The organism is Stenotrophomonas sp. YJH_SMC_120, from assembly GCF_059368675.1.
This window is the reverse complement of sequence record NZ_JCAFRY010000005.1, coordinates 115344-172216: the sequence shown is the minus strand read 5'-3', so window position 1 is coordinate 172216 and position 56873 is coordinate 115344. Positions and strand designations below refer to the sequence as shown.

General features: G+C 68.6%; 47 protein-coding genes (2 of these 47 cut by a window edge). 25 read left to right on the top strand and 22 right to left on the bottom strand.

Annotated elements, in window-relative coordinates; genetic code table 11:
• Nucleotides 1-835, top strand: the final stretch of a protein-coding gene (locus tag AC5P60_RS09400; RefSeq protein WP_049402969.1) for a TonB-dependent receptor. Its footprint begins 1436 nt before the window's first position; the window shows 835 of its 2271 coding nt (coding positions 1437-2271); its start codon lies off the left edge, out of view; its stop codon occupies nt 833-835.
• 112 nt (nt 836-947) lie between these two features.
• On the opposite strand, the gene AC5P60_RS09395 is transcribed toward AC5P60_RS09400, so the two are convergent.
• Entirely contained in the window at nt 948-1787 is an 840-nt protein-coding gene (locus AC5P60_RS09395) for an acid phosphatase (protein WP_005411807.1), read from the bottom strand.
• A 262-nt stretch (nt 1788-2049) separates the two neighbouring features.
• On the opposite strand from AC5P60_RS09395, the gene AC5P60_RS09390 reads away from it, so the two are divergent.
• Both AC5P60_RS09390 and AC5P60_RS09385 read left to right on the top strand, forming a co-directional pair.
• A complete protein-coding gene (locus AC5P60_RS09390) occupies nt 2050-2928 on the top strand; it encodes a hypothetical protein (protein WP_032128674.1) in 879 nt (292 codons plus the stop codon).
• 11 nt (nt 2929-2939) lie between these two features.
• Complete coding sequence (locus AC5P60_RS09385) at nt 2940-4142, top strand: DUF4785 domain-containing protein (RefSeq protein WP_483693567.1); 1203 nt, start codon at nt 2940-2942, stop codon at nt 4140-4142.
• Nucleotides 4143-4342: 200 nt separating this feature from the next.
• On the opposite strand, the gene AC5P60_RS09380 is transcribed toward AC5P60_RS09385, so the two are convergent.
• Nucleotides 4343-5164 carry an ABC transporter ATP-binding protein gene (locus AC5P60_RS09380; protein ID WP_033833536.1) on the bottom strand — a complete coding sequence of 274 codons (822 nt, stop codon included), beginning with the start codon at nt 5162-5164 and terminating at the stop codon, nt 4343-4345.
• A 151-nt stretch (nt 5165-5315) separates the two neighbouring features.
• Here AC5P60_RS09380 and AC5P60_RS09375 point away from each other — a divergent pair, with 151 nt between their 5' ends.
• The 4 genes from AC5P60_RS09375 (at nt 5316) to AC5P60_RS09360 (ending at nt 9389) form a co-directional block, all read left to right on the top strand.
• A complete protein-coding gene (locus AC5P60_RS09375; RefSeq protein WP_353949743.1) occupies nt 5316-6518 on the top strand; it encodes a DesA family fatty acid desaturase in 1203 nt (400 codons plus the stop codon).
• Nucleotides 6515-6847, top strand: a complete 333-nt coding sequence (locus AC5P60_RS09370; protein ID WP_033833538.1) for an EF-hand domain-containing protein — start codon at nt 6515-6517, stop codon at nt 6845-6847. Before AC5P60_RS09375 ends, AC5P60_RS09370 begins: the two co-directional genes overlap by 4 nt.
• Nucleotides 6848-6866: 19 nt before the next feature.
• Nucleotides 6867-7679, top strand: a complete 813-nt coding sequence (gene mutM, locus AC5P60_RS09365; protein ID WP_005407488.1) for a bifunctional DNA-formamidopyrimidine glycosylase/DNA-(apurinic or apyrimidinic site) lyase — start codon at nt 6867-6869, stop codon at nt 7677-7679.
• Nucleotides 7680-7784: 105 nt separating this feature from the next.
• Complete coding sequence (locus AC5P60_RS09360) at nt 7785-9389, top strand: OpgD/OpgG family glucan biosynthesis protein (RefSeq protein WP_033833539.1); 1605 nt, start codon at nt 7785-7787, stop codon at nt 9387-9389.
• A 552-nt stretch (nt 9390-9941) separates the two neighbouring features.
• On the opposite strand, the gene AC5P60_RS09355 is transcribed toward AC5P60_RS09360, so the two are convergent.
• From AC5P60_RS09355 to AC5P60_RS09345, 3 genes are read right to left on the bottom strand one after another with little or no spacing between them, the layout of a single operon-like run.
• On the bottom strand, nt 9942-10562 hold the full coding sequence (locus tag AC5P60_RS09355) for a thymidine kinase (protein WP_033833540.1): 621 nt from the start codon (nt 10560-10562) through the stop codon (nt 9942-9944).
• A 9-nt stretch (nt 10563-10571) separates the two neighbouring features.
• The gene (locus AC5P60_RS09350) at nt 10572-11303 is read right to left on the bottom strand and encodes an SEL1-like repeat protein (RefSeq protein ID WP_111188660.1); all 732 of its coding nucleotides are present in this window, start codon (nt 11301-11303) and stop codon (nt 10572-10574) included.
• Nucleotides 11304-11343: 40 nt separating this feature from the next.
• A complete protein-coding gene (locus tag AC5P60_RS09345; protein WP_483693568.1) occupies nt 11344-12072 on the bottom strand; it encodes an SEL1-like repeat protein in 729 nt (242 codons plus the stop codon).
• A 99-nt stretch (nt 12073-12171) separates the two neighbouring features.
• Between AC5P60_RS09345 and AC5P60_RS09340 the strand changes: the two genes are divergently transcribed.
• Together AC5P60_RS09340 and AC5P60_RS09335 are read left to right on the top strand one after the other, a co-directional pair.
• On the top strand, nt 12172-14148 hold the full coding sequence (locus AC5P60_RS09340; RefSeq protein ID WP_164209180.1) for a UvrD-helicase domain-containing protein: 1977 nt from the start codon (nt 12172-12174) through the stop codon (nt 14146-14148).
• Between the two features lie 338 nt (nt 14149-14486).
• A complete protein-coding gene (locus AC5P60_RS09335) occupies nt 14487-15011 on the top strand; it encodes a GNAT family N-acetyltransferase (RefSeq protein WP_483693569.1) in 525 nt (174 codons plus the stop codon).
• Nucleotides 15012-15088: 77 nt separating this feature from the next.
• Here the strand turns inward: AC5P60_RS09335 and AC5P60_RS09330 are convergent, their stop codons facing one another.
• On the bottom strand, nt 15089-15745 hold the full coding sequence (locus tag AC5P60_RS09330; RefSeq protein ID WP_088470644.1) for a YceH family protein: 657 nt from the start codon (nt 15743-15745) through the stop codon (nt 15089-15091).
• 101 nt (nt 15746-15846) lie between these two features.
• Between AC5P60_RS09330 and AC5P60_RS09325 the strand changes: the two genes are divergently transcribed.
• From AC5P60_RS09325 to plsB, 4 genes are all read left to right on the top strand, one after another.
• The gene (locus AC5P60_RS09325) at nt 15847-16770 is read left to right on the top strand and encodes a 5'-nucleotidase, lipoprotein e(P4) family (protein WP_049432499.1); all 924 of its coding nucleotides are present in this window, start codon (nt 15847-15849) and stop codon (nt 16768-16770) included.
• A complete protein-coding gene (gene pyrF, locus AC5P60_RS09320) occupies nt 16767-17492 on the top strand; it encodes an orotidine-5'-phosphate decarboxylase (protein ID WP_033834576.1) in 726 nt (241 codons plus the stop codon). Before AC5P60_RS09325 ends, pyrF begins: the two co-directional genes overlap by 4 nt.
• 424 nt (nt 17493-17916) lie before the next feature.
• Nucleotides 17917-18870, top strand: coding sequence for a hypothetical protein (locus AC5P60_RS09315; protein WP_049402878.1), 954 nt, complete (start codon nt 17917-17919; stop codon nt 18868-18870).
• Entirely contained in the window at nt 18870-21506 is a 2637-nt protein-coding gene (plsB, locus tag AC5P60_RS09310) for a glycerol-3-phosphate 1-O-acyltransferase PlsB (RefSeq protein WP_483693570.1), read from the top strand. Before AC5P60_RS09315 ends, plsB begins: the two co-directional genes overlap by 1 nt.
• Nucleotides 21507-21594: 88 nt before the next feature.
• Here the strand turns inward: plsB and AC5P60_RS09305 are convergent, their stop codons facing one another.
• Nucleotides 21595-21798: a YdcH family protein gene (locus AC5P60_RS09305; protein ID WP_005411823.1), complete on the bottom strand. Its 204-nt coding sequence runs from the start codon at nt 21796-21798 to the stop codon at nt 21595-21597.
• A 90-nt stretch (nt 21799-21888) separates the two neighbouring features.
• Between AC5P60_RS09305 and ttcA the strand changes: the two genes are divergently transcribed.
• From ttcA to AC5P60_RS09290, 3 genes are read left to right on the top strand one after another with little or no spacing between them, the layout of a single operon-like run.
• Entirely contained in the window at nt 21889-22809 is a 921-nt protein-coding gene (gene ttcA, locus AC5P60_RS09300; protein WP_483693571.1) for a tRNA 2-thiocytidine(32) synthetase TtcA, read from the top strand.
• A gap of 36 nt (nt 22810-22845) precedes the next feature.
• Nucleotides 22846-23751, top strand: a complete 906-nt coding sequence (locus AC5P60_RS09295; protein ID WP_005411825.1) for a recombination-associated protein RdgC — start codon at nt 22846-22848, stop codon at nt 23749-23751.
• Between the two features lie 59 nt (nt 23752-23810).
• The gene (locus AC5P60_RS09290; RefSeq protein ID WP_033834578.1) at nt 23811-24590 is read left to right on the top strand and encodes a M48 family metallopeptidase; all 780 of its coding nucleotides are present in this window, start codon (nt 23811-23813) and stop codon (nt 24588-24590) included.
• 402 nt (nt 24591-24992) lie between these two features.
• Here the strand turns inward: AC5P60_RS09290 and AC5P60_RS09285 are convergent, their stop codons facing one another.
• The gene (locus AC5P60_RS09285; RefSeq protein WP_033834579.1) at nt 24993-25859 is read right to left on the bottom strand and encodes a methylglyoxal synthase; all 867 of its coding nucleotides are present in this window, start codon (nt 25857-25859) and stop codon (nt 24993-24995) included.
• 167 nt (nt 25860-26026) lie between these two features.
• Here AC5P60_RS09285 and AC5P60_RS09280 point away from each other — a divergent pair, with 167 nt between their 5' ends.
• Nucleotides 26027-28435 (top strand): response regulator, encoded by a 2409-nt coding sequence (locus tag AC5P60_RS09280; RefSeq protein ID WP_483693572.1) that lies wholly within the window; start codon nt 26027-26029, stop codon nt 28433-28435.
• Here the strand turns inward: AC5P60_RS09280 and AC5P60_RS09275 are convergent.
• The 3 genes from AC5P60_RS09275 to AC5P60_RS09265 all read right to left on the bottom strand — a co-directional run bounded on the left by AC5P60_RS09275 (nt 28421) and on the right by AC5P60_RS09265 (nt 34970).
• Nucleotides 28421-29866 (bottom strand): FAD-dependent oxidoreductase, encoded by a 1446-nt coding sequence (locus AC5P60_RS09275; protein ID WP_033834580.1) that lies wholly within the window; start codon nt 29864-29866, stop codon nt 28421-28423. The two genes, AC5P60_RS09280 and AC5P60_RS09275, sit on opposite strands and share 15 nt — an antisense overlap.
• An 85-nt stretch (nt 29867-29951) precedes the next feature.
• The gene (gltB, locus tag AC5P60_RS09270) at nt 29952-34406 is read right to left on the bottom strand and encodes a glutamate synthase large subunit (protein ID WP_495201729.1); all 4455 of its coding nucleotides are present in this window, start codon (nt 34404-34406) and stop codon (nt 29952-29954) included.
• A gap of 174 nt (nt 34407-34580) precedes the next feature.
• The gene (locus tag AC5P60_RS09265) at nt 34581-34970 is read right to left on the bottom strand and encodes an I78 family peptidase inhibitor (protein WP_005407509.1); all 390 of its coding nucleotides are present in this window, start codon (nt 34968-34970) and stop codon (nt 34581-34583) included.
• Between the two features lie 111 nt (nt 34971-35081).
• On the opposite strand from AC5P60_RS09265, the gene AC5P60_RS09260 reads away from it, so the two are divergent.
• Nucleotides 35082-36137, top strand: a complete 1056-nt coding sequence (locus tag AC5P60_RS09260) for a DNA topoisomerase IB (RefSeq protein ID WP_005407510.1) — start codon at nt 35082-35084, stop codon at nt 36135-36137.
• Here the strand turns inward: AC5P60_RS09260 and AC5P60_RS09255 are convergent.
• Nucleotides 36115-36423 (bottom strand): putative periplasmic lipoprotein, encoded by a 309-nt coding sequence (locus AC5P60_RS09255; protein ID WP_005407511.1) that lies wholly within the window; start codon nt 36421-36423, stop codon nt 36115-36117. The genes AC5P60_RS09260 and AC5P60_RS09255 overlap by 23 nt on opposite strands.
• Nucleotides 36424-36640: 217 nt before the next feature.
• Here AC5P60_RS09255 and AC5P60_RS09250 point away from each other — a divergent pair, with 217 nt between their 5' ends.
• From AC5P60_RS09250 to AC5P60_RS09240, 3 genes are all read left to right on the top strand, one after another.
• Nucleotides 36641-37759 (top strand): SDR family oxidoreductase, encoded by a 1119-nt coding sequence (locus AC5P60_RS09250; protein WP_033834582.1) that lies wholly within the window; start codon nt 36641-36643, stop codon nt 37757-37759.
• A 124-nt stretch (nt 37760-37883) separates the two neighbouring features.
• Nucleotides 37884-39290, top strand: coding sequence for an XVIPCD domain-containing protein (locus AC5P60_RS09245; protein ID WP_483693574.1), 1407 nt, complete (start codon nt 37884-37886; stop codon nt 39288-39290).
• Nucleotides 39291-39464: 174 nt separating this feature from the next.
• Entirely contained in the window at nt 39465-40106 is a 642-nt protein-coding gene (locus AC5P60_RS09240) for a hypothetical protein (protein ID WP_229295605.1), read from the top strand.
• Here AC5P60_RS09240 and AC5P60_RS09235 read toward each other — a convergent pair.
• Nucleotides 40065-41162, bottom strand: coding sequence for a serine hydrolase domain-containing protein (locus AC5P60_RS09235; protein WP_033834629.1), 1098 nt, complete (start codon nt 41160-41162; stop codon nt 40065-40067). The two genes, AC5P60_RS09240 and AC5P60_RS09235, sit on opposite strands and share 42 nt — an antisense overlap.
• A gap of 191 nt (nt 41163-41353) precedes the next feature.
• On the opposite strand from AC5P60_RS09235, the gene AC5P60_RS09230 reads away from it, so the two are divergent.
• Both AC5P60_RS09230 and AC5P60_RS09225 read left to right on the top strand, forming a co-directional pair.
• Nucleotides 41354-41740 (top strand): BlaI/MecI/CopY family transcriptional regulator, encoded by a 387-nt coding sequence (locus tag AC5P60_RS09230; RefSeq protein WP_019661969.1) that lies wholly within the window; start codon nt 41354-41356, stop codon nt 41738-41740.
• 3 nt (nt 41741-41743) lie between these two features.
• On the top strand, nt 41744-43732 hold the full coding sequence (locus AC5P60_RS09225) for a M56 family metallopeptidase (protein ID WP_483693575.1): 1989 nt from the start codon (nt 41744-41746) through the stop codon (nt 43730-43732).
• Nucleotides 43733-43799: 67 nt separating this feature from the next.
• Here AC5P60_RS09225 and AC5P60_RS09220 read toward each other — a convergent pair whose 3' ends face one another.
• From AC5P60_RS09220 to AC5P60_RS09210, 3 genes are all read right to left on the bottom strand, one after another.
• The gene (locus tag AC5P60_RS09220; protein ID WP_005407518.1) at nt 43800-44114 is read right to left on the bottom strand and encodes an I78 family peptidase inhibitor; all 315 of its coding nucleotides are present in this window, start codon (nt 44112-44114) and stop codon (nt 43800-43802) included.
• 66 nt (nt 44115-44180) lie between these two features.
• Entirely contained in the window at nt 44181-45203 is a 1023-nt protein-coding gene (locus tag AC5P60_RS09215; protein WP_049460837.1) for a ribonuclease H-like domain-containing protein, read from the bottom strand.
• Nucleotides 45200-47689 (bottom strand): DEAD/DEAH box helicase, encoded by a 2490-nt coding sequence (locus AC5P60_RS09210; RefSeq protein ID WP_495201728.1) that lies wholly within the window; start codon nt 47687-47689, stop codon nt 45200-45202. The genes AC5P60_RS09215 and AC5P60_RS09210 overlap by 4 nt, the downstream gene beginning before the upstream one ends.
• A 211-nt stretch (nt 47690-47900) precedes the next feature.
• On the opposite strand from AC5P60_RS09210, the gene AC5P60_RS09205 reads away from it, so the two are divergent.
• A complete protein-coding gene (locus AC5P60_RS09205) occupies nt 47901-48419 on the top strand; it encodes a hypothetical protein (RefSeq protein ID WP_049402868.1) in 519 nt (172 codons plus the stop codon).
• 40 nt (nt 48420-48459) lie between these two features.
• Nucleotides 48460-49134, top strand: coding sequence for a hypothetical protein (locus AC5P60_RS09200; protein WP_033834590.1), 675 nt, complete (start codon nt 48460-48462; stop codon nt 49132-49134).
• 59 nt (nt 49135-49193) lie between these two features.
• On the opposite strand, the gene AC5P60_RS09195 is transcribed toward AC5P60_RS09200, so the two are convergent.
• The 6 genes in view from AC5P60_RS09195 to AC5P60_RS09170 are tightly spaced (at most 16 nt apart) and all read right to left on the bottom strand, a layout consistent with a single transcriptional unit that may run on beyond the window.
• Nucleotides 49194-51002 (bottom strand): hypothetical protein, encoded by a 1809-nt coding sequence (locus tag AC5P60_RS09195; RefSeq protein WP_049455026.1) that lies wholly within the window; start codon nt 51000-51002, stop codon nt 49194-49196.
• Nucleotides 50999-53164, bottom strand: coding sequence for a hypothetical protein (locus tag AC5P60_RS09190; protein WP_483693576.1), 2166 nt, complete (start codon nt 53162-53164; stop codon nt 50999-51001). The genes AC5P60_RS09195 and AC5P60_RS09190 overlap by 4 nt, the downstream gene beginning before the upstream one ends.
• Nucleotides 53161-54282 carry a BatA domain-containing protein gene (locus tag AC5P60_RS09185; RefSeq protein ID WP_483693577.1) on the bottom strand — a complete coding sequence of 374 codons (1122 nt, stop codon included), beginning with the start codon at nt 54280-54282 and terminating at the stop codon, nt 53161-53163. Before AC5P60_RS09185 ends, AC5P60_RS09190 begins: the two co-directional genes overlap by 4 nt.
• Entirely contained in the window at nt 54279-55175 is an 897-nt protein-coding gene (locus AC5P60_RS09180; RefSeq protein WP_483693578.1) for a DUF58 domain-containing protein, read from the bottom strand. Before AC5P60_RS09180 ends, AC5P60_RS09185 begins: the two co-directional genes overlap by 4 nt.
• A 7-nt stretch (nt 55176-55182) precedes the next feature.
• Nucleotides 55183-56166, bottom strand: coding sequence for an AAA family ATPase (locus AC5P60_RS09175; protein ID WP_033834595.1), 984 nt, complete (start codon nt 56164-56166; stop codon nt 55183-55185).
• 16 nt (nt 56167-56182) lie between these two features.
• Nucleotides 56183-56873 carry the 3' portion of a DUF4159 domain-containing protein gene (locus AC5P60_RS09170; RefSeq protein ID WP_033834596.1) on the bottom strand. 17 nt of this gene lie beyond the right edge of the window, so only the last 691 of its 708 coding nucleotides appear in the window; its start codon lies off the right edge, out of view; its stop codon occupies nt 56183-56185.

The following is a 56873-nucleotide window of genomic DNA, read 5'->3' as shown; positions in this document are numbered from 1 at the left end:
CGACGTCAACGACGTCAGCTGGGATGTCAGCGGCGTCTACAAGCTGACCGACGACATCAACGCCTACGCCCGCGTGGCCAAGGGCTTCCGCGCACCGTCGATCCAGGGCCGCCTGGCCTTCGCGCCGGGCCTGTCGCAGGCCGACTCGGAGAAGGTCATCTCGTATGAAGCCGGCATCAAGGCCGACCTGTTCGAGCGCCGCGCGCGCGTGGGCCTGAGCGTGTTCCGCTACAACGTCGATGGTCAGCAGCTGATCGCGGTGGGTGGCAGCAACAACACCGCCACCCTGCTCAACGCCGACAAGACCATCGGCCAGGGCGTGGAACTGGACCTGGAAGCCTACCTGGCCGACAACGTCCTGCTGACCTTTGGCAGCAGCTACAACGACACCGAGATCAAGGACAAGGATCTGGCGGTGGCGATCTGCGGCGGTGGCTGCACCATCAACGACCCGACCACGGTGATCAACGGCCAGACCTATGCGCTGGTGAACGGCAACCCGCTGCCGCAGGCACCGAAGTGGATCCACAACGCGACCCTGCGCGTGGGCTTCCCGCTCAGCGATGGCAGCGAGCTGTACGCCTACACGGACTGGGCCTACCGCAGCGCGGTGAACTTCTTCATCTACGAGTCGCCGGAATTCCGCGGCCGTAGTTCGCTGGAAGGCGGCCTGCGCCTGGGCTACAACTGGGATTACGGCCAGTACGACGTGGCCGTGTTCGGCCGCAACCTGACCAACCAGACCCGCGTGGTCGGTGCGATCGACTTCAACAACCTGACCGGCTTCCTCAACGAGCCGCGTACCTGGGGCGTGGAGTTCACCGCGAAGTTCTGATGCGGTGGCTGCGTTGATGCAATGAAGAAGGGCCGGCGCAATGCCGGCCCTTCTTCCTTACGCCCCTTGGTAGTGCCGGCCGCTGGCCGGCAACGAGTGATCCGGCGCGCGCTTACAGCGCGCTCTGCGGGCGCACCTTCAGCACCGCGTTCTCGGTAGTGCAATCGCGGCTGGAGTGCAGGCCGGCCTTGCGTGCGGCGGCGATTTCCTTGCGTGCGGCCAGCAGGTCCTTGTTGAACGCAGCGTTGTCGTGCAGGCGGGCCACCGCGGCGGCGCCCATGAAGCGGCCTTCGAGGATGTCGCTCTGCCAGTGCACGTTGCAGACCAGGCGGCTCTCGCCGTAGTTGCGGCCACGGGCCTGGATGGCATCGGCGCGGTCCGGCGCGATCTCGGACAGGATCAGTGCCCAGGCCCAACCGATCGAGGTGTGGCCGGACGGGTAGGAACCGTTCTTGCGCAGGCCTTCCTCGTCCTTCGGCGAGCAGGTCGGTTCACCGTTGACCATGAACGGGCGCGGGCGCTGGTAGTGGTTCTTGGCCGCCTTGGTCGCCGCACTGGCGTCGATCCGGCTGCGCTCCAGCAGGCGATACAGCGCCGGGGTCTTCACCGCGTCGACGTCGATGTCGGCGGCGCAGGAGAAGTGGTTGGCGCCTTCGGGGAAGCCGAGCTCCGCATCGACGCCGGCCTGGGCGAAGCGCGGGCTGCCACGCAGCGCGCGGGCTTCACGGCTGACCTGCTCGTCCAGGGCGAGCGCGGCCGAACCGGCCACCGGTGGTGCCGGTACCAGGTCGAGGCTGGCCGGAACCGCGCTCTTGTCCAGATAGCCCACCGCCTTGGTGGTGATGTTGGCTTCGACGGCGGTCGGCTTGGTGGCGGTGGCGGCACAACCGGCCAGGGCCGCGACGACGGCAAGGCCGAGCAGCGGGCGGGCAGGGTGGGAAATCAGCGACATGGACAGGCTCCGGGAGAGAAAACAACGCGCCATGATCGCAGCCCCCATACGACACTGCAGTGGCCATCGGTCATACGGCCAGACCCGGCATGGTCATTGTCGCGATATGAAAAGCGTCATCGTTTGACGTCAGTCTCCTGATTCCGGGCGCAGCGCACGGACTTTCACGCCGCTGCACCGCGAGCATCGGCACAACGGCAAGCGCCAGGGCCGTCCAGTTCCAGCCGGGTCGGGGGGATCCGAAGACAGAGGGAGAGAAGCGATGCGCAGCACCGCAACAGGAAGTACCGTCCTGGCCCTGCTCCTCGGGCTTGCAACAGCGCCGGCGCAGGCCGCCGACGTGGTCGGCGTGGCCTTCGTGCATGGCACCGGCGCGCAGACCAACGCCACCCAGGACTACTGGCAGCCGGCGATCATCGACACCGTGCGCCAGGGCCTGCCGAACAGCAGCAACTACGTCGTCATCAACTGTGACTTCACCCAGTACATGTGGAAACCGGAAGCGGCCGGTTGCCTGGCCAACCAGCTGACCGGCTTCATCGACAGCCGTGGCATCACCCAGCTGGTGGTGATCACCCACTCCAACGGCGGCAACGTGATGCGCTGGATCCTGTCCAACCCGACCTACGACAGCCGCTATCCGAAGATCATCCGCACGGTGCGCAAGGTCAATGCACTGGCTCCGTCCTCGGCGGGCACGCCGCTGGCCGATGCGGTGCTCAACGGCAATACCTTCGAAACGTCGCTGGGCTGGCTGCTGGGCTACAAGAACGACGCGGTACGCCAGCAGCAGGTGGCGAGCATGGCCACCTACAACGCGCAGAACCTGTATGGCACGGCCGGTCGCCCGGCGCTGCCCAAGCCGTTCCGCGCGGTGGTCGGCAGCGACGTGGAATCGGCGGTGTGGGACAGCAACAGTTACTGCGGCGGCTATGCCGCCAACGTCGGCCTGGAGTTCACCCAGAACTGGTTGTCGTCCTGCTCCGATGGCTTCCTGGAGTGCAGCAGCCAGAAGGCCGCCGGCACCACCTGGTTCACCGACAAGGCGCGTACCCAGGGCGCAGAACCGCTCAGCCACAACCAGAGCCGCCGCGAGTGCTTCGGCCTCGGCACCCTGCTGCGCAACGACCTGACCCAGTGAGGGAGACGACCATGACGATTCAATCCACCCTGCTGGCCGGCGCCGTGCTGGCAGTACTGTCCCTTTCCGCAGTGCAGGCGGCGCAGCCGCTGCAGGCCGCCCGTGCTGGCGACCAGGTGCCCGCTGCGCTGGTTGCCGCGCCGTTGCCGGCCGATGACAGCGAACGCGCACCGCTGTCCTTCGCCTGGGCCTTGGACCCGGCGCAATCGCTGCAGGCGGCTACGCCGTATGCCTCGGTCAGCCGCAGCTACTGGCAGCAGGTCGATGGCGCGCAGCTGCAACGCGGCATCGATCTACCGCTGACGGCCGCCGATGCGGTGATCCAGCTGAGCCCGGCCGACGGTGCCCGTGCAGTGCCGGCCAACACACTGCAGGTGCGCGACCCGGCCGGCCGCAGCAGCGTGGCGCGCAGCGTCGACGCGCGCGCGCTGCAGCAGGCCGGCATGCCGGTGAGGGATGGCAGCAGCATGCTGCGTACCGGCGCAACCAGTGCGGCCGGTGCGTACACGCTGCAGAGCGCACAGGCACAGGGCCGCTACGTGGTGCAGGTACTGGAACCCAACAGCCCGCTGCGGCTGGAAGTGCAGGCCAACCAGGCGCAGGTGCTGGCCGGTGGCAACGTGCAGCTGCAGGCACGCCTGCTGGAAGACGGCGCCACCACCGCGCAGCTGGCATTGCGTCGTGGCGGCCTGGGCGGTGAAGCCCTGCTGGTCGCACCGGATGGCCGCAGCTGGCCGCAACGGTTGCTGCGCACCGCTGATGGCAGCCTGCGCGCGCAGGTGCGCATCCCGGCCGATGTCGGCACTGTGCAGGGCCTATGGGAACTGCAAGTGTTCGCCCAGGCCGATGGCGTGCTGCGCGATGGCAAGGTGGCCTTCGCGGTGGCGCGGCCGACCGCGCGCTTCAGTGGCCAGGCGGCACCGGACCCGGCCAGCCGCCAGGTGGCGCTGCCGCTGCAGGTGGCCGCCGCCGGTCGTTACGAGGCGCGTGGCACGTTGTATGCCACCGGCCGCGATGGCCAGCTGAAGCCAGTGGCGCAGGCGCACGCGGCCGCGTGGTTCGACGGTCCGGGCGCGGGCCAGCTGGTGCTGCCGTTCGACCAGGCCGCGTTGCCGGCTGGGTTCGGTGCGCCGTACGAGCTGCGCGACCTGCAGCTGCAGGATCAGAGCCGGATGGCACCGATCGAGTCACGCGCGCTGGCGTTGAGGTTCTGAGCAAGGCGGTGGCGGGCCGGAACATCCGGCCCGCCGCACCGGCATGGCGACGGAATGGCACCGCGACGGGAATGGCGTGACGGCGGGAATGACATCACGACGGGAATGACATCACGACGGGAATGACATCACGACGGGGTAGAGTCGGTCTCCCAGGCCTGTCGGTTTCCAGGCCCCTTGTTTCCGCCGAGGGCTCCGCCTCACCCCGCGTACGCGGTCAGCCGGCCTTCCTGCTCGCACACGGTGATCGCGCCACCGAACACCGCCGACAGCGGCGCGCTGCGCAGCAGTTCGGCGCGGGTGCCATCAGCCAGCACACGGCCGTCGCGCAGCAGCACCACGCGTTCGATCTCGGGAATGATCTCTTCGATGTGGTGGGTCACCAGCACCAGGGTGATGCCCTGCTGGGCGAGCACCCGCATGGTCGCCACCAGCTGTTCGCGGGCGACCAGGTCCAGCCCGGTGGATGGCTCGTCCAGCAGCAGCGCCTGCGGCCGGTTGACCAGCGCGCGGGCGATCAGTACCCGGCGGGTTTCGCCCGCCGACAGCTCGGCATAGGCGCGTTCGCGCAGGGACAGGGCGCCGGTCATCGCCAGGGTCTCGCCGACGCGCGTGCGCATGTCGGCGGTCACTTCGCGGAAGGCCGGCACCACGTAGCTGGCGAAGAAGCCGGACAGCACCGCCTGTTCCACGGTCAGCCCGGGCATGTCGGCCAGGTTGCTGCTGAGGTCGCCGGTGACGATGCCCAGCTGCGAACGCAGCCGGTCCACCTGCCAGCGGTTCTGGCCCAGCACCTTCACCGCCACCGAGCCGTCTCCCTGTGCAAGGGGATACAGTTCGCGGGTGATCAGCTTGATGAAGGTCGACTTGCCGCAACCGTTGGGGCCGAGCAGGGCGGTGTGCTGGCCCTGCGCAATGCGCAGGCTGAGCCCGTGCAGCACCTTCACCTGGCCGCGCACCACGGTGGCGCGGTCCAGTTCGATCAAGGGGGGCAGCTCCGCCAGGGGCGGGGCGGCGGTCATGGTGCTGGCGCGTGGATCAAGGCTCGACAACTCAGGTCCCCAACTGTGAACGGTGCCACGGATGACGGTGGCAATCACCGCCGCAGGGATGCAGTTTGCAACGCAAGCGCCCATGATGTCTGCCATCCCCGCGTCGATACGGAGAGCCGCCATGCCCGATGCCCTGATGTCCCTGTTGACCGGTGGTGTGCTCGGCCTCGGCTGGTGGGCCATGCTGGGCGTGCTGCTGGTCTTCACCCAGATCACCATCTTCTCGGTGACCCTGTACCTGCACCGCAGCCAGGCCCATCGCGGCGTCGATTTCCACCCGGCGCTGGCCCACGTGTTCCGTTTCTGGCTCTGGCTGACCACGTCGATGATCACCCGCGAGTGGGTGGCCATCCACCGCAAGCACCACGCCAAGGTGGAGACCGAGGACGACCCGCACAGCCCGGTCACCCGCGGCATCGGCAAGGTGTTCTGGCACGGCGTGGAGCTGTACCGGGAGGCACGCGGCATGCGCGCGGACATCGATCAGTACGGGCGCGGTACCCCGGATGATGTGATCGAGCGCCACCTGTATACCCCGCACGCCACGCTCGGCCCGGTGCTGCTGCTGGCGATCAACAGCGTGCTGTTCGGCCTGCCCGGCGTGGCCCTATGGGCGATCCAGATGGCGTGGATCCCGTTCTGGGCGGCCGGCGTGGTCAATGGCCTGGGCCACTGGTGGGGCTACCGCAACTACGAATCGGCCGATACCTCCACCAATCTCACGCCGTGGGGGTTCTGGATCGGTGGCGAGGAGCTGCACAACAATCACCATGCCTTCCCCAGCTCGGCGCGCTTCGCGATGCGGCGCTGGGAATTCGACATCGGCTGGAGTGCGATCCGCCTGCTGCAGGCGCTGCGCCTGGCCAAGGTGCTTCGCGTTGCACCGGCCATGGACGTACGCCCGAACATCGCCGTGCCCGATGCCGAAACCCTGAAGGCGCTGCTCTCGCACCGCTTCCAGGCGATGACCGACTACCAGCGCAACGTGTTCATGCCGGCCCTGCGCGAGGAAGCCGCCCACGCTGGCGCCAAGCTGCGGCGCCTGCTGCCGCGCCGGCTGCGCCGTGGCCTGGTCAACGACGGTCGCTGGCTGAAGCCGGACAGTCGCGCCCAGCTCAGCGCATGGGTGGCACAGCGCCCGCGCATCCACACCCTGGTCGAGTACCGCGCGCGGTTGGCGGCGCTGCTCGAGGCCCGCGGCCACGATGCCGCCGAGCGCCTGCACCAGCTGCAGGCCTGGTGCCGCGAGGCCGAGGAAAGCGGAATCGCGGCGCTGCAGGCCTACGCTGCGCGATTGAAGGGCTACAGCCTGGTGGGCGCGTGAGGGCAGGGTATGGGCTTGTGTTGGCCGCGCTGCTGCCAGGCGCGGCGCTGGCCCAGGTCACCGATACCGCCAGCTACCTGCAGCGGATGGACAGCGATGGCGACGGCAAGGTCAGCGAAGCCGAGTACGTGCAGTGGATGCTGTATGCCTTCGACCGCATGGACCGCAATGGTGATGGCGTGCTGAGCGCTGACGAGCTGCCCGGCGGCGAGGGCAGGGCGATCCGCCGCGAGAAGCAGCGGCAGGTGATCGTGCAGCGCTTCCATAAGCAGGATGCCAACGGCGATGGCTACCTGGATGCGCGAGAGCTGGCGGCGCCGCCACGCTGAGCGGGCGTAGAATCGGTTCATGCCTGAACTGCCCGAAGTCGAAACCACCCGCCGCGGCCTGGCGCCGCACCTGCAGGGGCGCCGCGTGCATGGCGTGATCCTGCGCCGCGCCGACCTGCGCTGGCCGATTCCGCCGGAAGTGGCCGAGCTGCTGCCGGGGCAGCGCATCGAGGACATCCGCCGTCGCGCCAAGTACCTGCTGCTGGACACCGCCATCGGCAGCGCCGTGCTGCACCTGGGCATGTCCGGCAGCCTGCGTGTGCTGCCCGGCGATACCCCGCTGCGCGCGCACGACCATGTGGATATCAGCCTGGACAACGGCCGCCTGTTGCGCTTCAACGACCCGCGCCGCTTCGGCAGCCTGCTGTGGCAGCCGGCCGGCGAAGTCCACCCGCTGCTGCAGGGGCTAGGCCCGGAGCCGCTGGACGATGCCTTCGACGGGGACTACCTGTTCGCCCGCAGCCGTGGCCGCAGCGCGCCGGTGAAGACCTTCCTGATGGACCAGGCGGTGGTGGTGGGCGTGGGCAACATCTACGCCGCCGAGAGCCTGTTCAAGGCCGGCATCAGTCCGCTGCGCGAGGCCGGGAAAATCTCGCGCGAGCGCTACCAGCGGCTGGCCGATGCGGTGAAGGAGATCCTCGGCTACGCCATCACCCGTGGTGGCACCACCCTGCGTGACTTCATCAGCCCCGATGGCGCGCCGGGTTACTTCGAGCAGGAACTGCTGGTGTACGGCCGTGACGGGCTGCCCTGCCCGAACTGTGGCCGCGCGCTGAAGCACGCCACCATCGGCCAGCGCGCCAGCGTCTGGTGCAGCCACTGCCAGCGCTGAGGCGGGCGGCCAGCGGCAGCTGAACGGGCAGGGCACGTCTCCGCTGCCCGTTAACGTTTGTCTGCCTATGATGGCCGACCTTCCTTCTGTGCCTGACGCGCCTGCATGCAACGACGCGACTTCATCCGCAATGCCTCCCTCGCCCTGGCTGCATTCGGCCTGCCGTCCCTGCCCGCGTGCGCGGCCAGCAGGAGCGGCCAGATGGGCCTGCGCCGCCTCGGCCAACCGCAGCCGTTCGACTTCGCCACCCTGAAGGGCCAGGCGCGCGCGCTGGCACAGGCGCCCTACAAGAGCCACAAGCGGGTGCTGCCGGGCCGCCTGGAAGGGCTGGACTGGGACCAGTACCAGTCGATCGGTTACCGCCAGGACCATGCGCTGTGGGCCGACCAGCCGGGCAAGTTCCAGGCCAAGTTCTTCCACCTGGGCCTGTACTTCCATTCGCCGGTGCGCATGTTCGACGTGGTCGACGGCAAGGCGCAGGAGCTGGCCTATGACGGCGCGGCCTTCAACTACGGCAAGAGCGGCATCAAGGACGGCGAGCTGCCGGCCGATCTCGGCTTCGCCGGTTTCCGCCTGAACACCCGCAAGGACACCGATCGCGATTTCGCCGCCTTCCTCGGCGCCAGCTACTTCCGTGCGGTCGGCAAGGAAGGCCAGTACGGCCAGTCCGCGCGTGGCCTGGCAATCGATACCGGCATGGGCAAGCCGGAGGAATTCCCGGACTTCATCGCCTATTACCTGGAACAACCCTCGGCTGATTCGGACACGATCGTGGTCTACGGCCTGCTGGATTCGCCCAGCGTGGCCGGCGCCTATCGCTTCGCGATCACCAATGGCGACGTGCTGCTGATGGACATCGACAGCGCGCTGTACCCGCGCAAGGCGATCGAGCGGTTGGGCATCGCCCCGTGCACCAGCATGTACCAGGTGGGTGAGAACGACCGCCGCATGGCCTGGGACTGGCGCCCGGAGATCCACGACACCGATGGCCTGTCGCTGTGGACCGGTGCCGGCGAGTGGATCTGGCGGCCGCTGCTGAATCCGCGCAACCTGCGCTTCAACATGTTCGTCGACCGCAACCCGCGTGGTTTCGGCCTGCTGCAGCGCGACCGCAACTTCGACCATTACCAGGACGACGGCGTGTTCTACGAGAAGCGCCCGTGCCTGTGGGTGGAGCCGAAGGGCGAGTGGGGCGAGGGCTCGGTGCAGCTGGTGGAGATCCCCACCGTGGACGAAACCTTCGACAACATCGTGGCGTTCTGGAACCCCAAGGAAAAACCGCAGCCGGGCCAGGAACTGCTGGTTGGCTACCGCCTGTACTGGGGTGCCGAACCACCGGCACGGCCGCCGCTGGCGCACTGCGTGGCCAGCCGCACCGGCCTGGGTGGCGTGGTCGGCAAGAAGCGCGAGTACTTCAGCTGGCGCTTCGCGGTGGACTTCGAAGGTGGCGAGCTGGCCAGGCTGATCGACAAGGGCGAGGTCGAGGCGGTGGTGGAATCCAGCCGCGGCCGGGTCGAGATCGTGTCGGCGCGCCCGCTGCGCGAGATCAACGGCTACCGCGCGATGTTCGACCTGGTGCCGCCGGAGGGCAGTACCGAGCAGATCGACATCCGCCTGTTCCTGCGCAGTGGCGGCAAGACCCTGACCGAGACCTGGCTGTACCAGTACACCCCGCCGCCGGCGGGTGCGCCGGAGCGCACGCTGTACTGAGAGGGGTGTTGGGTTTGCAGGGCTTGCAGCCCTGCACCTGCCGAGACCAAAGCAACAGCAACAGCCGAAGCAGAAGCTGGTTTTCTGTGGGTAGTCGGGGTGGGTCCGGTGGCGGGAGACGCCGTAAACCCGTCCATGGGGGCTTGGCCGCGGCATCCATGCCGCGGACACTCCCGCCACCGGACCCACCCCGCCTTCGACAGACCTCCGCGATCTGTCGGAGCACGGGGTCGGATCCCGTTGCTGCGCAACGGGCTCTGACCCCAGATGAATTTCGATAGATGAATTTCGATATCTGACAGATGTGCCGACCAACGGTCGGCACCCACCAACAGCCGCGGGGATCTGTCAGAGGTGGGGCGGTGTGGGTGGGCAGGACCGTTGGCGCCATGGATGGCGCCATCGAGCCCCCAGGGACGGGTTTACGGCGTGTCCTGCCCACCCACACCGGCCCGCCATCACACGCAATGCTAGCTCTTGCTGTTGCTGTTGCCGGCCAGCGGCCGGCACTACCGCGGGTGCAGGGCTGCAAGCCCTGCAAAAGAACACCCTTTACAGCGGCAGGGGCGCCTGCGCCGGATCGATCCGCCCTTCACCGCGGGTGATCTTTTTGAACTCGGCACGGCTGACCGACACGTAGCGGTCGTTGCCACCGATCTCCACCTGCGGGCCGTCCTGCACCGCGTGCCCATGTTCGTCCACGCGTACCGTCATCGTTGCCTTCTTGCCGCTGTGGCAGATGGTCTTGATCTCCTGCATCTCGTCGGCCCAGGCCAGCAGGTACTGGCTGCCCTCGAACAGCTCGCCGCGGAAATCGGTGCGCAGGCCGTAGCACAGCACCGGAATGCGCAGCTGGTCGACCACCTCGCTGAGCTGCCAGACCTGGGCGCGCGTGAGGAACTGCGCTTCATCCACCAGCACGCAGCCCATCGGGCCGTTGGCGGCCAGGTCCTGTTCGACCCAGTGCTGCAGGTCGGTGTCACGGTCGAAGGCCATGCCGTCCGCACGCAGGCCGATACGCGAGGCCACCACGCCGGCGCCGGCACGATCATCCAGGCGCGGAGTCAGGATCGCCACCCGCATGCCGCGTTCGCGGTAGTTGTGCGCGCTCTGCAGCAGGGTCGTGGTCTTGCCGGCGTTCATCGCCGAATAGTAGAAATAGAGCTTGGCCATCGGCCAATTCTAGTCGTCCACCGCCTCGTCGTCGCGGACCGTGTCCGGCCGTCCTATCTCGACGCTGGGGGTCCGCGCGGGGCGCCAGTAGTTGTCCTGCAGGCACCAGTAGTCGGCGGCGCGCCAGTAGTCGTTGTCGTAGACGATGCTGCCCGGCGTCACGATGCCCTGCTCGTTGCCGCGGCGCTGGACGACGATCAGGCCGGAGCTCACGTACCCGAGGCGGCTGCCGGTGATCTGCTGGCGGCCGTCCCTGAGGGCGCGCTCCATGCGAGGCTTGGCTGCGCGGTCGCCGTAGTCGGCATAGACCTGCTGGCCGCGCTCGATCGCCCGTGCCTGCTGCAGTGCGTCCAGGCGTGCCCAGTAGTGCTCCCGCAGCACCAGGAAGTCGTGATACATGCGCTCGGCGGCCAGGTCCATCCAGATGTAGGCCATCACCGGATCGGCCCGGGTACCGACGCCCTCCTGGTACAGCCGCGCCACCATGGCCTGGGAGAACTTGTCGGCGTAGCGCGCCGAACGCTTGTAGTAGTCCAGCGCCCTGGCGGGCTGTCTGTCCCGTTCGGCCCGCTGGGCCATGCTGCGCCAGAACAGGTCCGGATGGGCATCGAAGAAGCCTCCGGTCAGGACGGTAGGCGGGATCTGCCGCGGGGCCTCCACCGGGCATTCCCTGGCGGTCACGGCAGCGGCCATCGACAGGCCCAGCAGCAGGCAGAAGCGTGGAGCGTGCTTCGCTTTCATACTTGATCGCCCTCCTGGCAATGACCATGAAATACGAACGTCAGCGCCCCGCGCCTTCCACAGGGCTGAGTGGGCCGACCTCGACGCTGCGGCCGCCGAACTCCTGTTCCCAGATGCGGTCCTGCATGCACCAGTACGCTGCAGGGTCCCAGTACGCATCCCGATAATAGTCATCGCCGCGGGTCGGCCAGCCGGCTTCCGGGCCGTCGGACAGTTCCACCTGCAGCATCGAGCTGACCCAGCCGGTGCGGCTGCCGGTCATGCCGCTGCGGTCCACGCGCATGGCAGCCTCCATGCGCGGCTTGGCCGTGGCATCGCCGTAGGCCGCATACAGCGCCGGCCCTTCGGCGAGCACCCGTTGCCGTTGCGCGGCATCCAGGCGGTTCCAGTAGCGCTCGCGCTCCAGCAGCAGGTCGCGGTAGCCGCGTTCGGCGGCCAGGTCCATCCAGATGTAGGCCAGCACCGGATCAGGGGCGGTACCCGTGCCTTCCTGGTACATGCGCGCGACCAGCGACTGCGACAGCTTGTCGGCGTGCGCGGCCGCCCGCTTGAAACGCACCAGCGCATGATCGGGCCGGCCTTGGCGCCACGACTGCAGGCCCAGCTCGCGCCAGTGCAGGTCAGGATGAGCCTGCAGGAAGCCCGGGGTCATCAGCGCCGACCGCAACGATGCGCGAGCATCGGGCGCGCAGTACGCACTGCGGGCAGCCAACGGCGCCAGCAGCAACAGCAGGGTGCCCAGCAGGGCGGCAGGGGCGGTCGGGCGCATGCACCTGGCTCCAGTGCTCCGGTGGCGAATCAATAGCTTAGGAACGGTGTGCATGCAAGTCAGGTCCGCCCGCTGCGGCCCCGCTACAATCCCATTCCCATGCACGGTCTCAATCCCCCCCAAGCCGCCGCCGTCCTGCACATCGAAGGTCCGTTGCTGGTGCTCGCCGGCGCGGGCAGCGGCAAGACGCGCGTGATCGTGGAAAAGATCGCCCACCTGATCGGCAGCGGTCGCTACCCGGCACGCCGCATCGCAGCGATCACCTTCACCAACAAGTCGGCCAAGGAAATGCGCGAGCGTGTGGCCAAGCGCCTGCGCGAGCAGGACGCCGACGAGGTGACCATCTGCACCTTCCATGCGCTGGGCCTGAAGTTCCTGCAGATCGAACACGCGGCCGTGGGCCTGAAGCGTGGCTTCTCGGTCTTCGATGCCGATGATGCCGCTGCGCAGATCAAGGACCTGATGTACGGGGCCAAGCCCGACGACATCGAGGACATGAAGAACCTGGTGTCGCGCGCCAAGAACGCCGGCCTGTCGCCCGAGCAGGCGATGGCCGCCGCGCGCAGCAACCGCGAGAAGGAAGCGGCCAGCGTCTACGAGCGCTACCAGCTGCGCCTGACGGCGTTCAATGCGGTGGACTTCGATGACCTGATCCGTTTGCCGGTGCAGATCCTGGAGGAAAATCCGGAGATCGCGCTGGCGTGGCGCGAGCGCATCGGCTACCTGCTGGTGGACGAATGCCAGGATACCAACGACGCGCAGTACCGGCTGCTCAAGCAGCTGGCCGGCGACAAGGGCAACTTCACCTGCGTGGGTGACGATGACCAGTCGATCTACGCCTGGCGCGGTGCCAACCCGGAAAACCTGCAGCAGATGGGGCGCGACTATCCCACGCTGGAGATCATCAAGCTGGAGCAGAACTACCGCTGCTCCAACCGCGTGCTGCGCGCCGCCAATGCGCTGATCGCCAACAACCCGCACGAGCACCTGAAGAAGCTGTGGAGCGACCAGGCCGACGGCGAGCGCATCCGCGTGTGGGAGTGCCGCAACAGCGAGCACGAGGCGGAAAAGGTCGCGGCCGAGATCGCCTTCGTGGCGCAGTCGCGCAACGTGCCATGGAGTGATTTCTGCATCCTGTTCCGCGGCAACTTCCAGTCGCGCCCGCTGGAAAAGGCGATGCAGCTGCTGCGCATTCCCTACCACCTGACCGGCGGCACCATGTTCCTGGAGCGCCAGGAAGTGAAGGACACGCTGGCCTGGCTGCGGTTGCTGGTGAACCCGGACGACGACACCGCGTTCATGCGTGCGGTGCAGTCGCCCAAGCGCGACGTCGGTGCCGGCACGCTGGCCAGGCTGGCCGAGCTGGCGCAGGAAAAGGACATGCCGATGGCACAGGCTGCCGAGGCGATCGGCGCCCTGCAGCAGCTACCGCCGCGCGCCGCCAACAGCCTGGCCCGCTTCACCGACATCCTGCGCGACCTGCGCGCGCAGATGCGTCAGGTCACCTCGGGCGACATGATCCGCAAGGTCGCCAAGGAATCGGGCCTGCTCAGCGAACTGCGCCAGCAGGCCAAGGAAGAGGCCAGCTACCAGCGCCGCGCCAACAACATCGAGGAACTGGCGCAGTGGTTCGAGGGCGGCCCGCGCGGCGCCACTGCCGCTGACCTGGCCGGCCAGCTGGCGCTGCTGTCACGCAGCGACAAGGACGAGGGTGGCAACCAGGTGCGCATGATGACCATGCACGCCTCCAAGGGCCTGGAATTCCCGTACGTGTTCATCGTTGGCTGCGAGGATGGCGTGCTGCCCCACCAGGTCAGCCTGGACGAGGGCAACCTGCAGGAAGAGCGGCGGCTGCTGTACGTGGGCATCACCCGCGCCAAGATCCAGCTGTGGATGAGTTACAGCAAGCTGACGCGCAAGTTCGGTGAGCATGTGCGGCTGAAGCCGAGCCGGTTCTTCGATGAGATCCCGGCCGAGGAGATCCAGCGTGATGGCGCTGATCCGGTGGCCGATGCGGCGCGCAAGAAGGAACGGGCGAGTGCGGGGTTGGCGGCGATCGAGGCGTTGTTCGACTGATCGGCGAACGGCGCAGCCCCTCGTGGTTGGCGCCGTTCGCAATGCATTCGTGGGGGCCGGGCGGGGGGGCCGGTCGGGACACGCCGTAAACCCATCCATGGGGGCTCGGCCGCGGCTTGCTCGTGTGCGCTGTCCTGCGCACACGGCAAGACCGGGGTTGGGCGTCCTGCCCAACCCGCCCGAGGCATGCCTCGGGCCCATGCCGCGGACGGTCCCGCCCAGCCCACCCGGCCGGCCTCTGACAGTTTCCGTGCGCGCCAGCCACGGAAAAGAAAAAGAAAATCAAAAGCAGCAGCCGGGCTTGAGGCAGAATCGGGGTTTCGGCTGGAGGTCCACCTGTGCAACCGATCGAGAGTGAACGCCTGCGCCTGCGTGCGATCGAGCCTGATCGCGATGCGGCGCCGATGCTGGCGCTGTTGAATGATCCGGGCTTCGTGCGCTTCATTGGCGACCGCAATGTGCGCAGTGAGGAGCAGGCGCGGGACTACATCGCGCTGCGTGTGCTGCACAGCTATGCGTTGAATGGCTTTGGCATGTATGCCATCGAGCGGTTGTCCGATGGTGCCTGGCTGGGCAATGCCGGACTGGTACGGCGTGATGGGCTGCCGGGTCCGGACATCGGCTATGCGGTGCTGTCGGAATTCGCCGGGCAGGGCTATGCCGGTGAGGCGGCGCGGGCGGTGTTCGCGCATGCGCGCGCTGGGCTGGGCCTGCACGATCTGTATGGCATCACCGATCTGGACAACGTGGTGTCCGGGAAGATCCTGCTGGGGTTGGGCATGCAGGAGCGCGGGGTGATCCAGCTGCCGGGCGTGGACAGCCCGAGCAGGTTGTATGCCGCGCCGGGTGCGGCGCAGGTCTGACCCCTGATGTTGGTAGGTGCCGACCGTTGGTCGGCACGATTCAGATGCAGCGCCGACCACGGTCGGCACCCACCCCCTCAGCCGCGCAGTTCGGCCAGCTGCGCCTGCAGCTCGGCCACGGCCGCTTCCAGCTGGGCCACGCGCTCGGCCAGGCCCGGGTCGGCTGCATCGCTGCTGCCGCCGCCGCCGCTGCTGGCGTACCTGGCCGCCAGCGCCGCACCGTCCACTTCACCGCACAGCAGGTGCATGTAGCGGTCTTCGCGCTGGCCGCTGGCACGCGGCAGCACCACCAGCAGCGCGCGCTGCTGCAGGCGCTCGATGGCGTGGCGGGCTTCATCGGCGTCGGCGAAGCGGTGCAGGCGCTCGCTGCGCGTGATCAGTTCGCCCAGCGTCTGCGGCCCACGCAGCAGCAGCAGCGCCAGCAGCACGGTCTGCTGCCGGGTCAGGTCCAGTGCGGCCTGCAGGCGGTGCTCGTAGCGGTCCGCGCGCGAGGAGAAGTGCTGGCGGGCCAGGCCCAACGCCTCCAGCTGGCGCAGCGCGTGCTGCACGCTGCCGGCATCGATGTTCATCACCGGCTCGCGGGCAGTCTTCTGGTTGGCAGCCGACTGGGCGGCATTGACCGTCAGTGGATAGGTGTCCGGCGTGGTCGCCTCCTTTTCCACCAGGCAGCCCAGCAGGCGGGCCTGCACGGCGTCGAGCAGGGGGACGTCGGGGGTCTGGACGGAATCGGTCATGGCGGCCTCCGGAAGGGCAACGGGTCAACCGCCAAGCATAGCCGTCCCGGGGCCGCCTTTGCCGGTAAAATGCGCCGGTATATCTGATTGCCGGTGAATCCATGCGTCGTCCCGTTTCCCTGTCCCTGACCCTGCTCGCCACTGCGGCGCTGGGCCTGTCCGCCTGCAAGCGCGTGGATGCGCCTGCTGCCGAAGCCGTTGCCCCGGAGGCCCCGGCCGCCGCTGCCAAGGCTGATGGCGCGCTTGATGCAACCGCCAACGACAATCTCAACGCCGTGCTGTGGATGCAGCGCGCGCAGGAGTACAAGGCAATCACCGAGCAGACCTACCGTGCCGCCGCCGACCACCTGGACGCCGCGCTGAAGGAAGCGCACTGGGATGCGCTGGTGCCGGAGGAACGCGGCAACGAGGCCAAGGGCCTGAAGCCGGCCGTGGTGCTGGACGTGGATGAGACCGTGCTGGACAACTCGCCCTACCAGGCGCGCCTGGTGCGCGACGGCAAGGAATACGACGAGCTGAGCTGGGACCAGTGGGTGGCCGAAAAGAAGGCCAAGGCCATTCCGGGCGTGGTCGATTTCGCCAAGGCCGCCAACGCCAAGGGCGTAACCCTGCTGTACATCTCCAACCGCGCCGTGCACCTGAAGGACGCGACCCTGGCCAACCTGCGCGAGCAGGGCCTGCCGGTGGCCGATGACAGCGTGTTCCTGGGCCTGGGCACCGTGGTCGAAGGCTGCGAGCAGGCCGGCAGCGAGAAGAACTGCCGCCGCCGCCTGGCCGGGCAGAAGTACCGCGTGCTGATGCAGTTCGGCGACCAGCTGGGCGACTTCGTGGAAGTGACCGCCAACACCAACGAAGGCCGTGACGCCCTGCTGCAGCAGTACCACGACTGGTTCGGCGAGCGCTGGTGGATGCTGCCGAACCCGACCTACGGCGGTTTCGAGCCGGCGCAGTTCAACAATGACTACAGCCAGTCGCGCCAGGCCCGCCACGACGCCAAGCGCGCTGCCCTGGACTACGCGCCGTGAGCCGCGCGCCGCTGCCGCTGCGCGATGACGAGCGCCTGATCTTCGCGCTGGACGTGCCTGATCGCGCGCAGGCGCTGGAGTGGGTCGACCGCCTCGGCGACAGCGTGGCGTTCTACAAGATCGGCATGGAACTGCTGGCGTCGGGCGAGTACTTCCAGGTGCTGGACGAGCTGGCCCGCCGCGACAAGCGCGTGTTCGTTGACCTGAAGTTCTTCGATATCCCGGCCACTGCCGCGGCGGTGATCAGGCGCCTGTCGCAGTGGCCGGTCAGCTACGCCACCATCCACGGCTGGCACCCGGCGATGATGGAAGCCTGCGCCGCCGCCAACAGCAGCGACATGCGCCTGCTGGCGGTGACCGTGCTGACCTCGATGGGCCGCCCGGACCTGGCGCAGATGGGCATCGACCGTGAACCGGTGGACGTAGTGGTCGAACGCGCGCTGGCCGCGCAGGCGGCCGGTATCGATGGCGTGATCGCCTCGGGCCAGGAAGCCGGCCCGATCCGCGCCGCTACCGGCGCCGGATTCTCGATCGTCTGCCCGGGCATCCGCCCCGGTGGCCCGGTCGGCGATGACCAGAAGCGTACCGTTGGCGTGGCCCAGGCCTTTGCCGATGGCGCCGATGCCATCGTGGTTGGCCGTCCGATCCGCCTGGCCACCGATCCGCAGGCCGCGGCGCGGGCCATCCAGCAGGAAATCGCGTCGGCGCTGGCTGCGCGCTGAGATTCCGTTGCGCAGGCTGCAGGCCCGAACGCCATCCCGACCCGCGCGGGATGGCGTTTCTGCATCCGTCCAGCAAGCGGTTGTGCCCGAATCGCCGCAAAACCTGCCGTAGATTTCATTGCTTTTACGCCCATCATCAGGTGGATCAATAAAATCAATGATTTATACGACGATAGGTGAAGTGTTGCCTTAACTTGAGCGGCAGCGTAGGATCGCCGCCATCCGGTCCTCGGACCGGACATGTGCCACAACACTGTCCACCGGCCCTGCGTCGGTTTGAAGAGCCTGTGATCCCCGTGATCCCGGCTCTTTTTTTATTCCCATCAGTGACTTGCACAAGCAACAGCGGAAACCGTGACGTCCCGGCTTGCCGCTGTCACGTCACAGGCCGCAAGATGCGGACCGGTCCGGGGAGTCCGAGTGCATGAGCGTGGCAGTGCGAGGAAGGTCTGCGCGTGGATGGGGGCTGGCAGCCATGCTGCTGCTGGCCGTGGCGGCGTGTCGTGAATCGGCCCAGGACCCGGCCAAGCCGGCGGCCGAGCCGGTCGCGGCGGTGCAAGCCATGGCGCTGCGCCTGGCCGAGGACGATCTGGTCGGCTACGCAAAGCTGTCGGTGCCGCCCAGTCAGTACCAGCGCCTGCAACAGGCCTGGACCGAAGGCCACAGCCAATGGCCGCTGACCGAACTGCCGCTGGGTGACCAGCTGCTGCCGATGCTGGCCGCACTGCGCAGGCCCAATGCCAGCGCCGAACTGCAGCGCAGCTTCGATCGCCAGCTGGCCGGACAGGCCGGCGCCGTTCGCCAGGCCGCACAATCGATGGGCAACTTCGGTGTGCAGTACCTGCGCCACCAGAAGGGCTATACGCCTGGCCAACAGGCGCATTACATCGCCCTGGTCGAAACCCTGGCCAGCTGGGCGCAGGGTGCCCCGATCAGTGACCGGGCCCGCGCACGCAGCACCATCGCCGCGCTGGTCGGCGCCGCCAACAAGGTCGGTTTCGACGACGAAGCCGGCCTGCAGGCCGCGGGCATGGAAGGCAGCCTGGCGCAGCTGGCGCCGTTCATCCACACCCTCAAGGCGGTGCTGGGCAGCTACGGGCTGGGCGTGGACGACGCGTTGCGCAGCGTGCGCGGCGAACTGCTGTCGGTGGAAGGTGACAACGCCCTGGTACGCCTGCGCTACGACCTCGCCGGTCGCGAGATGAGCCTGCAGCTGCCGCTGAGCCGCCGCGAAGGCCATTGGTACCTGACCCGCACCCTGGCCGATACCGACGCCCTGCTGCGCAAGGCCGATGCGGCCCGCGCCGCTGCGTCGCCGTCACCGGCTGAAGCCCCCGCCGAGGGTGGGGAAGCGGCAACGCCGCCGCCTAAGCCATAATGGCGCCGATGTCGAAACAGAACCCGCTGCCGTTCCCCGGCGAAGAATCCCAGTCGACGCCCGCCGATACGGTGCCGGCGTCCCCCTCGACCGGTACCGGCCCGAACCCGGTACCGCCGCCCGCGCACGCGCGTCCGGCCGGCCGACGCCCACTGTGGGCACGGTTGCTGGGCCGCCTGGTCGAGCCGTGGCTGTCGCTGAAGATCGAGCCGGAAGACCCGGGCCAGTACAACGATGGCCGCCCGGTCATGTACGTGCTGGAAGACTACGGCCTGTCCAACGCGCTGATCCTGGACAAGGCCTGCCGCCAGGCCGGCCTGCCGTCGCCGCTGGTGCCGCTGGCCGGTGACCCGACCGGCCGCAAGCGCGCCTACCTGGCGCTGTCGCGGCGCAGCTCCAGCAATTCGCTGATCCCCGAGCAGCGCGGTGCCAAGACCCATTCCGACTCGCTGGCCAAGGTCCTGCAGGCACATCGCGTGCGCGATGACCTGGACGTGCACCTGGTGCCGGTGTCGATCTTCGTCGGCCGCGCGCCGGACAAGCAGAGCGGCTGGTTCGCGGTGCTGTTCTCGGAAAACTGGGCGCTGGTCGGCCGCTTCCGCCGCCTGCTGGCGGTGCTGCTCAATGGCCGCAGCACCATCGTCCGCTTCGCGCCGCCGATCTCGCTGCGTTCCATCATCGACGAAGGCCTGGAGCCGGAACGCACGGTACGCAAGCTGCAGCGCGTGCTGCGCACCCATTTCCGCCGCATCCGTGAATCGGTGATCGGCCCCGACCTGTCGACCCGTCGCCTGCTGGTGGACCAGGTGCTGGCCGCCGAACCGGTGCGCGAAGCGATCGCCGCGCAGGCCAAGCGCGACAATTCGAAGACGGCCGATGCCTGGAAGAAGGCACACGCCTACGCCTGGGAAATCGCCGCGGACTATTCCAGCCCGGTGGTGCGCTCGGCCAGCTTCATGCTCAGCCACGTGTGGAACCGCATCTATGCGGGCGTGCTGGTGCACCATCTGGACAAGTTCAAGGCCGCCGCGCCGGGCCACGAAGTGGTCTACGTGCCCAGCCACCGCAGCCACATGGACTACCTGCTGCTGTCCTACCTGCTGTACGACCGTGGCATCGTGCCGCCGCACATCGTGGCGGGCATCAACCTGAACCTGCCGGTGGTCGGTACCCTGCTGCGGAAGGGCGGTGCGTTCTTCATCCGCCGCTCGATCCGTGGCAACGCGCTGTACTCGGCCGTGCTCAGTGAGTACGTCGCGCAGCTGGTGGCTGGCGGCTACTCGCTGGAGTACTTCGTCGAAGGCGGCCGCTCGCGTACCGGCCGACTGCTGCAGCCCAAGGGCGGCATGATCTCGATGACGCTGCGTGCGTTCCTGCGCCAGCCGCGCAAGCCGGTGCTGTTCCAGCCCATCTACATCGGCTACGAGAAGCTGATGGAAGGCGGCAGCTACCTGGACGAACTGTCCGGCCGGCCGAAGGAAAAGGAATCGATCTGGTCGCTGCTGTGGGGCATCCCCAAGGTGCTCAAGCAGAACTACGGCCAGGTGGTGGTGAACTTCGGCGAACCGATCGCACTGAACGACGTACTGGCCGAGAAGGCGCCGGAGTGGAAGGGCGAGGCGGTCTCCGAGGACGAGAAACCGGCGTGGCTGTCGACCACGGTGGACACGCTGGCCGAACGCATCCAGGTGCGCATCAACGGCGCCGCCGACGTCAATCCGATCAACCTGCTGGCGCTGGCGCTGCTGTCCACGCCGAAGCACGCGATGGGCGAGGCCGACCTGATCGCGCAGATCGAGCTGTGCAAGACGCTGCTGGTCGAGATGCCGTATTCGGACCGGGTGACGGTGACCCCGCACTCGCCGGAGCGGATCATCGCCCACGCCGAGGAAATCAACGTTCTCACCCGCATCAAGCACCCGCTGGGCGACGTGCTCAGCGTCAGCGGCGATACCGCGGTGCTGCTCAGCTACTTCCGCAACAACGTGCTGCACCTGTTCACCGCCTCGTCGTGGGTGGCCTGCTGCTTCCAGAACAACCGCCGCATGAGCCGTACCGGCCTGGTCCAGCTGGGCCGCACGGTGTACCCATTCCTGCAGGCCGAGCTGTTCCTGCCGTGGAGCGAGGACGAATTCGCACAGCGCATCGACCAGACCATCAACGTGTTCGTGCGTGAGGGCCTGCTGCAGAACGTCAATGACGACGACGGCGGCATCCTGGCGCGCAACACCGGGCAGACCGACGAGGTGTTCCGCCTGCGTGCGATCGGCCACTCGCTGCAGCAGGCGTTCGAGCGCTACTACATCGCCATTTCGGTGCTGGTGAAGAACGGCCCGGGCGTGCTGGGCGCGGCCGAGCTGGAAAGCCTGTGCCAGCAGGCGGCGCAGCGTCTGAGCCTGCTCTATGCACCGGCCGCGCCGGAGTTCTTCGACCGCACCCTGTTCCGCGGCTTCATCCAGAAGCTGCGCGAACTGCGCCTGGTGTGGCCGGACGAGTACAGCAAGCTGCTGTTCGACGAGCGCCTGGATGCCTGGGCCAAGGACGCCAAGTTCATCCTTGGCCGCGAACTGCGCCACACCATCGAACGGGTCAGCCCGGAAGCGGCACGCCCGGACGAGCCGGCGCCGCAGGATTGAAGGCAGCGCCGGGCCATGCGGTGGGTGTGGACCTTGGTCCACACCTCCCAGCCGTGCCAACCAAGGTTGGTACCCACCAGGACGGTCTTTAGGCCGGTTCGTCGGGAATCTGCAGGCTTTCCAGCCTGGCAATGCAGTCCTTCAACTGCAGCTTGCGCCGCTTCAGGCGCTTGGATTCCAGTTCATCCTCGCCGTTGGCGGCCATGCGGGTGATCTGTTCATCCAGCAGGCGGTGCTCGGCGCGCAGGGCGGCGAGGCGTTCGACAATCTCGGCGGGGTCGTAGGTATCCACGGCTTCGAGGATACACAGCGATGATGACCGCCGGGAGAGGGGAATCCCGACCCCCGGCCGTGGCCGCTCCGAGCCGTTAGAATGGAGCCCATGAGTGCCGTGATTTCCCTCCCCGATCCCCAGCCGCGCGCCGCCCGCGATCCGCGCGTGGCCGAGCGCGAGCAGCACAAGCTGGCCAAGCGCCTGCGCCGCCAGGTCGGCGAGGCGATTGCCGACTTCGGCATGATCGAGGCCGGCGACAAGGTGATGGTCTGCCTGTCCGGCGGCAAGGACAGCTACACCCTGCTGGACGTGCTGCTGCAGCTGCAGAAGAAGGCGCCGGTGCCGTTCGAGCTGGTGGCGGTGAACCTGGACCAGAAGCAGCCGGACTTCCCCGAGCACGTGCTGCCGGAGTACCTGGCCGGGCTGGGCGTGCCGTACCACATCATCGAGCAGGACACCTATTCGGTGGTCAGCCGGGTCATCCCGGAAGGCAAGACCATGTGTTCGCTGTGCTCGCGCCTGCGTCGTGGTGCGCTGTACAACTACGCTGAGACCCACGGCTTCACCAAGATCGCGCTGGGCCACCACCGCGACGACATGGTGGCCACGTTCTTCATGAACCTGTTCCACCACGCCAAGCTGTCGGGCATGCCGCCGAAGCTGCGCAGCGATGACGGCAAGCATGTGGTGATCCGGCCGTTGGCCTACGTGCGCGAGAGCGACATCGTCGACTACGCGCAGGCACGCCAGTTCCCGATCATTCCCTGCAACCTGTGCGGCAGCCAGGAGAACCTGCAGCGCCGCCAGGTCGGCCTGATGCTGAAGCAGTGGGAGAAGGACCACCCGGGCCGCATCGAGCAGATCGCGCGCGCCATGGGCGAAGTCCGGCCCTCGCAGCTGGCCGACACCACCCTGTTCGACTTCATGGCGCTGGGCCGTCGCGACGACGCGCCGCTGCCTGACGCCCATGCCTGGCTGGCCGGTTCCCCGGCCGACGCCGACGCAGATCCCGAGACGCCCACCATTTAAGGTCGGTCGCCCTTCCTCTTTGCCATCCGGAATTCCATGTTCTTTCGCAACCTGACGTTCTTCCGTTTCCCGACCACCACCGATTTTTCCGAAGTCGACACGCTGCTGCCGCACGCCCTGCTGAAGCCGGTCGGCGCACTGGAAATGAATTCGCGCGGCTTCATCTCGCCGTTCGGCCGCGAGGAGAAGGAACTGCTCTCCCACCGCATCGCCGAACACCTGTGGCTGACCGTGGGCGGCGAGGACAAGATCCTGCCGGCGGCGGTGGTCAACGACCTGCTCGAGCGCAAGCTGGAGGAGATCGAGGAGAAGGAAGGCCGCCGCCCGGGTGGCCGCGAACGCAAGCGGATGAAGGACGACCTGCTGCATGAACTGCTGCCGCGCGCCTTCGTGAAGTCCTCGCGCAACGACGCCTTCATCGACCTGCAGCACGGTTACGTGGCGGTGGATACCTCCAGCCGCAAGACCGGCGAGTACTTCATGTCCGACATCCGCGGCCTGCTCGGCAGCTTCCCGGCGATGCCGCTGAACGCCGAAGTCGCGCCGCGTTCGATCCTGACCGGCTGGATCGCCGGCGAGCCGCTGCCGACCGGGCTGAGCCTGGGCGAAGAGTGCGAGATGAAGGACCCGGTGGAAGGCGGCGCGGTGGTCAAGTGCCAGCACCAGGAACTGCGCTGCGACGAGATCGACAAGCACCTGGACGCCGGCAAGCAGGTGACCAAGCTGGCGCTGATCTTCGAAGACAACCTGTCCTTCGTCATCGGCGACGACCTGATCGTGCGCAAGCTGAAGTTCCTCGACGGTGCCCTGGACCAGCTGGAGCATGCCGACGAAGACGGCCGCCGCGCCGAGTTCGACGCCCGCTTCGCCCTGCAGAGCGCCGAGATCCGCCGTCTGTTCCTGTTGCTGGAAGAAGCCTTCAAGCTCAGCAAGGCTGACTGAACAGGCAGCCCGACGGCCGCCGGTCATCCGGCGGCCCGAAGCGGCGCTATGCTGGGCGCATGAGCCGTCTGCTGCGCCGCCTGATCAGCCCGACCCCGCCCGCCACCGTACAGCGCGACACTGTTCGCCTGCGCCTGGAGGATGCCGAGATCGAGGTACTGCGCGTGCGTGATCCGCGTGCGCGCCGGATCAAGCTGAGCGTGGACGAACGCGGTGCACGCCTGACCCTGCCGCCGCGCGCAAGCCTGGTGATGGGCGAACGCTTCCTGGAACAGCACCGCGACTGGCTGGCACTGCAGCTGCGCCAGTACCAGGGCCAGGACCTGCCGGCACCGCTGCAGCCGGGCGAAGACGGCGTGCTGCCCCTGCGCGGCGAACTGTTGCCGCTGCGCTGGCAGGAAGGCCGCTACGCGCGCCTGGAGATCGACGCACACGGCGCCTGCGTGCAGTGGCCGACACGTGGTGGTGACGCCACCCTGCGTCGCCTGCTGCGCGAGTTCTACGAAGCACAGACCCGCGCCGACGTCGGCCGCTGGCTGCCGAAGTACCTGCCCACACTGCCGCGCGCACCCAGCCGCCTGCGATTGAAGGTGATGTCCTCGCAATGGGGCTCGCTCGCCCCCGATGGCAGCATGGCACTGGACCTGGCCCTCGTGCTCGGTCGTTCGGAAGCGTTCGAGTATGTGCTGGTGCACGAGCTCTGCCACCTGATCCAGCCCAACCACTCGCCCGCGTTCTGGCACGAAGTGGAACAACGCTTCCCCGCCTGGCGCGAACAGCGCGACTACTTCCAGCTGGAAGGCCGCCGACTGAAGGCGATGCTGCGGCAACTGCTGTAGCGCCAGCGCTACAGGAGTTGCCCACGCATTCTTCCTCTACCCCCGCCTTCGGCGCGCCCCTTCAACAGAAGGGGCTTCACTCCAGAGCGTGTGCTGAACGGTCGAGCAAGCCTGATGCTGCGCAAAGAATGGGCATTCCCCACCATGGCAACGCGCCATGGAGCGCGCGCAGCGCGCGACCCGCGCCTGCTCTTCTTTTCTTTCTTCCGTGGTGGGCACACCGGAATCGGTCCGTGGCCGGGCGGGGTGGGTTGCGCAGGGGCGTGAGCCGCATGGATGCGGCGACCGAGCTTACAAGGACGTACTTGCAGCGACCCCTGCGCAATCCACCCCGCCCGGCCAAGCAGGGCTTTGCCTTCGGATACCACCCACCACGAGGGACTCAGCCGTTGGCCGAAATCCTCACCTCGCCCGCAACGCCGCCGCCGCCGCCCAGCGCGCCGCCACCCGCGGCGCCGTAATGCACACCGCCTGGTCGGTCACCGTCGTCACCGCGCGCTCCAGCAGCTGGATATCCGCCTCATGCTGGCGCGCCACGTGCGGATCCTCGAAGAAGATCGCGCGCTGGCAGCGCCCTTCCAGTACCCGGTCGGCAATCTGCGCATCGCCGCCCATCGGGCCGCTCTGGTAGCGCGTCACCCAGGGCGTATCGCTGGGCCAGCCACGGCTCCACGCCAGCTCGTTCAAGCGCTGGCCGGTGGTTCCGGTTGCCACCCGCTCACCGAACCGCGCCAGCACATCGAAGTGCTCATCGGCGAAGGCCAGCATCGCCGGCTTCATCGCGTCGTGCGCGATCAGCGCCAGCGTCTGTCCTTCGAACGCATGCAGGTCGTCGGCGCCAGCATCGGCAACCAGTCCGGCATGGATGCGTTCCACCTCGATCCAGTCGCGCGCGGTGGCCACGGTGGAAATGAAAGGCTTGCCGTGGATCACGCACTGCCGCTTCAGCGCCGTGGCTTCCGGAAACACCGAGGATGGATCGACCGGATCGATCAGGTAGACCGCGCCATCCAGTGTCCGATCCGGCCCCATGCCAACCACCTCGGCCACCAGCTTCATCAAGCCACCCTCGCGACCGTAGGGGTAGCGATGCAGGCCCGCGTATCCGGTCAGGAAGCCCTGACGCTGTATCGCGTCATGGGTGCGGCCGACCGCGTGCAGCGACACGCCCAGCTCGCGCAGGCCGGGTTCGCTGACGCGCAGCCAGCGGAACAGGGCGGCGCGCGCGTCGTGGTGATGGAGACGGTTGGCAGCCAGGCCGATGCGCATCGAATGCTCCGCAGAGACGGGTGAAAGCGGCAGTGTATGTCGCCATTCACCTATCTTGGCGTTTTTACAACTTTCTTCATTGCGCCCCGTCCACGCGCCGCTAGCGTAAGAGGCAGCGGTACCGCTGCGCGGCCGTTCATTCCGCCCGCCAGAAGAGGATGCCCATCGTGAACGCCGCTGGCCTGCGTGCCGCCACCGCGGTCGTGGCCGGCCTGCTGTTGCCTGCCCTGGCCGCCGCTGCGGATTGCAGGACGCCGCTGCGCATTGCCTGGCCCGCCGACCGCGCGCCGTTGTCCTCCAGCGAGCAGGGCCAGCCGCGCGGGCTCAGCGCGCAGTACCTGAAGCTGCTGGGCGCGCAGCGACCACTGCAGATGCAGCCATTGCCAACCGCCGCCATCGCCGAGGGAACGGTGCCGCCCGACGTCGAGGCACTGCTGGGCTGGTCGCGCTCGCAGTTGCCGACGGGGTGGGTGGCCAGTGCGCCCTACGTGCAGCTGCCACAGGTCATCGTGCGGCGCCGGGATGCATCGCCGGTGCTGGGTCTGGAGGCGTTGCGCGGAGGCACCGTGGCCAGTCCCGACCCGCTGTCGCTGGTCGGGGCGCTGACCGAACAGGCATCTGGCGTGCAGCTGTTGCCCCCCGCCCCCATCGACGACGCCCTGTCACTGCTGGGCACGGGCCTGGTCGATGCCGTGGTCGCCAATCTTGGAGAGGTCGAGGCCGCGTTGCGCCACTATCGGGGCGAGCCGCTGGTAATCGCTGCGCCGGCCGGAATCGACGACGCGCCGGTGCTGGCCACCGTGCCCGCCTGCGCCGACGTCATCCCGGTGTTCGAGCGGGCCGTGTCGCAGCTGACCGCGAACGAACGCGAGGCGATCCGCACGGCCTGGCTGCCGAACCAGCCGCGACACCCGCCCCCTGCGTCCCCCCTGCGCTGGCTGGTGCCGGCCTCGCTGACCCTGCTGGCGCTCATGCTGGTGTACGCCTTCGGCTATTGGCGCGTGCATCGCGAGAGCGAGCGTCGCCGCGTGGCTGCGCAACGCCTGCAGGAGGTGACCTCGAACCTGCCAGCGGTGGTCTATCAGGCGCGTCGCTCTGCCACCGGCCACTACAGCTTTCCCCAGATCGCAGGCGACGTGCAGGCGTTGTTCGGAATCAGCGTGGAAACCGCCCTGATCGATCATCAGCGCCTGCTGGCAGCGGTTCATCCCGATGATCGCTCGCGGCTGATGGACACCGTCGACGCCGCTGCCCTGGCGCGGGGCCCGATCGATGTCACCTTCCGCACGCGCTCGCCACTAGGCTGGCGCTGGGTCCACTCGCATGGACGGCCGCTGTCCCTGGACAGCGGCGACGTCGAGTGGAGTGGCTACTGGATCGACGTAAGCGGAGTGCAGGCGCGCACCCATGCGCTGGCCGAGGCGCGCCGTGCGGCCGAGCAGGCAGCGCTGGCCAAGGCCCACTTCCTGGCAACCATGAGCCACGAGATCCGTACGCCGATGAGCACCCTGCTGGGCATGCTCGAGCGGTTGGAGGACAGCGATCTGGATCATCGCCAGCAACAGGTCCTGGTGACCGTGGGTGATGCTGCCCAGATGCTGCGGCAGATCCTGGACGACGTGCTGCACAGCCAACGGCTGCAGGCACTGCCGCTGCAGCTGCGACCCACGAGCTTGGCGGCACTGGTGCGCGCGGTGCAGCAGTTGCTGATGCCGGTGGCGGCCAGCCGGGGCCTGCATCTGCGGATCGAACTTGATCCGGAATTGCAGGCCGGATCGCTGGCCGACGGCCTGCGTCTGCGCCAGATCCTGTTCAACCTTGCCGGCAACGCGCTCAAGTTCACCGAGCATGGCGGCGTGGATCTGCAGGTGCAGGTGCTGCAGCAGCACGATCGCGGCCAACGTCTTCGCCTGCAGGTCAGTGACAGCGGGGTGGGCATCAGCCCGGAACGGCAACAGGCGGTGTTCGCTGCCTACACCCAGGCCGAGGCATCGACAACGCGCCGTTTCGGCGGCAGCGGCCTGGGCCTGGCGATCTGCCGTGAACTGGCTGCATCGATGAAAGCAGAACTGTGCCTGCGCAGTGCGCCAGGCAAGGGCACCACCGTGTGGCTGGAACTGGATCTGGACGCCTGTGAGTTGCCTGCCGAGGCATTGCCGCTTCCGGCAGAGGCGGCGCGGCCACTGTCGTCGGCGCGGGTGCTGGTAGCTGAAGATCACCCCACCAACCTGCATCTGCTGGAGCAGCGCCTGCATGATCTGGGTCTGCAGGTGCACGCCTGCACCGATGGTCGCCAGGCCTTCGAGGCCTGGCAGGCGCGGGCGTTCGACCTGGTCATCACCGACTGCCACATGCCGCACATGGATGGCTTTGCCTTGGCACGGGCCATCCGCGCCGACGCCTGCGCGGTTCGCGCGCAGGTCCCGATCATCGCGCTCACGGCCAGCGCGCTGGATCGCACCCGCGAGGCCTGCCGCGAAGCGGGCATCGATCATTTCCTGGCCAAGCCGGTGGCGGCGCAGGAACTGCGGGGCTTGCTGGCCGTGCTGCTGGCGCCGGAATCAGTGCGCCAGTAGGCGGATGATGCTGGCGGCGGCGTCGCGACCTTCGGCCACGGCGGTCACCACCAGGTCGGCGCCACGCACTGCGTCACCGCCGGCGAACAGGCGCGGGTGCGCGGTCTGGAATGGCAGGCGGTCCTTGCCGCCAGCCACGATGCGGCCGTTGGACCGGCCTTCCACGCCGTGCTCGGCCAGCCACGCCGGCACGGTTGGCGAGAAGCCGAAGGCGATGATCACCACATCGGCCTCCAGCAGCGATTCGCTGCCGTCGATCGGCACCGCATTCTGGCGGCCATTGGCATCGGGCTCACCCAGCCGGGTTTCGACCACGGTCACGCCGATCACCTCATCGTCGGCGCCGGCTTCGATCGACAGCGGCTGGCGGTTGAACAGGAAGCGCACGCCTTCCTCGCGCGCATTGGCCACTTCGCGCGCGCTGCCGGGCATGTTGGCTTCGTCGCGGCGGTAGGCACAGGTGACCTTGGCCGCGCCCAGCCGCACCGCGCTGCGCACGCAGTCCATGCCGGTATCACCGCCGCCCAGCACCACCACGCGCTTGCCGTTGAGGTCGGGCAGGGCGATGCTGTCTTCCCAGCCGGCAATCGGCCGGCCCTTCGGATCATCGCCGCCGACGATGCGGCTGTTCTGCACCAGGAACGGCAGTGCCGGCAGCACGCCCTTCAGGTCCTGGCCGTCGAGGCCACCGTCGGTATAGCGGTAGGCACCGGTACCGACGAACACCGCATCGTGGCCGTCCAGCAGCTGCTGCACGCTGAGGTCACGGCCGATCTCCACACCGAGGCGGAACTGCACGCCCATGCCCTCGAGCACTTCGCGGCGGCGGTGGATCACATCCTTGTCCAGCTTGAAGCTGGGAATGCCGAACTGCAGCAGGCCGCCGATCTGCTCGTAGCGGTCGTAGACCACGGCGGCAATGCCGGCGCGCGCCAGACGGTCGGCACAGGCCAGCCCGGCCGGGCCGGCGCCGATCACCGCCACGCTGTGGCCGGTCGGCTGCACCGCGCCCAGGTCCGGGCGCCAGCCCGTGGCCAGCGCGGTATCAACGATGTACTTCTCGACCGCGCCGATGGTGACTGCGCCGAATTCCTCCAGTGTGCAGCTGCCTTCGCACAGCCGGTCCTGCGGGCAGACCCGGCCGCACACTTCCGGCAGCGGGTTGGTGCTGTGGCACAGCGTGGCCGCTTCGTGGATGCGGTTTTCCTGCACCAGCTGCAGCCACTGTGGAATGGCGTTGTGCACCGGGCACTTCCAGCTGCAGTAGGGGTTGCCGCAGTCCAGGCAGCGACCGGCCTGGTACTGGGCATCTTCCTTACCGAACTTGCCGTACAACTCACCCCAGTCGCCGGACGTGCGCAGTTCCACCGGAATGCGCTGCGGCATGCTGCGGGGCAGGTCGAGGAACTGGAAGGCGTGCTTGCGGCTCATGGCGGGCTCTGTGGTGTTTTGCGGTTGCCGGCCAGCGGCCGGCACTACGTGGTCCTGGGTTGCCGGCCAGCGGCCGGCACTACCGTTACGCGGCGCGTCGCAGGGTTTCGGTCAGCGACTCGATGCTGGCGGACTTCGGTTTGACCAGCCAGAACTTGCCGATGTAATCGCGGAACTCGTCCAGGATCTGCTGCGCCCAGATGCTGCCGGTCAGCTCGCGGTGGCGGCCGATCAGGCGGTGCAGGTGCTGGCGGTAGTTCTCGAAGCCCTCGGCGGAGACGCGATGGATGTCGATCAGCTCGTGGTTGTAGCGGTCGACGAAATCGCGGTCGACGTCCAGCACGTAGGCCAGGCCACCGGTGAAGCCGGCACCGAAGTTCAGGCCGACCTTGCCCAGTACCAGCACCACGCCGTCGGTCATGTACTCGCAGCAGTGGTCACCGGCACCTTCCACCACCGCCAGCGCGCCGGAATTGCGTACCGCGAAACGCTCGCCGGCGCGGCCAGCGGCGAACAGCTCGCCACCGGTGGCGCCGTACAGGCAGGTGTTGCCGATGATCGCGGTGCTGCGCGCTTCGAAGCGCGCGCCACGCGGCGGGCGCACCACCAGGCGGCCGCCGGCCATGCCCTTGCCGACGTAGTCGTTGGCTTCGCCTTCCACTTCCAGATGCAGGCCGCCCACGTTGAACGCGCCGAAGCTCTGCCCGGCACTGCCACGGAAGCGCAGTTCCAGCGGTGCGTCGGCCATGCCCTGGTTGCCGTGCGCGCGCGCCACCGCACCGGCCAGGCGCGTGCCGATGCTGCGGTCGGTGTTGTGGATCAGGAAGCGATGCTCGCCGCCGCGCTTGTGTTCGATGGCTTGGGCAAGCAGGCCGTCCATCTGTGTGGCCAGGCTGTCCGGCGATTCGTACAGGCGCTGGGCGGCGCAGTGGCTGCCCTCGTAACGGGCATCGGCCAGCAGGCGCGACAGGTCCACGCGCACGCCATCGCGGGGCGCGGCCTCGATCTGCCGCAGCAAGTCGGTACGGCCGACGATTTCTTCCAGCGAACGTGCACCCAGGTACGCCAGCCAGCCGCGCACTTCCTCGGCCAGCAGGCGGAAGAAGTTCTCCACGCGTTCGGGCTGGCCGGTGAAGTGGTTCTCGCGCAGGCGCTCGTCCTGGGTGGCCACGCCGGTGGCGCAGTTGTTGAGGTGGCAGATACGCAGGTACTTGCAGCCCAGCACGATCATCGGCGCGGTGCCGAAGCCGAAGCTGTCCGCGCCCAGCAGCGCGGCCTTGACCACGTCCAGTCCGGTCTTCAGGCCACCATCGGTCTGCAGCAGGGTGCGCCCGCGCAGGTCGTTGGCCAGCAGCGCCTGGTGCGCTTCGGCCACGCCCAGCTCCCACGGCACGCCGGCATAGCGGATCGAGCTGACCGGCGAGGCTCCGGTGCCACCGTCATGGCCGGAGATGGTGATCAGGTCGGCACCGGCCTTCACCACGCCGGCGGCGATCGTACCCACGCCGGCATGGCTGACCAGCTTCACCGACACCAGCGCGGTCGGGTTGACCTGCTTGAGGTCGTAGATCAGCTGCGCCAGGTCTTCGATCGAATAGATGTCGTGGTGCGGCGGCGGCGAGATCAGGCCGATCCCGGGCCGGGCATAGCGCAGGCGCGCGATCAGTTCGTTCACCTTGTGGCCCGGCAGCTGGCCGCCCTCGCCGGGCTTGGCGCCCTGCGCGACCTTGATCTGCAGCACTTCGGCGTTGACCAAGTACTCAGCGGTGACGCCGAAGCGGCCCGAGGCGACCTGCTTGATCTTGCTGCGCTTTGCGGTGCCATAGCGGGCGGGATCCTCGCCGCCTTCGCCGGAATTGCTGCGGCCGCCGAGGCGGTTCATGGCAATGGCCAATGCTTCATGTGCTTCCGGCGACAGTGCGCCCAGGCTGATCGCCGCAGTATCGAAGCGCGGGAACAGGGTACTGGCCGGAGCCACCTCTTCCAGCGCTACCGGCGTGGCCGCCGGCACCAGTTCCAGCAGGTCGCGCAGCGCCGACGGCGGCCGTGCGTGCACGGCATCGCAGTACTGCTGCCAGGCACGCGGGTCACCGCTGCGCGCCGCGCGCTGCAGGGTGGTGACCACGTCCGGGTTGTACATGTGGTACTCGCCGCCGTGCACGTACTTCAGCAGGCCGCCCACGTCCACGTCCTGCTGCGCGTCCCAGGCCTGCACGCACAGCTCGCGTGCGTCGGCATCCAGGCGCGCGAAGCCAGCACCACCGATGCGCGAGGCGGTATCCGGGAAGCACAGGTCCACCACTTCCGGTTCCAGGCCGATGATCTCGAACAGCTGCGCGCCGCGGTAGCTGGCCACGGTACAGATGCCCATCTTCGAGATGATCTTCGACAGGCCCTTGTAGACACCCTTGCGGTAGCGGCGGCCGATCTGCGACTGCTCACCGCCCTTGCTCAGCTTGAGGATGCCGCGGCGGCCCAGGTCGAACAGGGTCTGGTAGGCCAGGTACGGGTATACCGCGGTGGCACCGAAGCCGAGCAGGCAGGCCATGTGGTGCGGGTCGCGCGCGGTGCCGGTCTCGACGATGAGATTCACGTCGCAGCGCAGGCCCAGCCGCGACAGGTGGTGATGGATGGCACTGGTGGCCAGCAGCGCATGCACCATCGGCCGACCGGCCACCGGGTAGCGGTCGGACAGCAGCAGCATCACCATGCCATCGCGCGCGGCCTGTTCGGCCTCGGCACAGATGCGCTCGATGCCGGCGCGCAGGCCCTCGTCCTCGCTGTAGGACAGGTCGAGTAGGCGGTTGGCCTGCACGTACTGCTCCATCTTCAGCAGCTGGCGCAGCTTGCGCTGGCTCAGCACCGGCGAGTTGAGGATGACGTGGTTCACCGTCTCCGGGCCGGCATGGAAGATGTTGGTCTCCTTGCCGAGCTGGGTGGACAGGGACATCGCGCAGTCTTCGCGCAGCGGATCGATCGGCGGGTTGGTGACCTGCGCGAAGGCCTGGCGGAAATAGTCGTACAGCGGGCGGCTGCGCTGGCTCAGCACGGCTATCGGCGTGTCGTCGCCCATCGAGCCGGTGGCTTCCTGCTCGGTCTCGGCCAGCGGCCGCAGCACCTGCTCCACTTCCTCGCTGCTGAGCTGGTAGAGCTTGTGGTAGCTGCGCAGGGTGGCTTCGTCGAAGGGTTCCTCCACCAGCGAGGGATCGATCAGCTCGGTCTGCAGGTAGGTGACGCCCTGCTGCAGCCACTGCTTGTACGGCGCACGGCCACGGTTGATGCGGTCCACCGCGTCGGAGTCGAGCAGGTCGCCGCGCTTGAGGTCGATGGCGACCATCTCGCCGGGGCCGAGCTTGCCCTTGCGCACCACGCGCTCGGTTGGCACTTCCCAGACGCCGGCCTCGGAGGCGACCAGGAAGTGGCGGTCGGCGGTCAGCATCCAGCGCGCCGGGCGCAGGCCGTTGCGGTCCAGCGTACACACCGCATAGCGGCTGTCGCAGGCGACGATGCCGGCCGGGCCATCCCACGGCTCGCTGTTCAGGCCGTGGAACTCGTAGAACGCGGCCAGGTCCGGGTCCTTGAACTCCAGCGACTGGGTGGCCGGCGGCACCAGGATGCGCAGCGCCTGGATCAGCTCCATGCCACCGGCGACCATCAGCTCCAGCATGTTGTCCAGGCTCTGCGAGTCCGAGCCGTGCATGGAGATCACCGGGTCGAATTCGGCGATGTCAAAGCGCGGCGTCTTCCACACCTTGCTGCGCGCCTGCGCCCAGCGGCGATTGCCTTCGATGGTGTTGATCTCGCCGTTGTGGGCGAGCATGCGGAACGGGTGGGCGAGCGGCCAGCGCGGCAGCGTGTTGGTCGAGAAGCGCTGGTGGAACACGATCGCGCTGGAGGCCAGCTCGCGGCGCTGCAGGTCCGGGAAGAAGCGGCTGAGCTTGTCCGGCAGCACCATGCCCTTGTAGCTGATCGCATCCGGGGTGAGGGTGGCGACGTAGAAGTCGGCGTGTTCGCGCAGTTGCTGTTCGCTGCGGCGACGGGCCAGGAACAGCGCCAGTGCGAAGCCGGCATCATCCTGGCCAACCCCGGCATCGACGAACACCTGCTCGATGCGCGGCAGCGTGTCGCGCGCCAGTTGGCCGCAGACGCTGTCGTCGGTCGGTACCTCGCGCCAGCCGGCGACCTTGCAGCCCACCGCTTCCACCTGCGCCTGCAGCTGCGCGCGGCAGGCCTGCGCCGCGTCGGCGTCGTGCGGCAGGAACACCAGGCCGGCGGCGAAGCGCGCGGCGACGGCAATGCCGGCCTCACTTGCCAGCAGTTTCAGGAACGCATCGGGGCGGCGCAGCAGCAGGCCGCAGCCATCACCGGTCAGGCCATCGGCGGCGACACCGCCACGGTGGGTCATGCGCGAAAGCGCGGCGATGGCGGTATCAACCAACAGGCGCGATGGTTGATCGTCGAGCTGGGCGACCATGCCAAAGCCACAGGCATCGCGCTCGGAGCGCGGGTCGTAAAGCCCTTGGCGGTTGCGGGGGGCCATCTCTACCTCGATGCGTATAGGGTTGGCGGCGACACTCGTCCCCGCTCATTCCCTGGAGCGCATCGTGAGGCCACCGGATGCCTCGACTAGATCACAGGTTGCTGCAACGCCGCAATATACGGTTGCAGGTGCAACGGAACGCGCCGGCAACCCAGTGCCGGCGCGGGGCGGGACTCAGCCGCAACGCACGCCGCTGACGGCGCCCTTGTCGTCCACTTCGATGTTCAGGCGGTCGCCGAGGAACTCCATCGTGGCCACATCATTGGGCTTGAGCACGCGCACCTGGCTGGCACCTGCATCTTCCTGTGCCTGCTTGCCGAGGGCATCGGTGTAGGCCTGGCCGACCAGGCTCTGTACCTGGCTGGCATCGCAGGTGCCGACCGGCGGAGCCTCGGTAGCCTTGCCGGCGTCGTCGGCCGGCGCCTTGGCTGCTTCGGCGGCCTGCTGGGCGTGGGCGGTGGCCGAATCCTGTTCATCCAGCGCCGGTGCCTGACAGGCGGTCAGGGCCAGCACGGCCGGCAGCAACAGGGCGGAGAGCGAACGGGCGCGAATCGGGAACGACATCATGACTCCGGAAGGGGTTGTGAAGACCCGAGCATAGCGGCGAACCGGCCCTCACGTGTTTGTCTTGTGTTATCGACAGGATCGCGGCATGGCGACGGCGACACTGGAGACATGCCAACTCCCTCCACCCCCGAACGACAGGCAGCGCGCGCGGCCGGCCTGCGCTATGTCGACGACACCCAGCCGGGCATCAGCCGGCGCCGCGCCGGCAAGGGCTTCAGCTACCGCGATGCTGATGGCCACGCGATACGCGACGCCACCACCCTGCAACGCATCCGCGCACTGGCGATCCCACCGGCCTACACCGCGGTGTGGATCTGCGCCCATGCCAACGGCCACCTGCAGGCCACCGGTCGTGATGCGCGCGGTCGCAAGCAGTACCGTTACCACCCCGATTGGGCCAGGGAGCGCGATGCCGGCAAGTTCGACCGCATCATCGCCTTTGGCGAGGCGTTGCCTACGCTGCGGCGGCGGCTGTCGCGGGATCTCAAGCGCCCCGGTTTCCCGAAGGAGAAGGTGCTGGCCATGGTGGTCGCACTGTTGGCGGACACGCTGGTGCGGGTCGGCAATGAGACCTATGCGCAGCAGAACCGTTCGTTCGGACTGACCACACTGCGAAACCGGCATCTGGAGCTGCTGCGCGGTGGCCGCGTGCGCATGCGCTTCCGTGGCAAGTCCGGGCAGCTGCAGGAGGTCACCGTGGGCGACCGCAGGCTGGGGCTGCTGGTGCGGCGCCTGCAGCAGCTGCCGGGGCAGGCCCTGTTCCAGTACCGCGATGACGACGGTGCGCTGCAGCCGGTCGACTCCGGCGCGGTGAACGACTACCTGCGCGAGGTGATGGGCGAGGACTTCACTGCCAAGGATTTCCGCACCTGGGGCGGGACGGTTGCGGCGGTACAGGCGTTCGCCGCCACCGAACTGCCGGAACCGGCCAGCCAGCGCGCACTGGCGCAGGCGCAGCGCGCGGTGGTGTGCGAAGTGGCGTCGCTGTTGGGCAATACCCCGGCGGTGTGCCGCAAGGCCTATATCGACCCCTGCGTGTTCGCCGGCTGGGAGCGCGGCGAACTGGCCACGCTGGCCGGCCTGCGTGGGCCGCGCCAGTGGGAACAGGCGACCCTGCGCGTGCTGCGCAGGGCGCGCCGGCTCAGCCGCAGTAGATCGCGGTGATGTTGTTGGTACGGCCCTTTTCGATGGTCAGGCGGTCGCCGCCTTCGCTGGCCGGCGGCACCCGCGGGCCGTCGTGGCGCAGCACCCGTACGTGCAGGCTGTCGCTGTCCACCCGTGCGCGTGCGACGGTGGCGTCCGACGCGGCCAGGCCAAGTGCGCCGCGCACCCTGTCGCTGTGGCACTGGCCGGAAATCACACCGTCGATCGGCTGTACCTGGGCCACCGGTGTGCTGCTGCAGGCGGCGAGGGCAAAGCAGACGGCGGCGGTGGCGATGGCGTGTTTCATGAAGGCGTTCCTTGTGTGATTGCGTGCAGGGTGCGACGGCGCACGTGGTGGCGGAATGAATGCCGTGCACATCATGGACACGGCGCACTCACTGCCGCCAACAGCAGGGGTGGAGACACTGCAGGAGCGGCGGATGCCGTCCCCGGTACTGCGGCGCATGCGCCCGGTAGTGCCGGCCGCTGGCCGGCAATCCCATTCCCCCCCCGAGGAGACCTGCATGGCCACCACCAGGAAAACCCCCGCCCGCCGCAAAGCCTCACCCAAGGTGCGCAAAGGCAGCACTGCAACCAGGACCATCGCCGACCCCGATCGCCCGCGCGTGGTGAAGACTGCAACCCGCAAGGCCGCCGCCAGCGATCCCCGTGCCGCCCGCGTTGCGGCACGGCAGCGGCGCCTGCAGGACCAGGAGAAGGCCAAGGACGCCCGTGCGGCCAAGAAGGCAACCAAGAAGGCAACAAAGAAGACCGCGACCCAGGCCGGAGCACGACGCCAGCCGGAGGCGATGCCGGCGCAGCAGCTGGCCAAGCCCGGGCACGAACACGAACTGGAGCTGGCGCCGCGTTTCCTTGCACCCGACTACACCGGCAGCGGCAAACTGCAGGGCATGCGTGCGATCGTCACCGGTGGCGATTCCGGCATCGGCCGCGCGGTGGCGGTGCTGTTCGCACGCGAAGGTGCCGACGTGGCCGTGCTGCACCTGGACGAGGCCGAGGACGCGGACATCACCCGCCAGCACGTGGAGCGCGAAGGCGGTCGCTGCGTGGTGATCGCCGGTGACGTGCGCGATCCGCGCTTCTGCGACGAAGCGGTGAAGCAGGTGGCCAAGGCCTTCGGCGGCATCGATATCCTGGTCAACAACGCCGCGTTCCAGCTGCACTGCGAGCGGCTGGAAGACCTGGAAGACGCGCACCTGCAGGAGACCCTGCAGACCAACATCGGCGGGTACGTCCAGATGGCGCGCGCGGTGCTGCCGCATCTGGGCGAGGGCGCCAGCATCATCAACACCGGTTCGGAAACGGGAATCTTCGGCAGCAAGGCGCTGATCGATTACTCGGCGACCAAGGGCGCGATCCACGCGTTCACCAAATCGCTGGCCAGCCAGCTGCTGCCGCGCGGCATCCGGGTCAACTGCGTGGCGCCGGGGCCGGTATGGACGCCGCTCAACCCGGCCGACAAGCCGGCGCAGGACGTGGCGGAATTTGGCAAGGACAGCGACATGGGCCGGCCTGCACAGCCCGAGGAACTGTCGCCGGCCTACGTGTTCCTGGCCTCGCCGGCCTGTGCCAGTTACATCAGCGGGGTGATCCTGCCGGTGATGGGCGGGCCACGAGGGTGAACAGCACTACGGCGTGGCGTCTGCTGAACGGGGCTTCGTGTGGCGTGTGTCAACGGCTGCGCCGGTGCGGTGGGGTAGGCTGGACTCCCATACCGATCACGTTCAGGGAAAGATCATGCCGGAGATGGATATCAACGCAGCGGCCGATGAAGTCGTCGCCCTGTTGCGGCAGAACGATGCCCGTGGCGCGGCCGCCCGCCTGGAGGCCCTGCACAACGGCCGGCGTGCGGTGGTGCAGGAATCGCTGGATCGCTACATCGCGGCGCGGGGCGCCACCGAGCTTGAGGCGCTGCGACAGAGCGGTGGCGTATCCGCCACCGACGCGGCCACGGTCAACCCGATGCTGGATCGCCTGAGCGACGCGACGCGCCCACCGCGCATGCCCGACGCCGCGGAGACTGCGGGCCTGAGCCAGGCCCAGCAGTACGACGTGTATGGCAGCATCGTGGCCCAGCGCGGCAACGCCGCCGCGAACGATGCGATGGCCACGCAGGATCGCGTGGTGCTGGGGCTGCGCGACGAGAACCGCACCACCGAGGCGCGAGGACGTGGTGTCTACGACGACCGCATCGTGGTGCTGTGGAAGGATGCGCAGGGCCACGGCCATGTGCGCGAGTTCAACCAGGCCACGACAGAACAGACCGCCCAGTACGACGGACACGCCAAGACCACGCCACGCAGCCCTGGCTTCGGCAACGTGGCGCCGCGTACCAAGACCGAGGGCGAGGACGTCAACGGCGACCGGGTCAAGGATCTTGGACGGTTGGGCGAAGGCACCACCGAGATGCGCGCGACCACGCATCCGCGCAACGGCCATCCCGATGAGTTCGCGTTGCGCCCTTCGCAGGCGGCCATCACCGCCGGCGCTGGACGGGTGGAGCGCGACAGCAATGGTGATGGCTGGTTCGATGCGCGCGATACCCAGGGCGTGCAGGACCTCAACGACACCTTCAAGATCCATCGTGGCAGCCGGTCCAATACCGATTCGGCGGGCTGCCAGACCATCGGCGGCGGTGAGTACGACGACTTCGTGGCGACGGTACGCGGCACCCCCGGGCAGAACCGTTGGCAGTATGTGCTGACCTCGGTTGCGCCGGGCCAGGCGCGCGGGCTGGGACAGGACACACCGCTCGCGGCCAATGACGATCCCCGGCAGCCGCAGCATCGCGACCACGCCCTGCAGCAGCAGATCAGCACGCACCTGCAGGCCTTGGGCGGGCGCTACGCCGAGCACGCCGATGACTACAGCCTGGTGATGCTGCGCGAAGCGAAGGCCGCAGGCATCACCCGGGTCGACCAGATCGTGGCCAGCAATCCCAGTGGCGGCCGCGCTGCGGGTGAGACACTGTTCCTGGTGCAGGGCACTCCGGGCGACCCGGCGGCCGTGCGCGCAGGCGTCAACGCAGCCGAGGTGCGCGAAACTGCGGTGGAAACCAGCCTGCGCCAGCTGCAGCAGCAAGCGCGCGAACAGGGTGCACCCGTGCCCGCGCCGGCACAGCAGCACGAAACACCCGCGATGGGAGTACGTTGAAGGATGATCCGTCTACCCTTGATGTCCGGTTTGCCGTGGGTGTTGCTGCTGGCGTGCAGCGCATGTGCACCCGCCGGGGAGCACACCGTGCCGGTCGCACGCGCAGCGAAGCCTGAGGCGAAACCGGAGACCTTGCCTGCGCAGGCACGACCCACTGAACGCGGATTGCCTGCATTGCCGGAAGCTTCCGGCAGCGCCCATCCCGGCGGCCGCTACGCTGTGCTGCCCGAACCGGCCAGGCGGGTGCTGGCGCAGTTGAAGTGCAACGTGGAGAGTGCCGGCAATGCGCAGGTGCTTTCCATTCCCGCGCAGGGTGGCCAGCAGGATTTCATGGTCACCGATCGCAGCGGTCCGCGTTTCCGCTACTGGATGCGCTCGTTCTCCAGCAGTGGCGGTACCACCGGGTATCTCGTGCAGCTGCAGGACTGCCCAGCAACCACCACGGGCATGCGCGCCTACATCGCACAGGGAGCCGCACCGCTGCAGGATGTCACCGCGTCGTTGCTGGCGCAGGCCGAGCTGCCTGATGCGGCGACGATGACGGCTTACCAGGACAGGGGCGCGGGCGATCTGTTCGCCTTCATCGCGCAGCTGGACAAGGTACCGGTGGTGCGCTGGGTGGCCGAAGCCGACCCTGAGCAGCCATTAGCCGACGATGCGCGCAGCTTCGACCATGGCAATGCCATCCACGGCGGTTTCCTGCGCTGGAACCAGGATCACTTCGAAGTGGCCAGGACCGTGCCGGCCGGGCTATGGCCCTGCGATGACAGCCCGTTATTGCCGTGCAGGGGCGACCCGTTCGTGACTGGGCGTTGAGGCATCGCGCGCATAGAAATCGGCAATGCGTGGAATGAACTGCTGCGGATTGGCACCGACAAGATTGGTCAGCACCACCACCGCCACGCCGCGCTCGGGATAGACCACGAACGCCGAGCGCGCACCGCCGATACCGGCCACCTGAAGGTCGGGCGATGCGCGCAGTACCGGCCAGCCCCCCGCCCACGGGCCGGCACGGCCATCCGCCAGGCGCTCTGCGCTCCACATCCGCCGCAGGGCGGTCTCCGGCAGCAGGCGGCCTTCGATCAGCGCGACCAGCCAGCGCGCGGTGTCGTCGGCGGTGGTGAGGATGCCGCCACCGGCCCACAGCGAAGGCGGTATGTCGTAGAACCAGTGCGACAGGCGGGACGGTGCATCCGCAGCGTCGGTGGCACGCGGGGCCAGGCTGTACATCGTCGCCGCATCGGGAATCAGGTCGTAGCTGTCGCCGAAGGTGGTGCGGGCCATGCGCGCGCTGCTGAACTGGCCGGTGGCGAGGAAACGTTCGTAGGGCATGCCGGATTGCTTCGCGATGATTCGTGCCAGCAGTACGTAGTTGGTCTGGTTGTAGGCGAAGCGCTGCCCGGGTTCGGCTTCGAGCGGCTGCGCAGTGACGGCCGCCCACGCCTGCGCTTCTGAGCCACCGCCCAGCAGTCCCTTCGCATCAAGGATGTCGGGAAGGCCGGAGGTATGCGCCAGCAGCTGGTGTACGCGTACGTCTCTCCACGCTGGCGGAAGGCCATCCAGGTAGCGCGAGGCCGGTGCGTCCAGATCCAGCTGCCCCTGCTGGGCCAGTTGCGCGGCCGCCACGCCGGTGAACGCCTTGGTGGCCGAATTGAGCGGGAAGCGGGTGTCGCGCGAGGCAAGCACACCGTTCTCCACGTTGGCCAGCCCGTAGGCCTCGGACAACACCGTCTGCCCGTCCTTGACCACCGCGATCTGCAATCCCGGGATGCGCTGCTCCAGCATGATCTGGCGGATCAGGCGGCGGGTCTGGTCGTTGGCCTGGTCCTGGCTGGCAGAGACGGCGGCGAAGGGCAGTGCACTGATGAGCATGAGCAGGACTCGGAGCATTGGGCGGGACATGCGGAATTCCAGCGGGGCGTTGCGGATCGGATGCAGCGGGCGGGTCAAAGGTTTAAGCGCTCGGTGGTGCCTACCGTTCGTCGGCCCATGACTTCCGGGGGGTTGACTACAGTTGTCGTCAAGCTGACAGTGACGACACGTGTAGTCAAGGGAGTGGTGTCATGCGTGGCAAGACCATCGGGGACCAGGAACTGGCCCTGCTGCAGTACATCGATGAACATGCGCCGGCCAGCGTCGGCGAGGTCGCCAGTGGCTACGGCGAGGCCCGCGGCCTGGCCCGTTCCACCGTGCTGACGATGATGGAGCGGCTGCGGGCGAAGGGGTATCTTCAGCGCCGGCAGCAGGACGGCGTCTACCGCTACCAGGCCACCCGTGGCCCGCAGAGCGTGCTGCAGGGTGCCGTGGCCCAGTTCGTCGACAACACCCTGCAGGGCTCGGTGTCGCCGTTCGTGGCCTACCTGTCGCAGCGCCAGCAGGTCAGCGACAACGAACTGGCCGAGCTGGAAGCGCTGGTCGCCCAACTCCAATCGCGTCGCCACGAGGGCTGAGCCATGGACACCACGATGCTGATTCCGATGCTGGAACGGTTGGGCTGGACCAGCCTGCAGACCGTGCTGCTGGTGGCGCTGGTGTACGGCCTGTGCCGCGCGCTGCCGTCGCTGTCGGCGGCGACCCGCTGCCGCCTGTGGTGGCTGGTCTCGCTGCAGGCCGTGCTCGGCCTGTTCTGGAGCCAGCCGTTGCAGTTGGCCTGGCTGCCGGCGCCGCAGGCGGTGGCGATGACCGCGACCGACGTGGCCGCTGACATCGTCTACCCGCTGGCCCCGGAGGCCTCTGCGCAGTTGCTGGCCGCGATGCCGCTGCCCACGGCCGATGTACCGGCAGTTGCATGGTGGGCGGTCGCACTGGCCGCGCTGTGGCTGTCCGGCGTGCTGATGATGGGGCTGCGCACCTTCGGTGAGTGGCGCCGCTGCCGCGCACTGCTGGCTGCGGCGTATCCCTGCGAGGACGAGGCGCTGGTGCAGGCCCTGCAGCTGGCCTCCGACGCGCACGGCGTGCGCCCTGCGCCGCGGCTGTGGATGAGCGCGCAGGTGGACTCGCCGCAGCTGGTCGGGCCGTTCCGCCCGGTGCTGCTGCTGCCGGCCGGCGACAACGCCCTGCAGGGTGACGCGCTGGACCTGGCACTGACCCACGAACTGCAGCACCTGCAGCGCCGTGACCTGCAATGGGGCCTGCTGCCCGCGCTGGCCCAGCACCTGTTCTTCTTCCACCCGCTGCTGCGCCTGTCGGTGCGCGAATACGCCCAGGCCCGCGAGGAAGCAGTGGATGCGGCCGTGGTCGGCCAGCATGGCGCCAGCCGCCAGGCCTATGGCCGCCTGTTGCTGCAGCTGGGCGTGGCAGCGCAGCCGCATCTGGGCGTGGCCAGTGCCGCACCGAGCACCACCAGCCTCAAGCGTCGCCTGCTTTCGCTGCAGTCGCACCGGTCCTGCCCGCGTCTGCTGGCGATGGCGTTGACCGCCGTCGTGGTGGTGGTGGGCGTGGCGCCGATGCGGCTGGTCGCAGCGCCGGTGCCGCCGGCACCGCCTGCGCCTCCGGCCGCACCGAAGGTTGCTGTGCCGCGGCCGCCGAAGGCCCCGGAAGCGCCGCCCGCACCAGCCTCGGCCGCGCGCGTTCCGGCCGAGCCGGTGGCTCCCGCACCGCCCGCAGAACCGGCCGATATGGAAGAACCCTCCGGTCCTGACGATGCCGATGTGGCCGATGTCGACGATGCCGCTGGCATGGATGAGGACCATGACGGCACGACCACCACCTCCTCCATCACGACCTACGGTCGCCTCGATCTGGGCAAGTCGCCCCGGGAGGCCTTCGTGCTGGTCGATGGTGATTCGACCTTCGCCAACGGCGGCATGGACGACGTGATGGTGGCCCGCCGGCAGCTCGGCAAGGGCCCGGCGCTGTGGTTCCGCCAGGGCGACAAGCGCTATGTGGTGCGCGACCCGATGTTGATCCAGTCGCTGCAGCGCGCCTATGCCGGTGCGGCGGACCTTGGTCGCCAGCAGAGCGAACTGGGCCGCCAGCAGAGTGCGCTGGGCCGCCAGCAGGGCGACCTGGGCAAGCAGATGGGTGAGATGGGGCGTCTGCAGGGTGAAGAGGCGCGCCGCCTGGCACTGGCCGCAGCGGAGGCCGCGCGCAGTGCGATGGCCGCGCATGACATCAACCGCGAAGCGGCGGCCGAAGCGGCGAAGGCGGCGCGGGGCGCGACCAACGACGCGGCGGTTGCACGTGAGGCCGCACGTGAGGCTGCCGCCGAGGCGCGTCGTGCGATGCAGGAAGTGGACAACGAAACCGCGCGTGCCAGCCGCACCCGCGCCATGCAGCGCCTGGCCAGCCAGCAGTCTGAACTGGCCAGCCGCCAGGCGGCGCTGGGCAGCCAACAGGCCGCGTTGGGCGAGCGCCAGGCACGCGTGCATGCGCAGGCATCGCAGCAGGCGCAGCAGGTGATCGCGCGCGCACTGGCCAGTGGCAAGGCCGAGCGACTCTGATCGGTAGTGCCGGCCGCTGGCCGGCAATGGGGGGTGCCGGCAAGCGGCCGGCACTACCCTGGGAACATCAACCGCAGCTGGCGCGCTCGATGCGGTTCTGCGCATCCACCTGCACGGTCACGCGGTCCTGGCGGAAGTCCATGGTCACCGCCATGCCCGGCTTGACCACCCGTGCATTGCGCGCACCGCTGTCAGCCACCAGTTTCTTGATCGTGGCTTCATCGGCGGTCCTGCCGGTGAAGGCGTCCAGCGCCTCCGGTTTGCATTCGTGCGCGGCATCGGCCACGGGCGCTGGCGCGGGATCACGGGAGGTGCTGCTGCCGGCATGACTGCAGGCGGCCAAGGGCAGGATGGCGAGCAGGACCAGGGGATTGAGGCGCATCGTCGGGCTCCAGGCGTGGATGGTGGCGGCAGTGTCGCCGCTGCCACCGTCAGGCCGCGTCAAGGCCTATTGCCCGACCAGCGCCAGCGTCTCGCGCTCGCGCTGCTCCTCGTGCACCAATCGTTGCAGCAGCAGGGCCAGCGTCACCACATCCTGATGGTTGTGGTCGGCCACCCGGCGCAGGTTCACCGCGTCGCCGCCGCGCAGGAAGCGCAGCCATGCGCCGGGCGCTTCCGAGCCGGGCAGGTCGTCCTCGCGCACTACGCGCAGCAGCTGGCGCTCGATGGTGGACAGCCTGCAGTTCTCCCAGGTGCCGCGATAGCGGCGACGGGTGGGGTAGAGCAGGTCCACATGGTCCAGCGCGGTGATCGGATCGCGTTGGCGCGCCAGCCGGTAGCGCGCCTTCAGCAGCGGCGCATCGTAGCTGCGGCCGTTGTAGCTGCAGAACACGGTGGAGGGCTGCAGCCAGCTGGCGAAGGTGGCCAGCATCGCTTCTTCCGCAGCCATGGTGGACATCAGCAGCTGGCGGATGCGCAGGCCTTCGCCACGCTGCGGGCACACGTGCCAGTCGGCCGCGCCGATCATGAAGGCACGCGTGCCGGTGCCACCGGCCAAGCCGGTGGTTTCGGTATCAAAGAACAGCAGGTCGCGCGCAGCTACGTGCTGGTCCTCGCGCTTGGCGAAGGCCAACGACAGCGGCGCAGTCGGGATTGGTTGCGGCTGCAGCGATTCGATCAGGAACAGGCCCGGCGCGATCTCCTCGCCGGGCAGCTGACGATCCTGTGCACTGGCGCGCGCCGGCGCGGCTCCACCGCGCGAACGCAGGCCGAGCAGGCGATGCAGACCGCCCACTTCCGGCCGACGCAGCGGTGCGGGTGCCGGTGTGGAGACCGCAGCGCCGGTCGGCTTGTGGCGGATCTCCTGTTCGACCCAGGCGAACACCGAACGTTCGGCCGGTGGTTGCCGCGCATCGTTCGCGGCCACGGGTGCCGGTGGCGCAGGGGGCACGTCCGGCGCGGCCGGTGTGCTCGCCTTCGGGTCGCCGGCCTGCCGGCGCAGCAGGCGCAGCTTGTCCAGGCTCAGGCTCACGGTGCCAGCAGCTCCATCGGGTCGCGCGTGGTCACCACCACGTCGGGCACGTGCTGGCAGGCGTCGGCATCGAACAGGTCGAGCACACGCAGCGCCAGCGCGCGCGGCGAAGTCTCATCGTCTTCCTGCGCGGCCAGCACCGGGCCCACGCAGGCCGGGCAGCCGGCCCTGCAGTCGCAGCGCTGCACCAGTTCGCGCGCGCGCTGCACCAGTTCGGCCTGGCGCTGCCACAGCGGTTCGCTGAGGCCGACGCCGCCGGGGAAGTTGTCGTACAGGTACACGGTCGGCACGAACTCCTGCAGCAGCTCCACCCCACCGGGATCGCCCTCGCTGCCGCGCAGCTGGCCGCGGCCGCTCTGGTCGGCGATCGCGAACCAGGAACCATCGCCGTTGCCCACCGACTTCTGCAGGTCGCGCGCATCGGCCATCACCGCCACGGTGGCGACGATGTGCAGTGCATACGCGGCGCCGAGAAAGCCATCCAGCGCATCCTGCTTGCTGGCGAACGCGCGCAGCAGCAACGCCTGCGGCAGCTGCCACCACACCGCAGTGGTGTGCAGTTCCTGGTCGGGCAGGTTCACCGGCCCGTAGCCGATGTTCTCGTGGGTGTAATAGCGGATCTTCTTGTAGCCGGCCACGCGGCGCACCACGTGCACTTCGCCATGATGCGAATCGCCCCGGCCGGCCACGCCGCCATCGAAACGGTCCAGCACCTTGAGCTTGGTGAAGTCGATGCTGTCGGTGTAGTAGTCCACGTGGGTGCGGGTGACGTAGGCCTTGCGCCCCTCCCAGTCCAGCGTCTCCACCTGGTACGGGGTGGACTGCACCATGTGGATGGCGCCCTCGTACAGGGTGAGCGCGGCGGCGGAGTAATCGACCTCGGCGATGATCTGCTGGCGGCCATCGCTGCGGTCGACCACCACGAAGTTGCCGTCGGCCACCGCACGCAGGCTGACCGCGTTGGCCGGATAGCTGTCGGCGATCCATTCCCAGCGCTCGCCTTCGCGGTGGATCACTTCTGTCTCTGCCAGCGCTTCCAGGAATACCTCCGGATCGATCGGGCCGAAGCCATCGCCGACCCGGAACGGCAGCTCGAAGGCCGCGCAGCGGATATGGTCGAACAGGATCAGCGGCTGGTCCGGCGCGATGCGCGCGTGCTCGGGCGAGGCCTCGGCGAAGAAGTCCGGGTGGCGAACCACATACTGGTCCAGCGGCTGCGAGCTGGCCACCATCACTCCCAGTGCGGGTTGCTGGCGGCGGCCGGCGCGGCCGAAGCGCTGCCAGGTGGCCGCCACGCTGCCGGGGTAGCCGTTGAGGATGACCACGTCCAGACTGCCGATATCCACGCCCAGTTCCAGCGCCGACGTGCTGACGATGCCGTCGGTGTTGCCGGCACGCATCGCGCGCTCGGTCTCGCGCCGCTCGGTGGGCAGGTAGCCACCGCGGTAGGCGCGGATGCGCGGCGGTTTGCGCGGGTCGTGGTCGAAGATGTCCTTCAGGTACTTGGTCAGCACTTCCACCATCAAACGTGTCTGCGCGAACACCAGGGTCTTCAGCCCGGACTTGATCGCGATGCGCGCGATGCGGTTGCTCTGTGAGCGCGCCGAGGCGCGCAGGCCCAGGTCCGGATTGATCACCGGCGGGTTCCACAGCAGCACCTGTTTCGGCCCGCTGGGCGCACCGGATTCAGTGATGGCAGTCACCGGGGCCTCGATCAGCGCCTCGGCATGCGCCTGTGGGTTGCCGATGGTGGCCGAGCACAGGATGAACTGCGGTTGCACGCCGTAGAACGCGCAGATGCGCTTGAGCCGGCGCAGCACGTTGGTGACGTGGCTGCCGAACACGCCGCGATAGGTATGCACTTCGTCGATGACGATGTAGCGCAGGTTCTCGAAGAACTGCGCCCACTTGGTGTGATGCGGCAGGATGGCCTGGTGCAGCATGTCCGGGTTGGACACCACGATGTCGCCATGCAGGCGGATGGCCTGTCGTGCATCGCCGGGCGTGTCGCCATCGAAGGTGAAGGCCTTTACGCCCAGATCGCCGGCGCGGTTGAGTTCCAGCAGCTCGGCCACCTGGTCCTGGGCCAGTGCCTTGGTCGGGAACAGGTACAGCGCCTTGGCCTTGTCCTGCATTGCCGCGCTGACCACCGGCAGGGTGTAGCACAGCGACTTGCCGCTGGCGGTGGGGGTGACGATGGCCACGTGCTCGCCGCGCTGGCTGGCCTCCCAGGCTTCGGCCTGGTGGCTGTAGAGCTGTTCGATGCCACGCGCCTTCAGGGCGGCGGCCAGGGCAGGCGGAACTGAATCGGGAATGGGCGCATAGCGGCCTTCGCGGCCGGGAATGGCAAAGCTGCCGGTGATGCGGTCCTGGTAGCGGCGCTGCAGGCGCGCGCTGAGCAGGGCGCCGTCGCGGGCGGGCAGGCCGTCGCGCGTGGCGAGCTTCTGCTCGGCATCGGCGGTGCGCTTGGCGAGTTCGTAGGCCATGGAAGATGGAGCCGGGACGGATTGCGAGGGGTCACATGGCACCACACTCACGTCTCAGGATGTGAGACACCGTACACGGAGGGCGTGAACCGTTCAGTGCCCGCGTCCCGTGGCGTCGCCGCATCTCCCCTGGCTGAACAGCTGCCAGTGCAGCAACGAAATCTGAAGCCGGCATCCGTATCCTTGGGCGCTGGACGCAACCAACAGGTGGATGGCTGTGGCACGACGTGGAACGCAGGGAGCCCTCCTGGCCGGCATGCTGCTGGCCGGCATCGCGCAGGCGCAGCAGGCCACGCCGGTGGCGGTGCCCGATCCTGCGCCCGTTCCCCCGGTGGATGCTTCGGCGGCAACCACCGCACCGATCTCCACCGCTCTGCCGCAGGACAACGTCACCACCCTCGGCGAAGTGCGTGCGCTCAAGCCGGAAGAGGAGCCGCTGGATCTTTACCGCTTCAAGAACCCGGTGAAGTTCGGCGACAACCGCTTCAGCCGTGACTGGAGCGAACCGCCATCGCCGGAGCAGGTGAGCATGGGTGGCGGCTACATCATGATGGGCGTGGTCAAGGGTGTGATGGCGGCGGCCAAGGGGATCAACAAACTCACCGGCGGGCCTTCGCAGATCCAGGCCGCGGTGGCGCGGCCACCGCCGGAGCTGAGTGCCGAACAGCAGCAGCGTGCGCTGCGGTTCTCCCAGGAGCAAGGTGCGGGTGATGCGTCGCCGGTGAAGTAGGCCGGTATATCCTGCCGGCTTCCCCACCAATAGTGCTGCCATGTTCCTGCGTTCGATCTGCCTGATGGCCGCGTTGCTGCCGGCCTCCGCCTTCGCTTCCGGCATCGCCGATGACGGCGCCTGCCGCAATGGCGCGTTCCCGTCCGAACAGAGCCGGTTTGCACTGGCGCGGGTGGTCGATGCACCGCGCCTGTACCTGCTTGGCGACATGGACGGCTGCCCGGCCAAGGGCGAGCCGGCCTGCCGACAGCGCAGCTATGTGGTCAACGGCGATACGGTGGTGACCGGGCGCGACCTGGGCGCTTATCGCTGCGCGTTCTTCCCGAACAGGGTGGGTGGCAGTGCCGGCTGGGTGGACCGCAGCAAACTGCAGCCATTGCCGGTGGCCGTGCCGTCGCTGCAGGACTGGGCGGGTAACTGGAAGGACGGCGACAACGGCCTGCGCATCACCGTGCAGGGTGGGCAACTGCATGTGGAGGGGGACGCCTACTGGCCCTCCGCCAACCCCACGCCGGAGCAGCGTCCCTACGGACCGAACATGGGCCAGGTGGAAGCGCGCGCCGCGCCGCGCGGTGCCGACGTCGAGTTCGTCGAGGATACCTGCAAGGTACGCGTGCATTCGCTGGGCGAGGTGCTGATCGTGGCCGACAACAGCGAATGCGGTGGCATGAACGTGCGCTTCAACGGCGTGTACCGGCGCGCGGGCTCGCGTTGAAGAACGCCTGACGGAGGGGGTCAGAGCCCTTTCGCGGGCGAAAGGGATCCGACCCCGGGTCAGCGCCGCCGTTCCAGCCACCACAGCAGCGATGCGCACAACACGAACGCCAGCCACCACGGCCAGCGTGAGCCCGGCACGGGCTGCATCACCGACGCGTTCGCCGACGTGCTGGAGGCCAACGCCTGCGTGGTCGCATCGATCATCGCCTGTCGATGCAGTGCGGGTGCGTCCTTCGGGTCGAACACATAGCGCCAGACAACGCCGTCGCCATGCTGCAGGCGCTGCCAGCCTGCCTCACGGGGCCACCAGCCGGCGCAGCGCAGCGCCGACGTTGCACCATCGGCGATCAGCGGCACGCTGTCGCCACGCGGGTTGAAGGCCTGCAGCGGCGCCTGCACGCCGCACAGCGCCTGCCGTTCGCCTGCCCAGCTGATGGGCTGTGGTGACCACAGCGCATCACCGCTGCCCTGCGCGCGTGCCAGCGTCGCAACCACGTCGCTCCACAGTTCGCCGTGGCGGTCATCGCGGCCTGCCAGCACCCAGCGCCAGCTGTCGGTCAGCGGCAGCTGGCCGATGCGGCCCTTGCCGACCGCGCGCCAGCCGCCGACGGCCTGGCCGCCCCGATCGTGCAGCAGCGCGTTGCTGCCCGGCGCCTGCAACGCCAGTGCTTCCAGCGAAGGCAGCGCGGCACTGTGCGAGCTGCGGTCGGCCTCTTCGCCGTAGCCGGTCGGCAATGTGCCAGCGGCGAGCGGGCCACGGCGTGCGGCGAGGATCGCGCTTTCGCCATCGCCGGGAAGTTCGAGGGGGTGGCTGCTGCCATCACCCTGCACTGGCAGGCCCAGATCGCGAAGGCGTTGCCGCGCGCTGGCCGAAGGTGCGCCCGCACTGCGCACCAGCACGCCCAGTCCATCGCGCAGCGCCTGGCGCACGGCGGCCAGCTGGCCCGCACTCAATGCCGCCAGGCTGCGCTCGTCCAGCAGCAACAGATCGCTGCGCGTGAGCGATGCTGCATCGATCGACACCGCGCCATCGCCGATGCTGAGTCCGGCCCCGGTATCCGCCTGCACCTGCACACGGATGCCTGCATCGGCTGCCCAGCGCCGCAGGTACTTCAGCTCTGGACCTGGCGCGCCGGCGCGCACCAGCAGGCGCAGCGGTGCCGACGGCAGGGTCTGCTGCGGCACCGGTACGCTGTCCACCACATGGCCGTCGGCATCGAGCAGGCGCAGCTGGAACACGCTGCGGCCTTCGGCGCGGGCGACACCACTCAGCTGCACGCGGCCGTCGTCGGCAACCTCCGTGCGATCGACCACGCTGTCGGCCGGGTCGAGCAGTTCGGCCTTCGCCTTGGCCGCGCCACGCGCCTGTGCCTGCACGTCGAAGCGGGCACCGGGTGCGACATCGGCCGGCGGCTGCAGCGCGATCCAGCCGCGCGGCTCCGGTGCAGCCTGCCAACGCACATCCGGCGGCAGCACCGCGTCGCGGTCACGTGCGACCAGGCCCGCACCGACCAGCGTCAGCGTGGCGGCCGGATGCTGGCGCAGCGCGGTGGCCAGGTCGGGTACGCGCTGTGCGCCGGGCACATCGGCAGCTTCCGGCAACAGCAACAGCGGGCCTTCGCTGGCCGGGAGTACGCCGGCCTTGCCCGCATCGACGCCAAGCACGACCAGCCCGCCTGCGGGCTGCTGGCGGGTGGGGGGCGCCAGGCAGAAATACAGCAGCGTGGCGACGACGATCTGCAGTGCGATCACGACCCACCGGCGGCCGGGGTGCGCAGTGTCCGCACGCAGCTGGCGCACGCTGGCGATGACCACGATCAGAGCGAGTACCGGTGCAATCCACAGGTTCACAGCGGAGGCGTTCATGGCTGCGCCTCCAGCGCGTCGAGGTAGCGCTGGCCCATCACATCGGCGGCACTGCGCCGCATCGCCTGTGGCAGCGGACGCTGCAGCGCCCGCCACAACTGTGCGCGCAGGCGCTGGCGACAGTCGCCGCAGTCGGGCTCGATGCGCAGCTGCTCGATGGCCGCAGCCAGATCGAGTGCATCGGGCAGGTAGGCGGCGTTGCGCTGCTGCCAGGCCGCCAGCGCATCGAGATCCGGTGCGCCGTTGTCATCACCGAGGCGTTGCCAGGCTTCAACGATGGCCGGGTCCGGCGGGGTTCGCGCGGCCAACGGCAGTTCACGACTGGCCAGTCCGGCGCGATCACCGCCCAGCCGGCGGCTTTCATCAATGGGTGGCAGCTCCGGCCCGACCCGGGCCAGGTAGATGCGCTCGGCCTGCTGCACCTGCTTGATGAAGCCCAGCGCCTTGTAGGCAAATGGCAGCGCCTGCTCCGGGCGGCCCTGGCGCAGCTCGCCTTCGGCCGACCACATCTGGTCCAGCGCGGCCTTCAACGTGGCGCGGGTCTGCGGATCGAGCAGGGTGGTCGCCTCGGCGTGGTCATGGGTGTGCCCGTATTCGGAAAGCACGTCGGTCTCGCTGCCGAACACCGGCGGGATATCTGCGTTGGCTGTACTGCCATGATCGTGGCCATGGTCGTCTTGCGCGCCGGCCTGCGCGCCATGGTCGTGTCCGTGATCGTCGTTGTGGCCGTCTGCGGTCGGCGCGTCGCTGGTGGGCAGGTCGCTGGTCGGCGGCGGCTTCGCCGCACCTTCGCTTTCCTCGCCCAGGAACTGGCCGTAGCGCAGGCGCAGGATGCGCTGGTCGACACCGATCGCATCGCTGCGCTTCACGAAGTCCTCGGCGGCCAGGCTGCGTCGCTGCCGGATCAGCGCTTCGACATCGATGATGATCTGCCGCTGGCTGCGGAAGTACGCAGGCAGAGTCTTCTTGATGCGGCCCTCGAGCTCTGCACCGAGCGCGACTTCGGCGCTGGGCAGGCGCAGGATCACGCTGCTGCTGCGCCCGGTCTGCGGCGTGGGTGCATGATTGTCGCGTACCTCCAGCTGGGCGATCACATCGTTGCCAGGCTGCGCGCCCAGCGCAGCCAGATCAAGGGTGTGGGCGAAACGCCGCGCGGTGGCTTCGCCGCTGCCGGCAAGCGTGACGCTGCGCTTCACGAAGGTGATGTTCTCACCGCTGCCCTGGGTAGTGGTGATCGACAGCGTTGCCTGCGCCGCGACACCGTAATCGTCGCTGGCCTCGAAGCGCAGTGCCCACTGCCGTTGCCCCGGCGTGCCCAGCACCAGGCTGGCCGTGGGCTCCAGTACGCGCACGCTGGGTGCACGGTCGGCCACCACATCCAGCCGATGCAGGCGGGTCTCTGCCAGTGCCGGTTCGCTCACCACGCGGTACAGCAGCGGCATACGCGCCACATCCTGCGCCTGCCATTGTCCTTCGCGCTCGCTCAGTGGCAACCGGCGACCATCGTGGAACTGCAGCCATGCCCTGTCCGGGGCGCGGTCGAAGCGCAGGGACCAGGACAGCCGGCTGTCGGCGGCAACCTTCGCATCCAGCGCATTCTGGGTGAGCGTGGCCTGGCCGGTATAGGCTGGCGCGTCGATGCGCAGGCGGGTGGACTGCAGGCGCAGCGGGCCCGCAGCAGCAGCGCTGCCAGGCGCCGGCGTGCGGACAGGCACGGAGCCGGGGCTGGAACGTGGCCAGCCGAATGCCAGCACAACAATGGCCAGGCCTGCGATCCAGCACAGCGCCAATGCCCCACGCGGCCAGCGTGGACGCAGCTCCGGCATCGCGCATTCCAGCATGGCCAGCACATGCGTGCGCTGGCGCTGCTGCAGCGGATTGAGCGTGGCGGCATCGGCGAACAGCAGATCGGCACTGTCCTCGCTGGCACCGCTGCCATCGAGCTGGCGCTGCAGCCACTGCCGGTCCAGCTGGCGGGCACGCGCAGTGACGAAGACCGCGCAGGTGAGCAGGCTGACCGTGCCGACGACGCAGGCGATATCGAAGCCTGCAAGACGCAGGGCCAGCACCGCGGCGGCCAATGCCCATGGCAGGCCCAACAGCAGGGTGATGAGCGCACGGCGGCGGCGTGCGCGTTGCCAGGCGTGCTGCAGGGTGTTCATGCGGCCACCCTGCGCCGGGTGCTGCTGGCCATCCAGCGTTCCAGCGCGAACAGCAGCACGACGGCCAGCAACAGCCAAGGCGTGGGCTCACGCAGCGGTGGTGTTGCAGCAGGCAATGCGGCCCGCTGCGGTGCCTGGTCACGTGCATCGCCCAGGCGCGGGGCCGTAGGCGGCTGCAGCGCCAGCAGCAGGGCACGTGGCAGGCGCGGATCGCGCAGCGCAGGGTTGCTGGCGGCATTCCAGCCACCCGGCAGCGCCAGCAGATAGCCGTGGCCGATGCGTTGCTGCCACAGCAGCGGTGCGCCCTCGGCATCGCGCAGCAGGATGCTCGCGCTGGCAGCAGGCTTGCCGGCAGTCATGACACGACCGCCGCCGCGCAGCCACGCCTGCCAGTTCGCCGGCAGTGCATCGCTGCGGCTCCACACGCCGATCTCGCCGCGCTCCGGCAGGGCATCTGCCGGCAGCGGAGCAAGCGGTGCCTGCACGCCCCACGCGCGCTGCAGTGCGTTCAACCAGCGCTGGGCAGTGGCCGAAGCATCGCTGTGCACGCGCAGGCGCGGCGACGTCGCGGCACTCGGTTGCGCAGTGACCGGTATCGGCTGCGTGTGCCATTGCACGTCGCGCGACAGCTGCAGGCGGGCGCCATCCAGGCTGGGCAGGGGATCGGGAACGTGCACGGTCAATGCGGTGCCAACGGGCAGCTGCGCGTCCAGTTCGCGCAACAGGCTGGGCAGGGGGGCGGTTGATGCAGATGGCGCCTGATCGATGCCGGGGAAGCCGGGTGCCAGCCAGTGCCAGTTGCCATCCTCGGCCGTTCCACGCAGGGCCGTAGCATCCAGTCCCGGCGCTACCACGGTCCATGCAGCGGGAGGCGCCGTCGGGCCAGTCAACGCAGGTCGTGCCAGCAGCAGGGCCAGCGCGGCCAGCAACAGCAGGCGCACCAGCAGCAACGGCCAGTCATCGAAGCGGATGCGCTGGCGCGGCCGCATCTGCGCGCGCAGCCAGCGCAGCGCGGCGAAATCCAGTGGCGTGTAGGGATGGCGGCGGGCCAGGTGGATCAGCAGCGGCAGCAACCCTGCAGCGAGCGCGGCCAGGCCGAGCGGGAACAGCAGGGTCATGCATCGCCCCCACGGCCAAACAACGCCTGCAGCGCCTGGTCCAGCGGCTGGTCGAGCCAGCCGGTGGCACTGGCAATCCCGTTGGCCTGCAGGCGCGCATGCAATGCGCTGCGTGCGTCGACGAAGCGCTGCAGGTAGTCAGCGCGGATCGCCGCACCATCGCCCAGCAGTTCCTCGCCGGTCTCCGGGTCGCGGAAGCGGTGGCCGGCGTCGAATGGGAAGTCGCGCTCGTCGGCGGTGAGGATCTGCAGCAGTGCCACTTCGCGGCACGCGCTGGCCAGTTGTTCCAGCAGCACGATGCCGGCGTCGTCGAAGCCGTCGCCGATTGCCAGCAGCAGGTCGCCCGGGCGCACGCGCTCCCACAGCGGCCGAAGGCGATCGGCCGCAGGCCAGGCGCCGCGCGCCTGCAGGGCATGCAGTTGCAGATGCACGCGATCACGCTGGCGTGCGCCGTTCGCCGCGGGCACCAGTTGCAGGCCAGCGCCATTGATCGCCAGCAGGCCGAAGCGATCACCCTGTTGCAGGGCCAGTTCAACCAGGCACGCGGCCACGCCACGCATGTGTTCCAGGCGCGTGCGCTGCGGTACCGCGCGATCAGCCTGGCCGGCCGAGGCGGTGGCATCGAGCAGCAGCCAGACCGTGATCGGGCTTTCGCGTTCGGACTCGCGCACGAAGAAGCGGTCCGAGCGTGCATACAGCTTCCAGTCGATCTGGCGGAGTTCGTCACCAGGCTCATAGGCACGGTACTGGGCGAATTCGAGGCCGGCACCGCGGCTGCGGCTGGCGTGCTGGCCGATGCCGCTTGCACCGCTGGCCAGGCGCGGCCGCAGCCGCAACATGCGCAAGCGCGCACGCAGTTCCGGCGGCAGGGTCAACGGCGTACCTGCGTTCACGCGTGGCTCAACCCGGGAAGGGCACGGCCTGCAGCAGCGCGGCGACCACGTCGTCGGCACGCTTCTGCTCGGCCTCGGCGGCGAACGACAGCAGCAGGCGATGGCGCATCACCGGCGCGGCCAGCGCCTGCACGTCCTCGCGGGTGGCGGCGAAACGGCCCTGCAGCAGTGCGCGTGCCTTCGCTGCCAGCACCAGCGACTGGCCGGCACGCGGGCCCGCACCCCACTTCACCCATTGGTTGATCGCCGCCGGAGCACCGTCGCCGGGCCGGCTGGCGCGCACCAGGCGGGTGATCCAGGCGAGCACATCCGGGCTGACATGCACCTGGCGCACCGCGGCCTGCAGCGCGATCACCGCGTCGGCATCCATCACCTTCGGCACCGCGTCGGTGGCACCGCCGGTGGTCTGTTCCAGGATCTGCCGCTCCTCGTCTTCGCTGGGGTAATCCACCAGCACGTGCAGCAGGAAGCGGTCCAGCTGCGCTTCCGGCAGCGGGTAGGTTCCGGCCTGCTCGATCGGGTTCTGCGTGGCCAGCACGAAGAACGGCGCGGGCAGCGCGTAGGTGGTACCAGCGTAGCTGACCGTGCGTTCCTGCATCGCTTCCAGCAGTGCGGCCTGGGTCTTGGGTGGGGTGCGGTTGAGTTCGTCAGCCAGCAGCAGGTGGGTGAAGATCGGGCCCTGCTGGAAGCGGAAGTGGCGATGGCCGGTGCCGTGGTCTTCCTCCAGCAGCTCGGTGCCGAGGATGTCGCTGGGCATCAGGTCGGGGGTGAACTGCACGCGCCGGAACTGCAGCTCCAGTGCCTGGCCGAGCGAGCGCACCAGCAGGGTCTTGCCGAGCCCGGGTGCGCCTTCCAGCAGGCAGTGACCGCCGGCCAGCAGGCCGATCAGCAGCTGCTCGACCACGGCGTTCTGGCCCACCACGGCGCGTGCGAGCGCGGCGCGCAGCTCATCCAGGCGCGGCAGCAGGGAATCGAGGTCGGGGGAGGTCATGGGCGTGCAGGTCCTGTCAGTTGTTCAACGCGTACATCACGATGTTGACGCCGAAGCGGGTGTTGTCTTCGGCCAGGAAGCGCTTGTTGCGCCAGTCGTAGTCCCACTCGCAGCCGTAGTCCTTGTTGCTGTACAGCAGGCCCAGGCGGCCGTCGACCTCGATGCCCTTCAGGTAGTCGTGCACCAGGTCGTCGCCCCAGCCGTTGAGTTCGAAGCTGGTGGCAGGCGGGCCATCCGGGAAGCGGAAGAAACTGCGGTACAGCGGGTGGCTGTTGGGCAGCTTCTGCAATGCCCTGGGCCCGAACAGGCGACCCATCTGCGCCTCGAACGAGGTAGCGAACAGGCCGTCGATATCGTGGTTGCAGTCGTCGACGAAGACGAAGCCGCCATTGCGCACGTAGCGCACAAAGTTCTGCCGCTCGGCGGCGTTGAACTCCACCAGCGTGTGCCCGGCCAGGTAGCAGAACGGCGCTTCCAGCATGCGTGGGTCGGCCAGCGCCACCACGTGTTCCTGCGGGTCCACGCGCAGCGAGGTGTAGTCGATCAGCGAGGTGATCAGGTTGGACGGCATGCGCGCGTCCACGTCCCAGTCACCGGAGTCGTACTGAAGGCGGGTGAACCAGAAGTCGTAGCGCGAACTGCGCGGGCCTGCCTGTGCCCAGGTTGGCAGCGCCGCCGCCGAAGCGGCAGCGGCCAACCAGCGCAGG

What these genes read in the sequence shown, in the direction of transcription:
- AC5P60_RS09330 (WP_088470644.1), bottom strand. Translation starts at nt 15,745, where the DNA reads ATGACCGATTCCGTCCAGACCCCCGACGTCCCCCTGCTCGACGCCGTG.
- AC5P60_RS09200 (WP_033834590.1), top strand. Translation starts at nt 48,460, where the DNA reads ATGTTCCTGCGTTCGATCTGCCTGATGGCCGCGTTGCTGCCGGCCTCC.
- AC5P60_RS09210 (WP_495201728.1), bottom strand. Translation starts at nt 47,689, where the DNA reads ATGGCCTACGAACTCGCCAAGCGCACCGCCGATGCCGAGCAGAAGCTC.
- AC5P60_RS09385 (WP_483693567.1), top strand. Translation starts at nt 2,940, where the DNA reads ATGACGATTCAATCCACCCTGCTGGCCGGCGCCGTGCTGGCAGTACTG.
- ttcA (WP_483693571.1), top strand. Translation starts at nt 21,889, where the DNA reads ATGAGTGCCGTGATTTCCCTCCCCGATCCCCAGCCGCGCGCCGCCCGC.
- AC5P60_RS09260 (WP_005407510.1), top strand. Translation starts at nt 35,082, where the DNA reads ATGCCAACTCCCTCCACCCCCGAACGACAGGCAGCGCGCGCGGCCGGC.
- AC5P60_RS09345 (WP_483693568.1), bottom strand. Translation starts at nt 12,072, where the DNA reads ATGCGCCCGACCGCCCCTGCCGCCCTGCTGGGCACCCTGCTGTTGCTG.
- AC5P60_RS09220 (WP_005407518.1), bottom strand. Translation starts at nt 44,114, where the DNA reads ATGCGCCTCAATCCCCTGGTCCTGCTCGCCATCCTGCCCTTGGCCGCC.
- AC5P60_RS09185 (WP_483693577.1), bottom strand. Translation starts at nt 54,282, where the DNA reads ATGACCCTGCTGTTCCCGCTCGGCCTGGCCGCGCTCGCTGCAGGGTTG.
- AC5P60_RS09380 (WP_033833536.1), bottom strand. Translation starts at nt 5,164, where the DNA reads ATGACCGCCGCCCCGCCCCTGGCGGAGCTGCCCCCCTTGATCGAACTG.
- AC5P60_RS09355 (WP_033833540.1), bottom strand. Translation starts at nt 10,562, where the DNA reads ATGGCCAAGCTCTATTTCTACTATTCGGCGATGAACGCCGGCAAGACC.
- AC5P60_RS09275 (WP_033834580.1), bottom strand. Translation starts at nt 29,866, where the DNA reads ATGAGCCGCAAGCACGCCTTCCAGTTCCTCGACCTGCCCCGCAGCATG.
- plsB (WP_483693570.1), top strand. Translation starts at nt 18,870, where the DNA reads ATGGCGCCGATGTCGAAACAGAACCCGCTGCCGTTCCCCGGCGAAGAA.
- AC5P60_RS09295 (WP_005411825.1), top strand. Translation starts at nt 22,846, where the DNA reads ATGTTCTTTCGCAACCTGACGTTCTTCCGTTTCCCGACCACCACCGAT.
- AC5P60_RS09360 (WP_033833539.1), top strand. Translation starts at nt 7,785, where the DNA reads ATGCAACGACGCGACTTCATCCGCAATGCCTCCCTCGCCCTGGCTGCA.
- AC5P60_RS09245 (WP_483693574.1), top strand. Translation starts at nt 37,884, where the DNA reads ATGGATATCAACGCAGCGGCCGATGAAGTCGTCGCCCTGTTGCGGCAG.
- AC5P60_RS09235 (WP_033834629.1), bottom strand. Translation starts at nt 41,162, where the DNA reads ATGCTCATCAGTGCACTGCCCTTCGCCGCCGTCTCTGCCAGCCAGGAC.
- AC5P60_RS09230 (WP_019661969.1), top strand. Translation starts at nt 41,354, where the DNA reads ATGCGTGGCAAGACCATCGGGGACCAGGAACTGGCCCTGCTGCAGTAC.
- AC5P60_RS09350 (WP_111188660.1), bottom strand. Translation starts at nt 11,303, where the DNA reads ATGAAAGCGAAGCACGCTCCACGCTTCTGCCTGCTGCTGGGCCTGTCG.
- AC5P60_RS09175 (WP_033834595.1), bottom strand. Translation starts at nt 56,166, where the DNA reads ATGACCTCCCCCGACCTCGATTCCCTGCTGCCGCGCCTGGATGAGCTG.
- AC5P60_RS09395 (WP_005411807.1), bottom strand. Translation starts at nt 1,787, where the DNA reads ATGTCGCTGATTTCCCACCCTGCCCGCCCGCTGCTCGGCCTTGCCGTC.
- AC5P60_RS09290 (WP_033834578.1), top strand. Translation starts at nt 23,811, where the DNA reads ATGAGCCGTCTGCTGCGCCGCCTGATCAGCCCGACCCCGCCCGCCACC.
- gltB (WP_495201729.1), bottom strand. Translation starts at nt 34,406, where the DNA reads ATGGCCCCCCGCAACCGCCAAGGGCTTTACGACCCGCGCTCCGAGCGC.
- AC5P60_RS09190 (WP_483693576.1), bottom strand. Translation starts at nt 53,164, where the DNA reads ATGAACACCCTGCAGCACGCCTGGCAACGCGCACGCCGCCGCCGTGCG.
- AC5P60_RS09285 (WP_033834579.1), bottom strand. Translation starts at nt 25,859, where the DNA reads ATGCGCATCGGCCTGGCTGCCAACCGTCTCCATCACCACGACGCGCGC.
- AC5P60_RS09255 (WP_005407511.1), bottom strand. Translation starts at nt 36,423, where the DNA reads ATGAAACACGCCATCGCCACCGCCGCCGTCTGCTTTGCCCTCGCCGCC.
- AC5P60_RS09375 (WP_353949743.1), top strand. Translation starts at nt 5,316, where the DNA reads ATGCCCGATGCCCTGATGTCCCTGTTGACCGGTGGTGTGCTCGGCCTC.
- AC5P60_RS09195 (WP_049455026.1), bottom strand. Translation starts at nt 51,002, where the DNA reads ATGAACGCCTCCGCTGTGAACCTGTGGATTGCACCGGTACTCGCTCTG.
- mutM (WP_005407488.1), top strand. Translation starts at nt 6,867, where the DNA reads ATGCCTGAACTGCCCGAAGTCGAAACCACCCGCCGCGGCCTGGCGCCG.
- AC5P60_RS09390 (WP_032128674.1), top strand. Translation starts at nt 2,050, where the DNA reads ATGCGCAGCACCGCAACAGGAAGTACCGTCCTGGCCCTGCTCCTCGGG.
- AC5P60_RS09340 (WP_164209180.1), top strand. Translation starts at nt 12,172, where the DNA reads ATGCACGGTCTCAATCCCCCCCAAGCCGCCGCCGTCCTGCACATCGAA.
- AC5P60_RS09250 (WP_033834582.1), top strand. Translation starts at nt 36,641, where the DNA reads ATGGCCACCACCAGGAAAACCCCCGCCCGCCGCAAAGCCTCACCCAAG.
- AC5P60_RS09205 (WP_049402868.1), top strand. Translation starts at nt 47,901, where the DNA reads ATGGCTGTGGCACGACGTGGAACGCAGGGAGCCCTCCTGGCCGGCATG.
- AC5P60_RS09325 (WP_049432499.1), top strand. Translation starts at nt 15,847, where the DNA reads ATGCGTCGTCCCGTTTCCCTGTCCCTGACCCTGCTCGCCACTGCGGCG.
- AC5P60_RS09315 (WP_049402878.1), top strand. Translation starts at nt 17,917, where the DNA reads ATGAGCGTGGCAGTGCGAGGAAGGTCTGCGCGTGGATGGGGGCTGGCA.
- AC5P60_RS09265 (WP_005407509.1), bottom strand. Translation starts at nt 34,970, where the DNA reads ATGTCGTTCCCGATTCGCGCCCGTTCGCTCTCCGCCCTGTTGCTGCCG.
- AC5P60_RS09225 (WP_483693575.1), top strand. Translation starts at nt 41,744, where the DNA reads ATGGACACCACGATGCTGATTCCGATGCTGGAACGGTTGGGCTGGACC.